The organism is Microbacterium sp. Root180, assembly GCF_001428485.1.
Classification (GTDB): Bacteria; Actinomycetota; Actinomycetes; order Actinomycetales; family Microbacteriaceae; genus Microbacterium.
In genome coordinates this window covers 846772-903285 of the sequence record NZ_LMHS01000001.1, presented here as the reverse complement: position 1 = coordinate 903285, position 56514 = coordinate 846772, and the positions used below count along the sequence as shown (strand labels likewise).

The 56514-nt window shown below is 69.0% G+C and carries 52 protein-coding genes, 2 rRNA genes and 1 riboswitch (2 of these 55 cut by a window edge); of the genes, 20 read left to right on the top strand and 34 right to left on the bottom strand.

The genetic code is table 11. The annotated features are described in order from the left end of the window. Positions 1-2251, bottom strand: a 23S ribosomal RNA gene (locus ASD93_RS04255); it reaches 854 nt to the left of the window's first position. 407 nt (positions 2252-2658) lie between these two features. Then, positions 2659-4181, bottom strand: a 16S ribosomal RNA gene (locus ASD93_RS04250). Together the 16S and 23S rRNA genes form the textbook arrangement of a ribosomal RNA operon. 756 nt (positions 4182-4937) lie before the next feature. Here ASD93_RS04250 and dapD point away from each other — a divergent pair. Further along, complete coding sequence (gene dapD, locus ASD93_RS04245) at positions 4938-5894, top strand: 2,3,4,5-tetrahydropyridine-2,6-dicarboxylate N-succinyltransferase (RefSeq protein WP_056118952.1); 957 nt, start codon at positions 4938-4940, stop codon at positions 5892-5894. A gap of 21 nt (positions 5895-5915) precedes the next feature. On the opposite strand, the gene ddaH is transcribed toward dapD, so the two are convergent. From ddaH to ASD93_RS04195, 10 genes are all read right to left on the bottom strand, one after another. Next, positions 5916-6677, bottom strand: a complete 762-nt coding sequence (ddaH, locus tag ASD93_RS04240) for a dimethylargininase (RefSeq protein WP_056119235.1) — start codon at positions 6675-6677, stop codon at positions 5916-5918. Positions 6678-6681: 4 nt separating this feature from the next. After that, positions 6682-7050 (bottom strand): hypothetical protein, encoded by a 369-nt coding sequence (locus ASD93_RS04235; RefSeq protein WP_056118950.1) that lies wholly within the window; start codon positions 7048-7050, stop codon positions 6682-6684. 53 nt (positions 7051-7103) lie between these two features. Beyond that, positions 7104-8399: a citrate synthase gene (locus ASD93_RS04230; protein ID WP_082569147.1), complete on the bottom strand. Its 1296-nt coding sequence runs from the start codon at positions 8397-8399 to the stop codon at positions 7104-7106. Between the two features lie 182 nt (positions 8400-8581). Further along, on the bottom strand, positions 8582-9691 hold the full coding sequence (gene dapC / locus ASD93_RS04225) for a succinyldiaminopimelate transaminase (RefSeq protein WP_056118946.1): 1110 nt from the start codon (positions 9689-9691) through the stop codon (positions 8582-8584). Positions 9692-9716: 25 nt separating this feature from the next. Continuing rightward, on the bottom strand, positions 9717-9986 hold the full coding sequence (locus ASD93_RS04220) for an indolepyruvate ferredoxin oxidoreductase subunit alpha (RefSeq protein WP_056118943.1): 270 nt from the start codon (positions 9984-9986) through the stop codon (positions 9717-9719). A gap of 9 nt (positions 9987-9995) precedes the next feature. Beyond that, a complete protein-coding gene (locus tag ASD93_RS04215) occupies positions 9996-10433 on the bottom strand; it encodes a DUF6113 family protein (protein WP_235566867.1) in 438 nt (145 codons plus the stop codon). 25 nt (positions 10434-10458) lie between these two features. Further along, positions 10459-10773, bottom strand: coding sequence for an AzlD domain-containing protein (locus ASD93_RS04210; RefSeq protein ID WP_056118940.1), 315 nt, complete (start codon positions 10771-10773; stop codon positions 10459-10461). Next, entirely contained in the window at positions 10770-11546 is a 777-nt protein-coding gene (locus tag ASD93_RS04205) for an AzlC family ABC transporter permease (RefSeq protein WP_056118935.1), read from the bottom strand. Before ASD93_RS04205 ends, ASD93_RS04210 begins: the two co-directional genes overlap by 4 nt. Before the next feature lie 74 nt (positions 11547-11620). Further along, positions 11621-13531: a translational GTPase TypA gene (gene typA, locus ASD93_RS04200; protein WP_056118932.1), complete on the bottom strand. Its 1911-nt coding sequence runs from the start codon at positions 13529-13531 to the stop codon at positions 11621-11623. A gap of 112 nt (positions 13532-13643) precedes the next feature. After that, on the bottom strand, positions 13644-15323 hold the full coding sequence (locus ASD93_RS04195) for an ABC transporter ATP-binding protein (RefSeq protein WP_056118930.1): 1680 nt from the start codon (positions 15321-15323) through the stop codon (positions 13644-13646). Between the two features lie 53 nt (positions 15324-15376). Between ASD93_RS04195 and ASD93_RS04190 the strand changes: the two genes are divergently transcribed. Then, the gene (locus ASD93_RS04190; protein WP_056118927.1) at positions 15377-15976 is read left to right on the top strand and encodes a PH domain-containing protein; all 600 of its coding nucleotides are present in this window, start codon (positions 15377-15379) and stop codon (positions 15974-15976) included. On the opposite strand, the gene ASD93_RS04185 is transcribed toward ASD93_RS04190, so the two are convergent. The 3 genes from ASD93_RS04185 to ASD93_RS04175 form a co-directional block, all read right to left on the bottom strand. Further along, the gene (locus tag ASD93_RS04185; RefSeq protein WP_082569146.1) at positions 15967-17163 is read right to left on the bottom strand and encodes an ABC transporter permease; all 1197 of its coding nucleotides are present in this window, start codon (positions 17161-17163) and stop codon (positions 15967-15969) included. The genes ASD93_RS04190 and ASD93_RS04185 overlap by 10 nt on opposite strands. A 1-nt stretch (position 17164) precedes the next feature. Beyond that, positions 17165-18700, bottom strand: a complete 1536-nt coding sequence (locus ASD93_RS04180; protein WP_056118923.1) for an ABC transporter permease — start codon at positions 18698-18700, stop codon at positions 17165-17167. Between the two features lie 230 nt (positions 18701-18930). Continuing rightward, positions 18931-20703 (bottom strand): ABC transporter family substrate-binding protein, encoded by a 1773-nt coding sequence (locus tag ASD93_RS04175; protein ID WP_235566866.1) that lies wholly within the window; start codon positions 20701-20703, stop codon positions 18931-18933. 307 nt (positions 20704-21010) lie between these two features. On the opposite strand from ASD93_RS04175, the gene ASD93_RS04170 reads away from it, so the two are divergent. Continuing rightward, positions 21011-21793 (top strand): CPBP family intramembrane glutamic endopeptidase, encoded by a 783-nt coding sequence (locus tag ASD93_RS04170; protein WP_414843690.1) that lies wholly within the window; start codon positions 21011-21013, stop codon positions 21791-21793. Positions 21794-21883: 90 nt separating this feature from the next. Here the strand turns inward: ASD93_RS04170 and gcvP are convergent, their stop codons facing one another. From gcvP to ASD93_RS04150, 4 genes are all read right to left on the bottom strand, one after another. Further along, positions 21884-24778 carry an aminomethyl-transferring glycine dehydrogenase gene (gene gcvP, locus ASD93_RS04165; RefSeq protein ID WP_056118919.1) on the bottom strand — a complete coding sequence of 965 codons (2895 nt, stop codon included), beginning with the start codon at positions 24776-24778 and terminating at the stop codon, positions 21884-21886. Continuing rightward, entirely contained in the window at positions 24775-25158 is a 384-nt protein-coding gene (gene gcvH, locus ASD93_RS04160) for a glycine cleavage system protein GcvH (RefSeq protein WP_056118916.1), read from the bottom strand. The genes gcvP and gcvH overlap by 4 nt, the downstream gene beginning before the upstream one ends. Before the next feature lie 29 nt (positions 25159-25187). Beyond that, the gene (gene gcvT, locus ASD93_RS04155; RefSeq protein ID WP_056118913.1) at positions 25188-26312 is read right to left on the bottom strand and encodes a glycine cleavage system aminomethyltransferase GcvT; all 1125 of its coding nucleotides are present in this window, start codon (positions 26310-26312) and stop codon (positions 25188-25190) included. A 246-nt stretch (positions 26313-26558) separates the two neighbouring features. Continuing rightward, a riboswitch (glycine riboswitch) is annotated at positions 26559-26655 on the bottom strand. Positions 26656-26694: 39 nt separating this feature from the next. Next, positions 26695-27867, bottom strand: a complete 1173-nt coding sequence (locus ASD93_RS04150) for a MarP family serine protease (protein ID WP_056118910.1) — start codon at positions 27865-27867, stop codon at positions 26695-26697. Positions 27868-27994: 127 nt separating this feature from the next. Between ASD93_RS04150 and ASD93_RS04145 the strand changes: the two genes are divergently transcribed. The 6 genes from ASD93_RS04145 to ASD93_RS04120 are packed head-to-tail and all read left to right on the top strand — an operon-like array spanning position 27995 to position 34673. Continuing rightward, the gene (locus ASD93_RS04145; protein WP_200950576.1) at positions 27995-28717 is read left to right on the top strand and encodes an NrtR DNA-binding winged helix domain-containing protein; all 723 of its coding nucleotides are present in this window, start codon (positions 27995-27997) and stop codon (positions 28715-28717) included. 11 nt (positions 28718-28728) lie between these two features. Further along, complete coding sequence (nadA, locus tag ASD93_RS04140) at positions 28729-30081, top strand: quinolinate synthase NadA (protein ID WP_056118906.1); 1353 nt, start codon at positions 28729-28731, stop codon at positions 30079-30081. Continuing rightward, on the top strand, positions 30078-31700 hold the full coding sequence (nadB, locus tag ASD93_RS04135; RefSeq protein ID WP_056118904.1) for an L-aspartate oxidase: 1623 nt from the start codon (positions 30078-30080) through the stop codon (positions 31698-31700). The genes nadA and nadB overlap by 4 nt, the downstream gene beginning before the upstream one ends. Beyond that, complete coding sequence (gene nadC, locus ASD93_RS04130) at positions 31694-32566, top strand: carboxylating nicotinate-nucleotide diphosphorylase (RefSeq protein WP_056118901.1); 873 nt, start codon at positions 31694-31696, stop codon at positions 32564-32566. The genes nadB and nadC overlap by 7 nt, the downstream gene beginning before the upstream one ends. A 14-nt stretch (positions 32567-32580) precedes the next feature. Then, entirely contained in the window at positions 32581-33726 is a 1146-nt protein-coding gene (locus ASD93_RS04125) for a cysteine desulfurase family protein (RefSeq protein WP_056119226.1), read from the top strand. Next, complete coding sequence (locus tag ASD93_RS04120; protein WP_056118899.1) at positions 33723-34673, top strand: glycosyltransferase family 2 protein; 951 nt, start codon at positions 33723-33725, stop codon at positions 34671-34673. Before ASD93_RS04125 ends, ASD93_RS04120 begins: the two co-directional genes overlap by 4 nt. A 3-nt stretch (positions 34674-34676) precedes the next feature. Here the strand turns inward: ASD93_RS04120 and ASD93_RS04115 are convergent, their stop codons facing one another. Then, positions 34677-36701, bottom strand: coding sequence for an ABC transporter ATP-binding protein (locus ASD93_RS04115; protein WP_082569174.1), 2025 nt, complete (start codon positions 36699-36701; stop codon positions 34677-34679). Between the two features lie 56 nt (positions 36702-36757). On the opposite strand from ASD93_RS04115, the gene ASD93_RS04110 reads away from it, so the two are divergent. From ASD93_RS04110 to ASD93_RS04100, 3 genes are all read left to right on the top strand, one after another. Further along, a complete protein-coding gene (locus tag ASD93_RS04110) occupies positions 36758-36970 on the top strand; it encodes a hypothetical protein (RefSeq protein ID WP_056118896.1) in 213 nt (70 codons plus the stop codon). Between the two features lie 182 nt (positions 36971-37152). After that, the gene (locus tag ASD93_RS04105) at positions 37153-38670 is read left to right on the top strand and encodes a DHA2 family efflux MFS transporter permease subunit (RefSeq protein ID WP_082569145.1); all 1518 of its coding nucleotides are present in this window, start codon (positions 37153-37155) and stop codon (positions 38668-38670) included. 90 nt (positions 38671-38760) lie between these two features. Continuing rightward, the gene (locus tag ASD93_RS04100) at positions 38761-39339 is read left to right on the top strand and encodes a carboxymuconolactone decarboxylase family protein (protein WP_056118893.1); all 579 of its coding nucleotides are present in this window, start codon (positions 38761-38763) and stop codon (positions 39337-39339) included. Positions 39340-39354: 15 nt separating this feature from the next. Here the strand turns inward: ASD93_RS04100 and ASD93_RS04095 are convergent, their stop codons facing one another. From ASD93_RS04095 to ASD93_RS04085, 4 genes are read right to left on the bottom strand one after another with little or no spacing between them, the layout of a single operon-like run. Next, positions 39355-39858, bottom strand: coding sequence for a hypothetical protein (locus ASD93_RS04095; protein ID WP_056118889.1), 504 nt, complete (start codon positions 39856-39858; stop codon positions 39355-39357). 31 nt (positions 39859-39889) lie between these two features. Next, positions 39890-40012 (bottom strand): hypothetical protein, encoded by a 123-nt coding sequence (locus ASD93_RS16235; protein WP_264707852.1) that lies wholly within the window; start codon positions 40010-40012, stop codon positions 39890-39892. 45 nt (positions 40013-40057) lie between these two features. Beyond that, positions 40058-40891, bottom strand: coding sequence for a DNA-formamidopyrimidine glycosylase family protein (locus ASD93_RS04090; RefSeq protein ID WP_056118887.1), 834 nt, complete (start codon positions 40889-40891; stop codon positions 40058-40060). A gap of 42 nt (positions 40892-40933) precedes the next feature. Next, entirely contained in the window at positions 40934-41410 is a 477-nt protein-coding gene (locus ASD93_RS04085) for a GNAT family N-acetyltransferase (protein WP_056118884.1), read from the bottom strand. A gap of 372 nt (positions 41411-41782) precedes the next feature. Here ASD93_RS04085 and ASD93_RS04080 point away from each other — a divergent pair, with 372 nt between their 5' ends. The 3 genes from ASD93_RS04080 to ASD93_RS04070 all read left to right on the top strand — a co-directional run bounded on the left by ASD93_RS04080 (position 41783) and on the right by ASD93_RS04070 (position 44219). Further along, entirely contained in the window at positions 41783-42727 is a 945-nt protein-coding gene (locus ASD93_RS04080) for an AraC family transcriptional regulator (protein WP_056118882.1), read from the top strand. Between the two features lie 39 nt (positions 42728-42766). Then, a complete protein-coding gene (locus ASD93_RS04075; protein WP_056118879.1) occupies positions 42767-43207 on the top strand; it encodes a VOC family protein in 441 nt (146 codons plus the stop codon). A gap of 115 nt (positions 43208-43322) precedes the next feature. Then, positions 43323-44219 (top strand): formylglycine-generating enzyme family protein, encoded by an 897-nt coding sequence (locus tag ASD93_RS04070; RefSeq protein ID WP_200950575.1) that lies wholly within the window; start codon positions 43323-43325, stop codon positions 44217-44219. A 4-nt stretch (positions 44220-44223) separates the two neighbouring features. On the opposite strand, the gene ASD93_RS04065 is transcribed toward ASD93_RS04070, so the two are convergent. Next, positions 44224-44712, bottom strand: coding sequence for a hypothetical protein (locus ASD93_RS04065; RefSeq protein WP_056118877.1), 489 nt, complete (start codon positions 44710-44712; stop codon positions 44224-44226). A gap of 112 nt (positions 44713-44824) precedes the next feature. Here ASD93_RS04065 and ASD93_RS04060 point away from each other — a divergent pair, with 112 nt between their 5' ends. After that, a complete protein-coding gene (locus tag ASD93_RS04060) occupies positions 44825-45559 on the top strand; it encodes an EI24 domain-containing protein (protein WP_082569143.1) in 735 nt (244 codons plus the stop codon). Here ASD93_RS04060 and ASD93_RS04055 read toward each other — a convergent pair. The 3 genes from ASD93_RS04055 to ASD93_RS04045 form a co-directional block, all read right to left on the bottom strand. After that, positions 45556-46005: an SRPBCC family protein gene (locus ASD93_RS04055; RefSeq protein ID WP_056118874.1), complete on the bottom strand. Its 450-nt coding sequence runs from the start codon at positions 46003-46005 to the stop codon at positions 45556-45558. The two genes, ASD93_RS04060 and ASD93_RS04055, sit on opposite strands and share 4 nt — an antisense overlap. Then, on the bottom strand, positions 46002-46736 hold the full coding sequence (locus ASD93_RS04050) for a hemerythrin domain-containing protein (protein WP_056118872.1): 735 nt from the start codon (positions 46734-46736) through the stop codon (positions 46002-46004). Before ASD93_RS04050 ends, ASD93_RS04055 begins: the two co-directional genes overlap by 4 nt. 96 nt (positions 46737-46832) lie before the next feature. Further along, complete coding sequence (locus ASD93_RS04045; RefSeq protein ID WP_056118869.1) at positions 46833-47801, bottom strand: hypothetical protein; 969 nt, start codon at positions 47799-47801, stop codon at positions 46833-46835. A 63-nt stretch (positions 47802-47864) separates the two neighbouring features. On the opposite strand from ASD93_RS04045, the gene ASD93_RS04040 reads away from it, so the two are divergent. Beyond that, entirely contained in the window at positions 47865-49241 is a 1377-nt protein-coding gene (locus ASD93_RS04040; RefSeq protein ID WP_056118866.1) for a pyridine nucleotide-disulfide oxidoreductase, read from the top strand. 9 nt (positions 49242-49250) lie between these two features. On the opposite strand, the gene ASD93_RS04035 is transcribed toward ASD93_RS04040, so the two are convergent. From ASD93_RS04035 to ASD93_RS04020, 4 genes are read right to left on the bottom strand one after another with little or no spacing between them, the layout of a single operon-like run. Beyond that, positions 49251-49817 carry an alpha/beta fold hydrolase gene (locus tag ASD93_RS04035; RefSeq protein ID WP_056118863.1) on the bottom strand — a complete coding sequence of 189 codons (567 nt, stop codon included), beginning with the start codon at positions 49815-49817 and terminating at the stop codon, positions 49251-49253. Between the two features lie 36 nt (positions 49818-49853). Continuing rightward, a complete protein-coding gene (gene ychF, locus ASD93_RS04030) occupies positions 49854-50927 on the bottom strand; it encodes a redox-regulated ATPase YchF (protein ID WP_056118860.1) in 1074 nt (357 codons plus the stop codon). A gap of 42 nt (positions 50928-50969) precedes the next feature. Continuing rightward, complete coding sequence (locus ASD93_RS04025; RefSeq protein WP_056118857.1) at positions 50970-51665, bottom strand: HAD family hydrolase; 696 nt, start codon at positions 51663-51665, stop codon at positions 50970-50972. Beyond that, a complete protein-coding gene (locus ASD93_RS04020) occupies positions 51662-52273 on the bottom strand; it encodes a dihydrofolate reductase family protein (protein WP_056118854.1) in 612 nt (203 codons plus the stop codon). Before ASD93_RS04020 ends, ASD93_RS04025 begins: the two co-directional genes overlap by 4 nt. Positions 52274-52366: 93 nt before the next feature. Here ASD93_RS04020 and ASD93_RS04015 point away from each other — a divergent pair, with 93 nt between their 5' ends. Together ASD93_RS04015 and ASD93_RS04010 are read left to right on the top strand one after the other, a co-directional pair. Further along, on the top strand, positions 52367-52969 hold the full coding sequence (locus ASD93_RS04015) for an exonuclease domain-containing protein (protein ID WP_056119213.1): 603 nt from the start codon (positions 52367-52369) through the stop codon (positions 52967-52969). A gap of 46 nt (positions 52970-53015) precedes the next feature. Continuing rightward, a complete protein-coding gene (locus tag ASD93_RS04010) occupies positions 53016-54356 on the top strand; it encodes a DNA recombination protein RmuC (protein ID WP_056118852.1) in 1341 nt (446 codons plus the stop codon). A gap of 6 nt (positions 54357-54362) precedes the next feature. On the opposite strand, the gene ASD93_RS04005 is transcribed toward ASD93_RS04010, so the two are convergent. Together ASD93_RS04005 and glpX are read right to left on the bottom strand one after the other, a co-directional pair. Beyond that, a complete protein-coding gene (locus ASD93_RS04005) occupies positions 54363-54572 on the bottom strand; it encodes a hypothetical protein (protein WP_056118849.1) in 210 nt (69 codons plus the stop codon). Positions 54573-54736: 164 nt separating this feature from the next. Beyond that, positions 54737-55726 carry a class II fructose-bisphosphatase gene (glpX, locus tag ASD93_RS04000; protein WP_056118846.1) on the bottom strand — a complete coding sequence of 330 codons (990 nt, stop codon included), beginning with the start codon at positions 55724-55726 and terminating at the stop codon, positions 54737-54739. Positions 55727-55915: 189 nt separating this feature from the next. Between glpX and fbaA the strand changes: the two genes are divergently transcribed. Then, positions 55916-56514, top strand: partial view of a class II fructose-bisphosphate aldolase gene (fbaA, locus tag ASD93_RS03995; RefSeq protein ID WP_056118843.1) — the 5' portion only. The gene runs 433 nt beyond the window's last position; the window shows 599 of its 1032 coding nt (coding positions 1-599); its start codon is at positions 55916-55918; its stop codon lies beyond the right edge, outside the window.

Here is a 56514-nt window from a genome sequence, read left to right as displayed (position 1 = left end):
CGTAACGAGCATCTTTACTCGTAATGCAATTTCGCCGAGTTCGCGGTTGAGACAGTTGGGAAGTCGTTACGCCATTCGTGCAGGTCGGAACTTACCCGACAAGGAATTTCGCTACCTTAGGATGGTTATAGTTACCACCGCCGTTTACTGGGGCTTAAATTCTCAGCTTCGCCTTGCGGCTAACCGGTCCTCTTAACCTTCCAGCACCGGGCAGGCGTCAGTCCGTATACATCGTCTTGCGACTTGGCACGGACCTGTGTTTTTAGTAAACAGTCGCTACCCACTAGTCTCTGCGGCCTCCACACCCTTTCGGAGTAAATCCTAATAAGTGGAAGGCCCCCCTTCTCCCGAAGTTACGGGGGCATTTTGCCGAGTTCCTTAACCACGATTCTCTCGATCTCCTTGGTATTCTCTACCTGACCACCTGAGTCGGTTTGGGGTACGGGCGGCTAGAACCTCGCGTCGATGCTTTTCTTGGCAGCATAGGATCACCCACTTTTCATCCGCATCGTGTCTCAGCCTGTATGAGTCACGGATTTGCCTATGACTCGGCCTACGCACTTGCCCCGGGACAACCATCGCCCGGGTTGGGCTACCTTCCTGCGTCACACCTGTTAATACGCTAACCGCACCAGAATGGGGTCGTGCGCTAGGCCCAGAGCGTCACCCCGAAGGGATCGGTCACTGGGATTCAGACACTTAGCACTACTGGATTAGTTTGGGCGGTTCTTCGCCGGTACGGGAATATCAACCCGTTGTCCATCGACTACGCCTGTCGGCCTCGCCTTAGGTCCCGACTTACCCAGGGAAGATTAGCTTGACCCTGGAACCCTTGGTCTTTCGGAGGACGTGTTTCTCACACGTCTTTCGCTACTCATGCCTGCATTCTCACTCGTGTGGCCTCCACGGCTGGTTCACACCGCCGCTTCGCTGGCCACACGACGCTCTCCTACCCATCAACACGGCTGGACCACGAAGGCCTACCAATAATGTCAATGCCACAACTTCGGTGGCGTGCTTGAGCCCCGTTACATTGTCGGCGCGGAATCACTTGACCAGTGAGCTATTACGCACTCTTTCAAGGGTGGCTGCTTCTAAGCCAACCTCCTGGTTGTCTAAGCAACTCCACATCCTTTCCCACTTAGCACGCGCTTAGGGACCTTAGTTGGTGGTCTGGGTTGTTTCCCTCTCGACTATGAAGCTTATCCCCCACAGTCTCACTGCTGCGCTCTCACTTACCGGCATTCGGAGTTTGGCTGACGTCAGTAACCTTTTGGGGCCCATCGGCCATCCAGTAGCTCTACCTCCGGCAAGAAACACGCAACGCTGCACCTAAATGCATTTCGGAGAGAACCAGCTATCACGAAGTTTGATTGGCCTTTCACCCCTATCCACAGCTCATCCCCTCAGTTTTCAACCTAAGTGGGTTCGGCCCTCCACGACGTCTTACCGTCGCTTCAGCCTGGCCATGGATAGATCACTTCGCTTCGGGTCTAGGACATGCGACTGAATCGCCCTATTCAGACTCGCTTTCGCTACGGCTACCCCACTCGGGTTAACCTCGCCACATATCGCTAACTCGCAGGCTCATTCTTCAAAAGGCACGCTGTCACACCTGCTAGGGGTGCTCCAACGGTTTGTAAGCAAACGGTTTCAGGTACTATTTCACTCCCCTCCCGGGGTACTTTTCACCTTTCCCTCACGGTACTTGTCCGCTATCGGTCATCTGGGAGTATTTAGGCTTATCAGGTGGTCCTGACGGATTCACACGGGATTTCTCGGGCCCCGTGCTACTTGGGATACTCTCCACGCTGCGTCCGACATTTCGGTTACGGGGCTGGCACCCGCTCTGGCCGGCCTTTCAAGACCGTTCACCTATATCGACGCATCACGTTCACTGTTCGGCAGAACAGAACGGAAAGTCCCACAACCCCCAACATGCAACACCTGCCGGCTATCACACATGCTGGGTTTAGCCTGTTCCGGTTTCGCTCGCCACTACTAACGGAATCGCGGTTGCTTTCTCTTCCTGTGGGTACTGAGATGTTTCACTTCCCCACGTTCCCTCTACCCGCCCTATATATTCAGGCGGGAGTCACTGGGTCGGCACGCCGCCCAGCGGGGTTTCCCCATTCGGACATCCTCGGATCACAGTGTGCTTATCCACTCCCCGAGGCTTATCGCAGATTGCTACGTCCTTCTTCGGCTCCAGATGCCAAGGCATCCACCGTTTGCTCTTAAAGACTTGAAATCACATGAGTTCATCAAAGAATCGGTTTGGACCGAAGTCCAACTCGAAATTGACTAATGATCTTTAAGATCATCTATTACGAGACGACCGAAATCGTCTCGAAGATGCTCGCGTCCACTGTGTAGTTCTCAAAGTACGGGCGGTACCCATCCCGCAGCCAGACCAGCCGGCATGAAGGAAGGGCCCAGAGGTTCGTCCACCGCTCGAAAGCGGCATCCGGTCCCTCAGGACCCAACAGCGTGCACGCCCCGCCGACATCACCCCCACCGTTCCAGACCCGAAGGCCGTACTGAACAGGAGCTCTCTCAAACGAGGCCTCGTCAAATGTTCCACCCATGAGCAACCGGCGAGAACGTATGTCTCGATCCGGCGCCTGGACACCCCGAAGAGTGCCAGATGCTCCTTAGAAAGGAGGTGATCCAGCCGCACCTTCCGGTACGGCTACCTTGTTACGACTTAGTCCTAATTACCGATCCCACCTTCGACGGCTCCCTCCACAAGGGTTGGGCCACCGGCTTCAGGTGTTACCGACTTTCATGACTTGACGGGCGGTGTGTACAAGACCCGGGAACGTATTCACCGCAGCGTTGCTGATCTGCGATTACTAGCGACTCCGACTTCATGAGGTCGAGTTGCAGACCTCAATCCGAACTGGGACCGGCTTTTTGGGATTCGCTCCACCTCACGGTATTGCAGCCCTTTGTACCGGCCATTGTAGCATGCGTGAAGCCCAAGACATAAGGGGCATGATGATTTGACGTCATCCCCACCTTCCTCCGAGTTGACCCCGGCAGTATCCCATGAGTTCCCACCATTACGTGCTGGCAACATAGAACGAGGGTTGCGCTCGTTGCGGGACTTAACCCAACATCTCACGACACGAGCTGACGACAACCATGCACCACCTGTTCACGAGTGTCCAAAGAGTTCTACATTTCTGCAGCGTTCTCGTGTATGTCAAGCCTTGGTAAGGTTCTTCGCGTTGCATCGAATTAATCCGCATGCTCCGCCGCTTGTGCGGGTCCCCGTCAATTCCTTTGAGTTTTAGCCTTGCGGCCGTACTCCCCAGGCGGGGAACTTAATGCGTTAGCTGCGTCACGGAATCCGTGGAATGGACCCCACAACTAGTTCCCAACGTTTACGGGGTGGACTACCAGGGTATCTAAGCCTGTTTGCTCCCCACCCTTTCGCTCCTCAGCGTCAGTTACGGCCCAGAGATCTGCCTTCGCCATCGGTGTTCCTCCTGATATCTGCGCATTCCACCGCTACACCAGGAATTCCAATCTCCCCTACCGCACTCTAGTCTGCCCGTACCCACTGCAGGCCCGAGGTTGAGCCTCGGGTTTTCACAGCAGACGCGACAGACCGCCTACGAGCTCTTTACGCCCAATAATTCCGGATAACGCTTGCGCCCTACGTATTACCGCGGCTGCTGGCACGTAGTTAGCCGGCGCTTTTTCTGCAAGTACCGTCACTTTCGCTTCTTCCTTGCTAAAAGAGGTTTACAACCCGAAGGCCGTCGTCCCTCACGCGGCGTTGCTGCATCAGGCTTTCGCCCATTGTGCAATATTCCCCACTGCTGCCTCCCGTAGGAGTCTGGGCCGTGTCTCAGTCCCAGTGTGGCCGGTCACCCTCTCAGGCCGGCTACCCGTCGACGCCTTGGTGAGCCATTACCTCACCAACAAGCTGATAGGCCGCGAGCCCATCCCAGACCAAAAAATCTTTCCAGCTGCTGAAGATGCCTTCGCAGCTCATATCCAGTATTAGACGCCGTTTCCAGCGCTTATCCCAGAGTCCGGGGCAGGTTGCTCACGTGTTACTCACCCGTTCGCCACTGATCCACCCAGCAAGCTGAGCTTCACCGTTCGACTTGCATGTGTTAAGCACGCCGCCAGCGTTCATCCTGAGCCAGGATCAAACTCTCCATAAAAAAATGATGCAAACCACAGCCGGAAAAACGACCAATGACTTGCGAGTTCGAAACTGACCAAAGAGATAAATCATTGCTGACTATCCATTGCCGACCCAAAGGCCGGTCTTTGATCCAAAGGAATCTCACCCAACCAAAAAGGTCAGGACGAGGTTATTTGGCATTTGACAAGTGCACGCTGTTGAGTTCTCAAGGATCGGACGCACCCACCAACCAGCCTCACAGCCAGCCCAGCAGGGCAACTTCACAATCTTATCCGCCTNTTTGACAAGTGCACGCTGTTGAGTTCTCAAGGATCGGACGCACCCACCAACCAGCCTCACAGCCAGCCCAGCAGGGCAACTTCACAATCTTATCCGCCTCGATCTCCGTGTCAAACCGACGCGCCGCGGACCTGGAAGGTCGGACGGCTACGGTCGTTGACCGGTGTTCCGAGGGGAAGACTCCCATTCTAGACCCGGAGGTCGATCGCCTCAATGAGGTGACTGAAAGGGAGGTGGTCCGCCGCTTGAGGGGGTCGAGGCTCTCGGCCTCTCCGCTTCCCTGTGGGGCGAACAACAAGAACTTTACGCGAGCTCGGCCGGTCCGGCGAATCGGCCCGACATCCCGGGCGTGTCGCGTCAGCCCGAGCCGCGGCGCCCGTCGAAGGATGCCCTGGTAGACGGGTATTCGCTGAGTGCGGCATCCGGATTCCGCCTGTCGTCACGACGTGCAACGTCGCCGACGACCGCGCGGCGTCGGCGCTACCGTGGAGGCATGAGCGACGAACGATGGGTCTGGGGCGTCGGCCTCGCGACGACGGCTGAAGACGGCACCGTGCTGGACACGTGGTACCCGTCCCCCGAGATCGGCCACATCCCCCTCGGATTCGACCCGGCCATGCCGCCGGACGAGCTCGAACGGCTCGCCGTCCCGGACGCCCGTCGTTTCGTGACCGTCGACGTCGTCACCGTCGAGATCGACGTCGCGGCGGCGCCGACCTCGACGGCGGACGCCTATCTGCGTCTGCACGCCCTCTCCCACCGGCTCTTCGCCCCGAACGAGATCAATCTCGACGGCATCTTCGGGCACCTGCCAACCGTGGCGTGGACCAACGCCGGTCCGATGCACCCGGACACCCTCACCCGTCTGCGTCCCTTCCTGGTGCGCGAGGGCATCCAGGTGCAGGGACTCGACAAGTTCCCCCGCCTGCTCGACTACGTCTCTCCCCCCGGTGTGCGCATCGCGGACGCCTCCCGCGTGAGGCTCGGGGCGTACCTCTCCCCCGGCACGACCGTGATGCACGAAGGCTTCGTGAACTTCAACGCGGGCACGCTCGGCCAGAGCATGGTCGAAGGCCGCATCTCGCAGGGCGTCGTGGTCGGCGATGGCAGCGACATCGGCGGCGGCGCGTCGATCATGGGCACGCTCTCCGGCGGTGGAATGCACAAGGTCTCGGTCGGCGCGCGCACGCTGCTCGGTGCCAATGCGGGAATCGGGATCTCCCTCGGCGACGACTGCGTCGTCGAGGCCGGACTCTACGTCACCGCCGGGTCGAAGGTCGTGCTCGCCGATGAGCCGCGGCAGTCGGACGGCACTCCCGTCACGGTCAAGGGCGCTCAGCTCTCCGGGCAGAACGGCATCCTGTTCCGTCGGAACTCCGTCACCGGCGCGATCGAAGCCGTCCGCCGCGCGGGGGTCGGTGTCACCCTCAACGAGGCCCTTCACGCCTGACCCGCACTCGCGGCGGGGCGGTCAGTCCCGCATGCGGACCGACAGACAGGTGACGCAGCCCTCGAGCTTCTCGAACTCTGTGACCGGGGTCGTGAGCACCACGAGGCCGCGCGAGCGGTAGAGCTCCGCCGTCCGGGGCGCATCCGCGGACATCAGCACGGTGCTCTCGTCGAGCACGACGACCGCGGTCCCGTGCTCCTCGGGGATCCTGAGGAAGGCCGGGAAGACGGCGACGTCGTCGACGAGGGGGGCGAAGCCGACCACGGTGCCGTCGGGAAGCGCCGTCACCCCGCTCTTGAGGTGCAGCACCTTCGTGACGGGCACCTCGACGACGGTCCAGCCCCGCGGCGCGAGCAGATCGCGCAGCTGTGCGATGCCATCCGCGTTCGTGCGCGACGAGGCGCCGACGTACACGGTGCGCCCGATCTTGAGCACGTCGCCGCCGTCGAGCGTCCCCGGTTCCTCGATGCGTGCGGCGGAGACTCCGGATGCCGCGACCGCCGCCTCGACGGAGGCGGACTCACCGCGGCGCGAGACCGCCCCGGCGCGGCACAGCACCGCCAGGTCGCCGAACATCACGACCGCGTCCTCGACGAAGACCCCGTCGGGCTGCGCATCCGCGCGTTCGACCTCGACGATCTCCCAGCCGCGGCCTCGGAACACGTCGACGTAGTGCTCCCACTGGCGCTGCGCGAGCCCGGGATCCACCGGCACGCGATCGAGGTGGGTCAGCTCGCCCCCGGCGAGAAGCGGCGAAGGACGGCGGACGAGGAGTCGCGGCATCCGCTCACCCCGCGAGGATCGCGGCGCGGGCGGAGGCGCGCTCGTCATCCGAGATGACGCCTCGCTCGTGGAGGGCGTCGACGTCGGCCAGCCTCTGTTCGAGGGACTTCGCCGGCGCCGCGTCGTCGACGGCCGTGCCCGGGCGCAGCACGTCGCTGTTGAGCACCTTCGCGGCGAGGGCCGCGTCCACCGTGAAGGGGTCGTGGCCCGCCCGCTTGATGAGCGTGTACTTGCGGATTCCGATGTACACGGAGAATCCGATGCCCACCAGGACGATGACCAGGAACACCGCGAAGATCACCGAGAATCCGCCGAAGATCCCCGGCTCTCCGAGGCCCGGATCGACGGGCGGGACGAAGTCAACACTCACCATGTCCACACCCTAGCGCCGGCGGCGACGGGAATCGGGAAGGCCCCGGCAGTCGCTCAGATCCCCGGGTAGTTGCGCTCCCCCGCGCCGACGTAGAGCTGCTGGGGGCGGCCGATCTTGGCCTGCGGGTCGTTCGCGGCCTCGCGCCACTGGGCGAGCCAGCCGGGGAGACGACCGATCGCGAAGAGCACCGTGAACATGCGAGTGGGGAAGCCCATCGCCTTGTAGATCACGCCCGTGTAGAAGTCGACATTCGGGTACAGACGGCGCTCCCGGAAGTAGTCGTCGTTCAGTGCGATCTCTTCGAGCTGCTTGGCGAGGTCGAGCAGCGGGTCGCTCACTCCGAGTGCCTCGAGCACCTCATCGGCGGACTCCTTCACCAGCTTCGCGCGCGGGTCGTAGTTCTTGTAGACCCGGTGGCCGAAGCCCATGAGCTTGACGCCGTCCTCCTTGTTCTTCACGCGCTCGACGAAGCGCTGCACGCTCTCGCCGGAGTCGCGGATGCGCGCGAGCATGTCGAGCACGGCCTCGTTGGCACCGCCGTGCAGCGGACCGTACAGCGCGTTGATCCCCGCCGAGATGGACGAGAACTGGTTCGCGCCGGTGGAGCCGACCAGGCGGACCGTCGAGGTCGAGGCGTTCTGCTCGTGGTCCTCGTGCAGGATCAGAAGCCGTTCGAGCGCCCGCGACATCACCGGGTTCACGTCGTACACCTCGGAGAGCACACCGAAGTTGAGCTTGAGGAAGTTGTCGACGAAGCCGAGCGAGTTGTCGGGATAGAGGAACGCCTGCCCGATGCTCTTCTTGTGGGCGTACGCCGCGATCACGGGGAGCTTGGCGAGCATGCGGATCGTGTTGAGCTCGACGTGCTCCGGGTTGTTGGGGTCGGACTCGTTCTCGTAATACGTCGAGAGCGCCGACACCGCCGACGACAGCACCGACATCGGATGGGCGGTGTGCGGCAGGGCGGAGAAGAAGCGCTTGAGGTCTTCGTGCAGCAGCGTGTGGTGGCGGATGCGGTCATCGAACGCCGCGAGTTCATCGGGTGTCGGCAGCTCGCCGTAGAGGAGCAGCCACGCCACCTCGAGGTAAGTGCTGTTCGTGGCCAGCTGCTCGATCGGGTAGCCGCGGTAGCGGAGGATGCCCTGATCGCCGTCGATGTAGGTGATGGCCGACTTGGTCGAGGCGGTGTTGACGAACCCGTAGTCCAGGGCGGTGTGACCGGTCTGCCGCGTGAACGTCGACAAGTCGACGCTGGGAGCCCCGTCGGTGCCGAGCAGCACGGGGAATTCGGCGGTCCTGTCACCGATCGTGAGGGTGGCCTTGTCCTGCTGGGTGCCCGCTTCGCTCACGGCGCCTCCTCGCGATTTCTGGTCGTGCCGGGGGTGTCGTCCGCCTCGCGATGCGCGTGATGCGTTCGCTCTGGACGGCAGCGGGGACGGGGATGCCGCGCCGCCGCGTTCTTACAGCCTAGTGCGCACGCACGCCTACTGCTGACACAGCCAAAGGGCCGCGGCATCCACTGGAGGAAACCTCACGAAGCGGCTCGGAGCCGCGCGGCGGCAGCGGCCACACGCTCCTCCGGCGCGGTCAGCGACAGCCGGATGTGCTGCGGGAAGTGCGTGCCGTAGAAGTGCCCGGGACCGGCCAGGATGCCCAGCCCGGCGAGCCGGTCGACGCTGTCCCAGGCGTCGCGGCCCTCGGTGGCCCACAGATAGAGCCCGGCCTCGCTGGCGTCGACCCGGAACCCGGCGGACTCGAGCGCGGGCTTGAGGATCGCGCGACGGCGGCGATAGAGCTCCTTCTGCACGGCCACATGGGCGTCGTCGCCGAGAGCGGCCACCATCGCGGCCTGCACGGGTGCGGGCAGCATGAGCCCGAGGTGCTTGCGCGCCGTCACGAGGCCGGCGATCAACGCCGGGTCGCCGGCGAGGAATGCCGCGCGATACCCCGCGAGGTTCGACTGCTTGCTCAGCGAGTACACCGACAGCACTCCGGCGAGGTCCCCATCCGTGACCCGGGGATCCAGTGCGGACGGGATCGGCTCCGCGTCCCACGGCGCCTCCCAGCCGAGTTCGGCGTAGCACTCGTCCGAGGCGAGCACGGCGCCGAGCTCGCGGGCGCGCGACACCGCGGCGCGGAGGTCGGCGACGCCCCGCACGTGCCCGTCGGGGTTGCCGGGCGAGTTCACCCACACCAGACGGGTGCCCGCGGGCCACTCGGCGGGGTCGTCCGCGGCGACCGGAGTGGCGCCGACGAGCCGGGCGCCCACTTCGTACGTCGGGTAGGCCGCCCGGGGGTGCACGACGACGTCTCCTGGACCGAGTCCGAGCAGCAGCGGCAGGAGCGCGACCAGCTCCTTGGATCCCACCGTGGGGAGAACGTGGTGGGGCGCGAGGCCGGGGACACCGCGCCGGCGTGCGTACCAGTCGGCGATGGCGGCGCGCAGAGCGGGCGTTCCGACAGTCTGCGGGTACGCGTGCGCGTCGGTCGACGATCTCAGCGCGTCGGCGATGACCTGCGGGGTCTCGTCGACGGGCGAGCCGATCGACAGATCGACGAGGCCGTCGGGGTGCGAGCGGGCGCGGACCGCGTAGGGCGCGACCGCGTCCCAGGGATACTCGGCGAGGTCGGCGACGCCCATCAGCGCTCGCTCTCGATCGCGAGGGTCACGGAGCCTGCGGCGGGAGCTCGGCGATGACGGGGTGGTCCTTGTGGATCACGCCGATCTTGGCGGCGCCGCCGGGCGAGCCGACGTCGTCGAAGAACTCGACGTTGGCCTTGTAGTAGTCCTGCGGCTCGCAGGCGCCGCAGTCGACGCACTCGTCGGGATGGATGTACAGCGATCGTTCGCCCTCGTAGATGCAGTCGACCGGGCACTCGTCGATGCAGGCGCGGTCCTTGACGTCCACACAGGGAAGGGCGATCACATACGTCACGGTGCCAGTCTAGTTGCGTCCCTCGCCGGGGGTGCCGCGCACCGGCTCGCCGATGGGGGAAGAAGCGGATGCCGGATCGCCGGCGAGCGCCGGCCCGAAGTTCTCCGGCCAGGCCACCACGATCGCGACGATCACCGGGAGCGCGATCGTCCAGACCGTGCCGAGCGGGCCCTCGGGCACGATCACGGAACCGCCGGGGCCCTTCCCCGAGAATGCGAGCGTCGAAGCCATCATGCCCAGACCCGTGGCCAGCGCCGCCCAGCGGTCCGCCGTGAGCAGTCTCACGGAGACGAGGAGGGCCGCGCAGCCGACGAAGGCCAGGACGAGTCCGAGGGGGAACCATCCCAGCTCGTACCCGTGGGCGATGGTCCCGGCCAGGCCGTAGACGGCGCCGACGAGGAAGGCCACGACCCACGTTCCGATACGGGCGGGAAGGGAGGAGCGCACCCGATGACTCTACCGGCGCACGCCGTCAGACCGCCCAGCCCCACAGGCGCAGCAGCGCCGCCGTGAGAGCCGCCGCCGCCACGACCACCAGGAAGGGCGCCCGCAGCAGGAGGAGTCCCGCCGCGACGAGGACCGCCGGGACGCGAGCGTCGACCACGATCGCCTGGCCGGCGCCGAGCGTCTGCACGGCCACGAGCGCGGCGAGGAGGGCGACCGTGAGCAGATCGGCGATGCGCATCGGGCGCGGTGCCTCCACCCACTTCGGAGGCACGAGGTAGCCGATGGTCTTCAGTACGACGCAGATGATCGATGCGACGAGCAGCGCGGTCCACATGGTCACGGGAGCCCCTCCCGCTCGGCGACGTCGTCCGGCTCGTCCCAGTCGCTGCGTGCCGGGGCCTCATCGTCGCTGCCGAGCCAGTTCAGCCATCCCACGACGACGGCGACCGTCGCGGCGATGATCACGGGCAGGCCGGGCATGAGCACGGGCGTAAGGAGGGTCGCGATCACCGCCGCGGCGATGCCGACGACGATCGGCTGGCGACGGCGGAGCCGTGGCCACAGCAGCGCGAGGAAGGCGGCTGCGGCTGCGGCATCCAGTCCATACGCGCGCGGATCACCGAGCACATCGCCGAGGAGCGCACCGGCGAGCGTCGAGAGGTTCCAGCCGACGTAGATGCCGATGCCGGTCACCCAGAAGCCGACGGTGCGAGCGTGGCGGGTCTGCTGCGCCAGCGACACCGCGGTGGACTCGTCGATCGTGAACTGCGCCGCAGCGGCGCGTCGCCAGAAGCCGCGACCGATGACCGGCGACATCCGCATGCCGTAGGCGACGTTGCGCACGCCGAGCAGTGCGGCCGACGCGATGGCGGCCGGCGCTGCGGCGAGGCCGCCCGCACCCACCACCCCGACGAACGCGAACTGCGAACCGCCCGTGAACATGAGCAGGCTCATCACGCACGTCTGCCAGACGTCGAGACCCGACGCGACCGCCAGAGCTCCGAACGAGATCCCGTACGCACTCGTCGCCAGCGCGACGCCCAGGCCCTCGCGCGCCGCGCGACGGGCCTCCCCCGCGCTGTGCGCTGCGTCGAAGTGCGGGTCGAGGGTCACTCGCTCGATGCTACCGACGTGCCCGTCTCAGCATCCGTGCCGGTCGGTCATCCGTGGCACGATGCCTGCCACGATCAGACGCTGGCGTCCTGGCGCTTGAGGCGCGCGGTCGCGCGGGCGCGCTCCGTCGCGTCGAGGTTCACCTTGCGGATGCGCACGATCTCGGGCGTGACCTCGACGCATTCGTCGTCGCGCGCGAACTCGAGGCTCTCCTCCAGCGACAGCTGACGCGGCGGCGTCATCGACTCGAACGAGTCCGAGGTGGAGGAGCGCATGTTGGTGAGCTTCTTCTCCTTGGTGATGTTGACGTCCATGTCGTCGGCACGCGAGTTCTCGCCGATGACCATGCCCTCGTAGACCTCCTGCGTCGGCTGCACGAAGAACGACATGCGCTCCTGCAGCGCGATGATCGCGAAGGGCGTCACCACACCGGAGCGGTCGGCGACGATCGAGCCGTTCTGACGCGTCACGATGTGACCCGCCCACGCCTCGTAGCCGTGCGAGATCGCATTGGCGATGCCGGTGCCGCGGGTCGTGGTGAGGAACTCGGTGCGGAAGCCGATCAGACCGCGGGAGGGGACGATGAACTCCATCCGCACCCAGCCGGTGCCGTGGTTGGTCATGTTGTCCATGCGACCCTTGCGCGCGGCGAGCAGCTGGGTGATCGCGCCGAGGTACTCCTCGGGAGCATCGATCGTCAGGTGCTCGAAGGGCTCGAAGGTCTTGCCGTCGACCTTCTTTGTGACCACCTGCGGCTTGCCGACGGTGAGCTCGAAGCCCTCGCGACGCATGTTCTCGACGAGGATCGCGAGGGCGAGCTCGCCGCGGCCCTGCACCTCCCACGCGTCGGGGCGTCCGATGTCGACAACCTTGAGCGAGACGTTGCCGATCAGCTCACGGTCGAGGCGGTCCTTGACCATGCGCGCGGTCAGCTTGTGGCCCTTGACCTTGCCGACCAGGGGACTCGTGTTCGTGCCGATCGTCATCGAGATCGCGGGATCGTCGACGTGGATCTGCGGCAGCGGGCGGACGTCCTCGGGGTCGGCGATCGTCTCGCCGATCGTGATGTCGTCGAAGCCGGCGATGGCGACGATGTCGCCGGGGCCGGCGGACTCCGCGGGGTAGCGCTCGAGGGCGCGGGTCTTCAGGAGCTCCGTGATGCGGGCGTTGCTGGTGGAGCCGTCGGCGCGCACCCAGGCGACCGTCTGACCCTTCTTGAGCGTGCCGTTGAAGACGCGCAGCAGCGCGAGGCGGCCGAGGAAGGGGCTCGAGTCGAGGTTCGTAACCCACGCCTGCAGCGGCGCCTCGTCGTCGTACTCGGGCGCGGGGACGTGCTCGAGGATCGCGCCGAACAGCGGCTCGAGGTCGTCGTTGTCGGGCAGGTCGCCGTTGGCGGGCCGCGTGCGCGACGCCGCGCCGGCGCGGCCGGAGGCGTAGACGACGGGCACGTCGAGGAGCGCGTCGACATCGAGGTCCGGGACGTCCTCGTGGAGGTCGGACGCGAGGCCGAGCAGCAGGTCGTGCGCCTCTTCCTCGACCTCGGCAATGCGCGCGTCGGGGCGGTCGGTTTTGTTCACCAGCAGGATGACGGGGAGCTTCGCCTCGAGCGCCTTGCGCAGCACGAAGCGGGTCTGCGGAAGCGGACCCTCGCTCGCGTCGACCAGCAGGACGACGCCGTCGACCATCGAGAGGCCGCGCTCGACCTCGCCGCCGAAGTCGGCGTGGCCGGGGGTGTCGATGACGTTGATCGTCACCGGGACGTCGGTGTGGACGCCCTTGTACGTGATCGCCGTGTTCTTGGCGAGGATGGTGATGCCCTTTTCGCGCTCGAGGTCGTTCGAGTCCATCGCGCGCTCTTCCAGGTGCTCGTGCGAGCCGAACGAGCCGGTCTGGCGGAGCATGGCGTCGACGAGGGTCGTCTTGCCGTGGTCGACGTGCGCGACGATCGCGACGTTGCGGAGGTCAGGACGGAGGGCGCGCGCCATGAAAGAAATCCTTGCGAAAGTGGAGAGGGCCGGGATGCCGGCATCCACAGCCTATCGCAGGCAGCCGAAAGCGGCCTGAGGGTCGAAACCCCCAGGCCGCTTCACCGTGGCGTCAGTCCTGCGTGGCCAGAAGCGCCGCACGCGCCTCGCGGCGCACGCGCTGCTCGGCCGGGTCGGGCACCGGCACGGCGGCGAGGAGTCGCTGCGTGTACGGGTCCTGCGGGTTGCGGAGGATCTGCTCCTTCGACCCCTGCTCCACGATCTTGCCGTGCTGCATCACGACGATGCGGTCGGCCAGGAGGTCGACGACGGCGAGGTCGTGGGTCACGAACAGCGTCGCGAACTGCTGCTCCTTCTGAATGTTCTGCAGGAGCTCCAGCACGCGTGCCTGCACGGACACGTCGAGCGCGCTCGTCGGCTCGTCGGCGACGAGCACCTTCGGGTCGAGCGCCAGTGCGCGGGCGATGCCGATGCGCTGACGCTGACCGCCCGAAAGCTCGTGCGGGTAGCGGTTGCGGAAGTCGCGCGGCAGCTCCACCATGTCGAGCAGCTCGGTCACGCGGGCGGTGATGTCCTTGCGGCCACGACCATCCAGCTCGAGCGGCTCGCCGATCGACTGGCCGACCGGCCAGCGCGGATTCAGCGACGAGCCGGGATCCTGGAACACGATGCCGAGCTTGCGACGCACAGCGCGCAGCTGCTTCGCGTCGACGCCGACCATCTCCTGTCCGGCGACGCGCAGGGTCCCCTCCGCGATCGGGACGAGGCCCACGATCGCCCGGGCGATCGTGGTCTTGCCCGAGCCGGACTCTCCCACGAGGCCCACGACCTCGCCGGGCTGGATGGTGAGCGACGCCTCGGACACGGCCCGGAACGCCGGCACGCGGCCGCGCTTGGGGTAGTCGATCGACACGTTGTCGAGCACGAGAGCCGCCGTGGCATGGTCGCGTTCGGACGCGACGTCCTCGACCGCCGTGCCGAGACCGAGGTGCGGCACCGAAGCCATCAGGGCCTTCGTATACGGGTGATCGGGCGCGGTGAACAGCTGCTCGGCCGTCCCGTGCTCGACGACGTCGCCGTCCTTCATCACCATGACGTCGTCGGCCATGTCGGCGACGACACCCATGTCGTGCGTGATCAGGATGATCGCCGAGTCGAGCTTCTGGTGCAGATGGCGCAGCAGGTCGAGGATCTCGGCCTGCACCGTCACATCGAGTGCCGTCGTCGGCTCATCGGCGATGAGCACGCGGGGGTCGAGCGAGATCGACTGCGCGATCATCGCACGCTGACGCTGACCACCCGACAGCTGGTGCGGGTACGAGTTGTACGCCTTGGGCGGGTCGGGCATCTCGACGAGGCCGAGGAGCTCGATCGCGCGCGCCTTGGCCTGCTTGCGGGTCATCCCGGGACGGTGGGTCAGGATCGTCTCGGAGATCTGGAAGCCGATCGTGTAGACCGGGTTCAGCGCCGTCATCGGCTCCTGGAAGATCGCCGCGATCCCCTCGCCGCGCACCTGGCGAAGGACCTCCGGGCGAGCACCGATCACTTCGCGGCCGGCCAGGACCGCGCTGCCGGTGATGCGCGCGTTCTTAGGCAGCAGGCCCATGATCGCCATCGAGCTCGTGCTCTTGCCCGAACCGGACTCGCCGACGATGGCGAGCACCTTGCCCGGCATGAGGTCGTAGGTGACGTGCTTGGCCGCCGCGGCCCACTGGCCGCCCACCCAGAACTCCACGCCGAGATCCTTGACGGACAGCACGGGGCCGCCGTCCTGTGGGACGTGTCCGCGCATGCGGGCACCCTCTTTCATGCTCATCGGTCACTCTCCCGTGTCAGGATGGGCAGATGCCCGAACCGGTCACTTTCCGTCCGCGCGGCGGCCAGATCGTCGCCTGGACGGCGATCGCTCTCTGCGCCCTCGGCCTGGTCTTCGTCGCCCTCACGGACGGTGTGCCCAGCCTCATCGTGTGGGCCTGGCCGATCGTCCTCGTCGCGTGGCTCGCGTGGGCGGTCTACATCCGTCCGCACGTGCTCGTCAACGAGGGCTTCGTGGAGATCGTGAACGTCTTCCGCACCCACCGCGTGCCCTGGGGCGACGTCGTCGACGTCGACTCGCGCTACGCCCTCACGGTCCACACGGCCGGGGGTCGCAGCATCCGCGCATGGGCCGCGCCCGCGCCCGGCATCCGACAGGCGATGTCCACGCGCCGCGAAGAGGTGGCCACCACGCCCGGCGAGGGCGACTACCGCCGTCCCGGAGACGCCGAGGGGACCCCCAGCGGCGACGCGGCCGCGCTCGTGCGCCGCGCGCTCGAGCAGTACCGTCGCGCGGGCGGCGACACGACGCCCGGCGGCACCGCCTCGACGCTCAACGTGGTCGTGATCGCGGTGACGGCCGTGCTCATCGCGGCCGCCGTGCTGGCTCTGGCCGCGCCTCACGACTGATCGTCCTTCCGGCGCTTGTCGACCGCGGGCGGCTCGGGGAGCGATCCCCCGCTGAACGCGTCCATGTAGGGCTCGTCGTCACTGGAGGTCGGCCCCTCGACCATCATCACAGCCTGCGCCGACGGGATCGCCGCGACGGCGCGGTTCGACTTGCGGCGGCTGACCTTGCCCTGCTGTCGCGGATCGAAGGCGTCCCGGAGGCCGTCGCCGATGAAGTTGATGCACAGCGCCAGGATGACGATGAACAGACCCGGCCACCAGAACAGCCACGGCCGCGTGCGGAAGGCCTCGCGGTACTCGCTGATGATCTGGCCGAGCGACACGTCCGGCGGAGTGATGCCGAAGCCGATGAAGCTCAACGCCGCCTCGATCAGCACCGCGGCGCTCATCAGCAGCGTCGTGTTGACGATGATGACGCCGACCGCGTTGGGCAGGATGTGGCGGAAGATGATCCGGCCGTTGCTCGCGCCGGCGACCCGCGCGGCATCGACGAACTCGCGCTCCCGCAGGGCGAGGAAGTCGCCGCGCACGAGTCGCGCCAAGCCGGTCCAGCTCAGGATGCCGAGGAAGAGTCCGAAGACGATCGCACTGCTCGTGCCGAGCAGCTTTCCGATGATCGAGCCGATCACGATGATCGGGATGATGATGATCACGTCGGTGAAGCGCATGATGAGCGAGTCGACCCAGCCGCGGAAGAAGCCCGACAGTGCGCCGAAGAGCACGCCGAGCACGAGCGAGACGATGCCGACGAGGAACATGACGGTGATCGACTGCTGGGTGCCGCGCATGACCTGGGCGAAGATGTCCTTGCCCAGCGTGTCCTGACCGAACGGGTGCTCGCCCATCGAGAACGGGAAGATCGTCAGCGTCGGCTGGCCGCCGTTCACGATCGGGTAGCTCGTCCACCAGTCCAGCGGCCACCATCCGGGGATGCGGAAGCCGTTGATATCGAGCGATCCGTCGCCTGAAGCCTGCAGTTTGCCGGTGCCGCCGATGACGGTGCCGACCGAGGTGAACGCCAGGATGATCACGAGGATCAGCACGACGAGCGCGGCCATGGCGCCCGCGTGGCGGAAGAACCGCCGGCGGACCAGGGCGCCCTGGCTGAGACCGGCCACGGCCTTCTGCTCGATGGACTGCTCGCTGCCGCGATCCTGCGGCGCGTCGATGGGAGTCGTAGTCGTCATGTCAGCTCACCCGGATCCGGGGGTCGAGGGCGGAGTAGAGGAGGTCGGCGATCAGATTGAAGATCACCGCGAGGACGCCGGTCACGACGAAGAAGCCCATGACCAGGTTGACGTCGCCGTCGCGCAAGCCATCCACGAAGAGCGCACCCATGCCCTTCCACGCGAAGATCGTCTCGGTGATGACCGCACCGCCGATCAGTGCGCCGATGTCGAACGCGATGATCGTGGCGATCGGGATGAGGGCGTTGCGCATCGCGTGGCGCATGACCACCGTGCGCTCGGTGAGGCCCTTCGCCCGTGCCGTGCGGACGTAGTCCTGATTCATGACCTCGAGCAGGCTCGCGCGGGAGTACCGCGTGTACGCCGCGATCGAGACGAGCGCCAGCGCGATCGTCGGGAGCACGAGGTGCGCGAACCCGTCGAGGATCTGGAACCACATGTCGCCCTGCAGGCCGGGGGTCTTCGACCCGATCGTCGCGATGACGCCGCTCTGCGGGATGCGGTCGACGTAGGCGGGGTACACCAGCATCACGCGGTCCACGACGATCACGAAATACGTGATGAAGCTCACGATCGCGGCCGTGCGTGCGGCTTCCTTCCTGGCGTCGCCGCCCACGAGCATGCCGACGCCGATGCCGATGCCGATGGCGACCAGCCCCGTGAGGAGAAGCATCCAGCCCGTCGGGACGTAGAAGAACAGGAACTGGATCGGGAAGTACAGCGCACCCCACACACCCACCACGATGAGCGACGCGTACAGCGTGCGGCGGTTCGCGAGGCCCGTCGACAGTGCCGTCACACCCACGGCGGCGCCGATGCCGGTGATGACGACGCCGACGATGCCGATCGTGGGGGTCGTGAACCAGCCGGTGGCGCCGAGCAGCGCGAGCAGGCCGCCGGTGGCCACGAAGGCCGCGGAGAACGTGATCAGACGCTTCTTCCATGAGCCGCCGAGGATGGCCATGAGGATCACGCCCCAGATGAGCCCGGTGATGAGGATCGCCTGGATCGTCACGACGGGATCGGAGAGGAAGGCGTTGAAGCGGATCGCGCCGTACTCCTTGAGGAGGACCGCGACCCAGAAGATGGGGAGCGAGTAGACGATGAACGTCAGGAACGTCACGGAGTAGTCGAAGCCGCTGTACTGGCGGAGCGCGGTGAGGATGCCGATCGTGAGGCCGAAGATGATGGCCACGATGGTCGCCGCGGTGACCAGCTGAATGGTGGACGCCGCCGCCGCTGACAGCGACTCGACGACCGGCTGGTTGCTGCGGCTGAAGGCGATGCCGAGGTCGCACTGGCCGATGAAGCACTTCGCCGCACCCGCGAGCCAGATGAAGTAGCGGGCCACGATCGGCACGTTGAGCTGCAGCAGCTCGATGCGGTTGTCGATCAGCTCCTGGCGGTTCGGGGCATTGCTGCCCTTGAGGTCGCGCAGCGGATCCGCCGTGATCGCCGTCAGGGTGTAGACGATGAACGAGGCGACGAGGAGCACCAGCAGAATGGCGCCGAGTCGTCGAAGGATGAAGGTCAGCACTGAAGCCCTCTCGGATATGGGGCTGAGGTCATGATTCTACGTCCGTCCCGGCGCGCCGGTACGGCGCCCCAAAACTACTACGTGGGGGAACTGGGCGGCACCTGTCTGTGCGGCCCGTCCCCGATCGGACATGACTGTGGGTGCCAAGGGTTCGCCTCGGCACCCACAGTTTCGTGATGTTTGTACAGCCGGGGTGGACGGAGATCCGTCCACCCCGACTGTGACGGGGATTACTCCGCGCCGGCACCCACCGGGGTCCACTCCCAGAAGTTCCAGAAGTAGTCCGGGCTCAGGGGCATTTCCTTGACCTCGGTCACCTTGTCGCTGTTGACCAGCAGACCCGGGAACTGGAAGATCGGCAGCGTGACCGCGTCAGCCCAGATACCAGCCTCGGCCTGCTCGAGCAGGTCGGTCTGGGTGTCGTAGTCCGACGTGACGTTCAGCGTGTGAAGGGCCTCGGTGACCTCTTCGCTGCAGAACGCGTTGTAGTTGCCGCCCTTGGCCATCGGGTCGTCGTAGCAGGCGTAGATCTGGTCGGATCCGCCCACGGCGAGGCTGGTCTGCGACCAGGCGAACAGCGTGGCGTCGTGCGGGTTGATCGGCTCGACCGACGGGTCGGTGAAGACCCAGTCGGGCTCGCTCTCGTCGACCAGCTGGAAGCCGGCCAGAGCGGCCGAAGCCGAGATCAGCTCGTACTCCTGGCCACGACGGACGTTGCCCTCGGGGTACCAGAAGCCCACCTCGACCGGACCGGTCACGCCGGCCTCGGCGAGCAGCGCCTTGGCGCCGTCGATGTCGACCTCTGCGTAGTCGGCCGAACCGTTGGTCTCGGTCAGGATCGGGTAGCGCTCGACGTCGGCCTGCGACACGAGGTTCGTGTTGCGGACCTCGGCCTCGGGGTTCAGCGGCTTGATGATCTTGTCGACGATCTCCTGGCGGGGGATGGTCTTCAGGAACGCCTGGCGAACGGCGAGAGCCTTCGCCTCGTCGCCACCGTAGGTGGCCGGGTCGAACGGGCCGCCGTTGTTGACCGTGAGGTCGACGTGCTCGTGCGACGCCTGCACACCGGTCTGCACCGTGGCGGTGTCGATCTCGTTGGCCAGCTGGAGGATGTCAGCCGTGGGCTGACCCGACCAGATGTCGAGCTCGCCGGACTCCAGAGCCTGGAGCGCGGTGGTCGAGTCGGCGATCGTGCGGACCGTGATCTTCTCGAACTTCGGCGAGGTGCCCCACGTGTAGAGCGGGTTCGCGGCGATCGAGATGTACTGGTCCTCGACGATGTCGTCGACGATGTACGGGCCGCTCGTCAGCGCCGCAGCGGGGCTGTCGGGAAGCGTCGTGTAGCCGTAGGCGTTGCTCCACGCGTCGCCCAGCGCCGCGAGAACCTCTTCGTCGCCGGAGGTGATCGCGTCGGTGACCTTCTCCTTGGCCGTCTCCGCGAACTTCTTGGCGGCGTCGGTGTACTTGGTGAAGTCGGCCTCTTCGCCCGAGTCCTTCCAGGTGTCGTACGCGGCCTGGACGTCGGAGTACTCGTCCGGGAAGGCGAGCGCGTAGGTGCCGTGCGCCGAAACGCCCAGCGGTCCGACGAGCTCCCAGTCCACGTACGGCTCGTCGTAGACGAACGTGATCTCCTTGTCGCCGGTCTCCGGCGTCTCGGTGACCAGGCTGTAGCCGGTGCTGGCAGCGGGCGAGAACGCCTCGTTGACGTTGCCCGACATCGCAGCCCACTGGAGGAGCATGTCGGTCTCGTCGATCGGCACGCCGTCGGACCAGACCGCGTCAGCGGTGATGGTGTACTTCACGGTCAGCGGGTCGTCGCTGGTCTTCTCGTACGAGCCGAAGTCGGTGTTGCGCACCAGCTCAGGCGTGTTGTTGTAGTACGAGAAGCTCGTGTCGGTCATGTACTTGACATTGCCGTTGGCCGTGTTGTTGCCGGCCGAGCTGTCGTCGTTGAAGTGGAAAAAGCCCGAGTTGTACGCGGTGGTGATCTCGGTGCCCTCCACGACCTCAGACTGGTATGGGTTGCCACATCCGGAGAGCACAATGGCTCCCGCAGCGACGACACCCACGCCCGCCAAAAGACGCGCGATCTTCACATTTCCTCCTGTGCAAGGGTTGAGTGCCCAGCCTGTGGCAGCTCTGGACACGGACACGGACACACTAAGCACGCAGTGCGAGCTAGGCAAAACAGAACAGCAAACCGTTACATATCCTTAACTCAAGGCTACGCAGGTGTGACAATCTGACAACGTGCACGCTTTCGCGCCTGGGAATCTGCCCGACACGGGCCCCATAGACCATGCGACCCGGGTGCGCCTGCGGTGGGAGATCGCGCTCGTCCTCCTGCTCTCGGTCGGACGCTCGGCGATCTACGCGGTCCTGGGGCTGATCCAGGCGCTGACACGCGAGGCGTCCCTCGGCGATCAGCAGACGTCGCTGAACCCCTCCGCCGGCGCCGAGGAGTTCTGGGACGTCCTCTACCAGTTCCTCGCGCAGGGCTTCGGGCTCGTTCCCGTCGCGCTCGCGATCTTCCTGCTGTGGGAGCCCGGGAAGTCGGCGTTCCGCCGTATCGGCCTGGACTTCCGCCGGTTCGGCGGCGATCTCGGGCGCGGCGTCGCGCTGGTGGCGGTGATCGGCATCCCCGGACTCGCGCTCTACGCGCTCGGTCGTGCGCTGGGGCTGTCGGTGCTCGTCCAGGCGTCGCCCCTCGACACGTCGTGGTGGACGATCCCCCTCCTCCTGCTCGCCGCGCTGCGCGCCGGGCTCACCGAGGAGGTCATCTTCATCGGGTACCTGTTCGACCGCCTCCGCCGCCTCGGCTGGGGCATCTGGCCGATCATCCTCGCGACGGCGGGACTGCGCGCGGCGTATCACGCGTACCAGGGCTTCCCCGCGATGATCGGCAACTTCGCGATGGGCGTCGTCTTCGGCTGGTGCTACCGGCGCTGGGGCCGCGTCATGGCGCTCGTCATCGCGCACACGCTGATCGACGTCATCGCGTTCGTCGGCTATCCGCTGGCCGCGGCACTCTGGCCGGGGATCTTCGCGCCGCCGACGCCCACGCCTTCTCCGACGCCGTCTCCGAGCGCATAGTCCGGCGGCTCCGTCGGCCCGCCGCCGAGCGGGCGCCGGCGCGTGAGAGCGACGGATGCCGGGGCCCCGGCATCCGTCACCTCACGCGATCTACGCGAAGGCCTCGATCGGCGGGCACGCGCACACGAGGTTGCGATCGCCGTAGGCCTGGTCGATCCGGCGCACCGGCGGCCAGTACTTCGTGCGCACCAGCGCGTGGACGGGGTACACGGCCCGCTCGCGCGAGTACGGATGGGTCCACTCCCCCGCGACGACGGACTCGGCGGTGTGCGGCGCGTTCACGAGCGGGTTGTCGTCCGCGGCCCAATCGCCGGCCGCCACGGCGTCGGCTTCGGCCTTGATCGCGATCATCGCCTCGATGAAGCGCTCGATCTCGCCGAGGTCCTCGGACTCCGTCGGCTCGACCATGAGGGTGCCGGCGACGGGGAACGACATCGTCGGCGCATGGAATCCGTAGTCGATGAGCCGCTTTGCCACATCGTCGACCGTCACCCCGGTCGCCTCGCGCAGCGGCCGGAGATCGAGAATGCACTCGTGTGCGACGAGCCCGCCTTCGCCCGTGTAGAGCACCGGGTAATGCTCGCGCAGACGGAACGCGATGTAGTTCGCCGAGAGGACGGCGGCGGCCGTGGCATCCCGCAGGCCCTCCGCCCCCATCATGCGCACGTAGGCCCATGAGATGGGGAGGATGCCGGCCGAGCCGTTCGGCGCCGCCGAGATCGGTCCGCCGTCGAACACCCCGCCCGGGTGATCCTTGCGCTGTGAGAGCGGGTGCGACGGCAGGTACGGCGCGAGGTGGGCCTTCGCCGCGACCGGGCCGACACCCGGGCCTCCGCCGCCGTGCGGGATCGCGAAGGTCTTGTGCAGGTTGAGGTGCGAGACGTCCCCGCCCAGATCGCCGAAGCGCGCATACCCGAGAAGGGCGTTGAGGTTCGCCCCGTCGACGTACACCTGACCGCCGGCGTCGTGGACGGACTGCGTGATCTCGAGCACGTCGTGCTCGTACACGCCGTGCGTCGACGGGTACGTGATCATGAGCGCTGCGAGCTCGTCGGCGTGCGCGGCGATCTTCGCCCGCAGGTCGTCGAGGTCCACGTTGCCCTGGTCGTCGCACGCCACGACGACCACCTTCATGCCCGCCAGCACGGCGGAGGCGGCGTTCGTCCCGTGCGCGGACGACGGGATGAGGCACACCGTGCGCCCCAGGTCTCCGTTGGCGCGGTGGTAGCCGCGGATCGCCATGAGACCCGCCAGCTCGCCCTGCGATCCGGCGTTGGGCTGGAGCGACACCGCGTCGTAGCCGGTGACCTCCGCCAGCCACACCTCGAGCTGCTCGATGAGGGCGAGATAGCCGTGCACGTCGGACTCGGGCGCGAACGGATGCACGCGCGAGAACTCCGGCCACGACACCGCGGCCATCTCCGTCGCCGCGTTGAGCTTCATCGTGCAGGAGCCGAGCGGGATCATGCCGCGATCGAGCGCGTAGTCACGGTCGGACAACTGCTTGAGGTAGCGCATCATCGCCGTCTCGGAGCGATGGGAGTTGAACACCGGGTGGGTGAGGAACTCCTCGACCCGCGCGAGAGAGGTCGGCACGCCCGCCAGCGGCTGAGCATCGGCGAACGGCACCGTGCGCTCCCCCTGGTCGCCCCCGCCGAGGAACTCGCCCTCTGGCAGCCCGAATGCCCACGCGACGGCGGCGAGGTCGTCGGCGGTCGTGGTTTCGTCGACGGAGACGCCGACCGACGCATCGTCAGCCCAGAACAGCTGGAAGCCGCGCTCCCGCGCCCGCTCGACCACACGCCGCGCCGATCCCGGCACGCGAACGCGCAGCGTGTCGAAGAACGAGTCGGACGCGAGCGTGAGGCCGTAGGACCGCAGCGCGTTCGCGAGCGCCTCGGCCTTCTTCGCGACGTCGGTCGCGATCGCCTTCAGCCCCTCGGGGCCGTGGTAGACCGCGTACATCGAGGCCATGACGGCCAGCAGCACCTGCGACGTGCAGATGTTCGAGGTGGCCTTCTCGCGCCGGATGTGCTGCTCGCGGGTCTGCAGCGCGAGGCGATATGCGGGGTGGCCGGCGGCATCCTGCGACACGCCGACGAGTCGTCCCGGGAGCTGGCGCTCGAGTCCTGCGCGCACGGCCATGTAGCCCGCGTGCGGGCCGCCGAAGCCGAGCGGCACGCCGAAGCGCTGCGTGGTGCCGACCGCGACGTCGGCGCCGAACGAACCGGGCGAGCGCAGCAGGGTGAGCGCGAGGAGGTCGGCGGCCACGACGACGAGTCCGCCCTGCTCGTGCACCGCGGACACCACCTCGGACGGATCCCAGACCCGGCCCGTCGCCCCCGGGTACTGGATGAACGCACCGAACACGTCGATGTCGGCCGGCGGGGGCGACTGGTCGTAGGGCGTGTAGTGCAGCTCGATGCCGACAGCCGCCGCCCGATGCGCCAGCAGCGCCTTGGTCTGCGGAAGCGCGTCGGCGTCGACGAGGAAGACGTTCGACGCGGACTTCGAGGCGCGGCGCGCGACGAGCATGCCCTCCACGACGGCGGTCGACTCGTCGAGCATCGAGGCGTTGGCCGTCTCGAGCCCGGTGAGGTCGGTGACCATCGTCTGGAAGTTGATGAGCGCCTCGAGACGTCCCTGCGAGATCTCGGGCTGGTACGGCGTATACGCGGTGTACCAGGACGGATTCTCGAGAACGTTGCGCGCGATCACCGACGGCGTGAACGTGTCGTAGTAGCCGAGGCCGATCATCGGGCGCGCGACGCGGTTCTGCGACGCGAGCATCCGCAGCTCCGCGAGCGCCTCCGCCTCGGTGGCGGCAGGAGGGATGTCGCTGGTCTCGCGTGCGGCGACGTGGATGGATGCCGGCACGGCACGCCGGACGAGCGCGTCGACCGTGTCGTAGCCCAGGGCGTCGAGCATGATGCGCTGAGCCGAGGCATCCGTCCCGATGTGTCGCGCGGCGAAAGCGCCCGTCATGCGTCGCCGCCGGTGAGCGCGAGGTACGCGTCGCGGTCGAGGAGGTCGGCGACCGCAGCCGGGTCGACCTTGAGCTTGATGAGCCAGCCGTCGCCGAACGGGTCGGAGTTGACCAGCGACGGGTCGTCGACGACCGCGTCGTTGGCGCCGACGACGTCGCCCGTGAGCGGCGCGTAGAGCTCGCCGACCGACTTCGTCGACTCGATCTCACCGCAGACCTGACCGGCCGACACGCCGGAGTCGACCGCGGGGAGCTCGACGAACACCACGTCGCCCAGCTTGTCGGCGGCGTAGTCGGTGATGCCGACGGTCGCGACATCGCCGTCGAGGGCGATCCACTCGTGCTCGGCGGTGTACTTGAGGCTGTTGAGATCGGTCATGTGATCCTCCGGTGGGTGCGGGGTGTCTGTCACTGGGCGCGACGGTAGAAGGGAAGGGCGGTCACGGTGGCGGGGATGCGGGTGCCGCGCACGTCGATCGTCAGCTCGGTGCCGGGCTCGCTCGCGCGCGGCGCCACGAAGGCCATGGCGATCGGGTGCCCGAGAGTCGGGCTGAGCGCACCGCTCGTGATCTCGCCGATGCGGTCGTCGCCGTCGAACACGGCGTAGCCCGCTCGTCCGGCGCGCTTGCCGTCGGAGACGAGTCCGACCAGCACCGGCGCATCCGTGGCGACGACGGACTCCAGCGCCGAGCGGCCGACGAAGTCCACCGTCTTCGTCCGCAGCGGCACGACGCGGCCGAGCCCTGCCTGGGCGGGGATGACGTGGCGCGTGAGCTCGTGGCCGTAGAGCGGCATGCCCGCCTCGAGCCGGAGCGTGTCGCGTGAGGCGAGGCCGGCGGGGACGAGCCCGAGCGGCTCGCCGGCGACGAGCAGCGCGTCCCACAGGGCGCCCGCGAGACCGGGGTCGACGCTGATCTCGAAGCCGTCCTCGCCGGTGTAGCCGGTGCGGCTGACGAGCACAGCGCTGTCGCCGAAGCGCATCCCCATGGCCGCGTAGTAGGGCAGCGTCTCGAGCGTGTGGCCCATCGCCAGCGCCTCGTCGTGGACGAGACCGACGGTCTGCTGGAGGATCTCGCGGGCCCGCGGGCCCTGGACGGCGATGAGGGAGTCTTCGAGCTCGACGAGCACGGCGTCGAAGTCGACGAGGCGCTCCTGGAGGGCCGTGCGGACGGCATCCCGATTGCCGGCGTTGGCGACGATGAGGAACTGGTTCTCGGCGTTGCGGGTGACGATGAGGTCGTCGATGATGCCGCCGTCCGGCGCGAGGATCATCGTGTACTTCGCGCGCGACAGCTTCACCGCCGTCGGGTCGAACGCGAGCGCGTACGCCAGGAACGCCTCGCGCTCCGGGCCCGCGACGCCGAACAGCGCCATGTGCGAGATGTCGAAGAGGCCGGCCGTCGTGCGCACGGCGTGGTGCTCGGCCAGATCCGACGTGTAGCGCACCGGCATGGACCAGCCGCCGAAGTCGGTGAAGGATGCGCCCAGTGCGGCGTGGCGGTCGTACAGCGGGGTGGTGCGGGGGTCTGTCATGAGTTCTCCCGTTCGCGATCGGGCGGACGCCGGACGGCGCCGTGGAACTCCCCCTCTGTCATGGGCCTGAGAGCTTCGCGCGCCGCCCCGCGGGGAGAAGTGCGCTTTCACCTTCGGCGGACCGCGAGCGGATGAAAGGTGGAGACGCGTCGCGCTCACCCTCACCTGGCAGGTTTCGATACGGCGGCTGGGCCGCCTACTCAACCCGATTTCTTGCTTCGCTCGAAATCGCTTTCCAGAGTCGGCCTCACCCGAGCGGTACGCGTACCTGAGAGATTGGCGGGGAGGCTTGCTCCTTCGGTGCTCGACATGACTGCTGCCGAGGCTCTCCCGCACGGGTCGTTGGCCGGTATTTACTTGCCGTGCCAGCATAGCGGTCGCGTCAGCCGATGCAGCGACCCGACGGAACCTGGTCGGTCAGGGAGGGTGCCTGCGCGGCCACCGGTGTCAGCTCGGCCATGGTCATCGCGTACCCGCGCTCGGCGTCGTTCTCCGCACGGGCGAACACGACCCCGGCGACGGCTCCGTCCTCGGTCAGCAGCGGTCCGCCGGAGTTGCCGGGGCGCACGGCTGCGCGGAGGTCGTAGATCTCCCGCGGCGCGGCGCTCTCGTCATAGATGTCGGGGATCGGCACGGTGCCCGCCGAGAGCACACCCGCTCCGACCATCGTGAAGGGACCACCCAGCGGATACCCCTGCACGACGGCCGGCGAACCTGCGGGTAGCGTCGTCGCGAACGGGAGCGGGGCGACGCCGAGCCCGTCCACGGCGATCACGGCGAGGTCGTCGACGGGGTCGAAGTAGACGATGCGGCCCTCGCGCGCGGCGACGCCGGGGAGCTCGACGAGCGGACGCTCCACTCCCGCGACCACGTGCGCGTTGGTCACGATGCGGTCGGGCGCGACGACGAACCCGCTTCCGGTCGAGCTGCGGCCGCACGAGAACGCCGTGCCCGACACCCGGGCGACGGATGCCGCGGCCGTGGCGAGCTCCGGATCGGCGAGGTCGACGGGCGGGATGTCGACCGGCGGCGAGTCGAGCAGGTCGCCGAGCGCGGGCAGACCCTCGTCGAACACGAACCCGCGCAGCTCGGCGAGCGCGGTGGCCACCGGCGGCGGTGTGAGGCGATCGATGGTGCGCAGCACCGACGAGGACGAGAGCGCGGTCGAGACGACGGGCATGCCGGTCGCCGCCAGACTCGACGCGGCGAGTGACAGCGTGAGCGCGGCGACGACGACACCCGCGACGCCGCCGAGCACGCGGTCGACGGCGCGCAGTGGACGCACCTTGTCGACTCCGCGTCGCAGCGCCGACCCTGCTGCCGAGCCCAGTGCCGCGCCGCCGATCACGAGGGCGGCCGCGGTGGCGAGCAGGATCGCCGGCCGCCACTGCTGCGACGGGAGGGCATCGTTGACGATCGGCACGAGCCAGAACGCCGCGGCGGCGCCCAGGACGAGTCCGGCGAAGAGGCCGATGCTCCCCGACAGACCCCGGACGATACCGGCGGCGAGGCCGAGTGCGAGGAGGACGAGGAGGAGAACGTCGACGACGATCATGCTTTCCTCCTCGAGGCCTGGGCGAGCGGGCGCGGAGCGATCAGCGTACGCATCGAACCTGTGTGACGACCCCGGTTTGCCCTTCGTGTCACAGTGACACTAAGATGGAGGCGAACTAAAGGTCACCATGACAAGAACCAGCATCCTCCCCGCCGTCGATTCCGACGATTCGGCCACCGCCGCCGCGACGCGCGTCGCGGTGTCGACGGTCATCTTCGCGCTCCGTCGCGCCCCCGGGGCCGACGCCGCGCGCGTCATGCTCCCGCTCGTGCGCCGCACGCGCGATCCCCACGAGGGGCATTGGGCGCTCCCCGGTGGGTGGCTCGACGCGATCGAGGGACTGGAGGCCGCGGCGTCGCGCACCCTCGGCGAGACGACCGGGCTGGCGCCGAGCTATCTCGAGCAGCTCTACGCCTTCGGAGCAGTGGACCGCTCCCCCACGCGTGTCGTGTCGATCGTCTACTGGGCGCTCATCCGGCCCGACGAGGTGCCCGACGAGCGTGTCGAGAACGTGCAGTGGTTCGATGCCGCGACGCTCCCCCGACTGGCCTTCGACCACAACGAGATCGTCGACTACGCCCTCTGGCGCCTGCGCAACAAGGTCGGCTACAGCCGCATCGCGCACGGCCTGCTCGCCGATGAGTTCACCCTCGCCGAGCTGCGCGAGGTCTACGAGTCGATCCTCGACCGTCGCCTCGACCCGGCGAACTTCCGTCGGCAGGTCGAGAACTCGGGCACCCTCATTCCCACCGATCGCTTCCGCACCGGCAGCCACCGGCCCGCACGGCTGTACCGCTACAACCAGGACGTCGAGCTCGCCGATCGCGGCCCGCTCGGCGTCCGCCAGTGAAAGAAGCCGCCATGGCCGCCGTCAACGTCACCCTGCAGCCCCGCCCCGAGTCCGACGCGTCCGTCGACCATGCGATCCAGGCGATCGTCGCGGGTGCGTCCACGGCGGAGACGTGCAACACGGACCTCGCGTCGGGCCCGTGGGACTTCGACATCCGACCGGGTTACGGGCCGGGCTCCTCGATGGGCGACGTGATCCCGACCGGCTCGCCGCGTCAGGGCGAGCTGCCGCGCGAGTACCGGGAGGCCGGCGAGGAGGAGCTCTCCGCGCGCATCCGTGCCGCGAAGGCCGCTCTGGGCGACCGCGTCGTCGTGCTGGGGCACTTCTACCAGCGCGAAGAGGTCGTGGTGCACGCCGACTACGTGGGCGACTCCTTCCAGCTCGCGAACGCGGCGCTCGAGCATCCGGATGCCGAGGCGATCGTGTTCTGCGGAGTGCACTTCATGGCGGAGACCGCCGATCTGCTGTCGCGCCCCGAGCAGTCCGTGATCCTTCCGAACCTCGCCGCCGGGTGCTCGATGGCCGACATGGCCGACATCGACCAGGTCGAGGACTGCTGGGAGCAGCTCGCCGAGGTCTACGGCGACATGGGTGCTGTCGACGAGAACGGACTGGTCCCCGTCGTCCCGGTGACCTACATGAACTCGTCCGCGGCCATCAAGGGCTTCGTCGGGCGCCACGGCGGCATCGTCTGCACGTCCTCCAACGCCCGCACCGTGCTCGAGTGGGCCTTCGAACGCGGGCGCCGCGTGCTCTTCTTCCCCGATCAGCACCTCGGCCGCAACACCGCCAAGGCGATGGGCGTGCCGATCGAGCAGATGCCGATGTGGAACCCGCGCAAGCCGCTGGGCGGAGCATCCGCCTCCGAGCTCGACGCGGCGCGCGTGATCCTCTGGCACGGCTTCTGCTCGGTGCACCGACGCTTCAGCGTCGAGCAGATCGAGCAGGCCCGTGCCGAGCACCCCGGCGTGCGCGTGATCGTGCACCCGGAGTGCCCGATGGAGGTCGTCGACGCCGCCGACGAGTCCGGTTCGACCGACTACATCCGCCGCGCGATCGAGGGGGCGACCACCCCCACCACGTTCGCCATCGGCACCGAGGTCAACCTCGTGCAGCGCCTGGCCGCCGCCAATCCCGAGCACGAGATCTTCTGCCTCGACCCTGTCGTGTGCCCGTGCTCCACCATGTACCGCATTCACCCCGGGTATCTCGCGTGGGTCCTCGAGGGGCTCGTTGCAGGCGAGGTGCGCAACCGCATCGTCGTCCCGCAGGATGTGGCCGAACCCGCGCGCCTCGCCCTCGAGCGCATGCTCGCGGCCAAGCCGCCGGCGGCGCCCGCCGCCGCGTGGGAGAACGCCTCATGACGGTGCCGGTGCACGCCGTCGTCGTGGGCAGCGGGATCGCCGGGCTGACCGTCGCCCTCCACGCCGTGGATCACGGGTGCCGTGTGACCCTGGTCACGAAGGACGTGCTCGAGCACGCCAACACCCGCTATGCGCAGGGCGGCATCGCGGGCGTGATGTTCGACGACGACCGCGTCGAGGACCACATCCGCGACACCCTCGTGGCCGGCGCCGGTCTGAGCGACCCCGCCGCGGTGCGGGTGCTCGCGGAGGAGGGCCCCGCGCGGATCCGAGAGCTCATCGACCTGGGCGTCGCATTCGACCGCGATGCCGACGGCGGATTCGTCAAAGGCCTCGAGGCCGCTCACTCGTACCCGCGCATCCTGCACTCGGGCGGCGACGCCACGGGCACCGCGATCGAGAAGGCGCTGGTGGCCCGGCTCCGCGCCAGCGACGTGCGCGTGATCGAGCACGCGTTCCTGATCGATCTCGTCGTCCGGGAGGGGCGCGTGAGCGGCATAGAGCTCCTCGTCGGCGACCGCGCGGCCACCCGGCTCTCCCCTGCCATGCGCGGCCGTCGCGAGACCATCGACGCCGACGCCGTCGTGCTGGCCACGGGGGGCGCCGGCGAGCTGTACGCCCACTCCACGAACCCTGCCGTGGCGACGGGCGACGGGATCGCCGCCGCACTCCGCGCCGGGGCGGAGGTGCGAGACCTCGAGTTCTTCCAGTTCCACCCGACGGTCCTGCCCGGATGGGACGGGGCCCACGAGCCCGCGGCCCGAGACGCCTTCCTCGTCTCGGAGGCCGTGCGCGGCGAGGGCGCGACACTGATCGACGAGACCGGTCACCGGTTCGTCTTCGACGTCCACCCCGACGGGGAACTCGCACCCCGAGACGTCGTCGCCCGTGCGATCGCCCACCGCATGGAGCTGCAGGGCGGCCGCCCGGTCCGCCTCGATGCGACGCACCTCGCTGCGGCCGGCGACGACAGCGCGGCGTTCCTCGCGCGGCGCTTCCCGACGATCGACCGGGCGGTGCGCGACCGGGGTCTGGACTGGGCCCGCGAGCCCATCCCCGTCACGCCCGCCGCCCACTATCTGATGGGCGGCGTGACGACTGACCTCGTCGGACGCACGACCCTCCCCGGCCTGTACGCGGTCGGCGAGGTGGCTCGCACCGGCGTGCACGGCGCGAACCGGCTGGCCTCGAACTCGCTCCTGGAGGGTGCCGTGTTCGGCTCGCGGGCGGGCGACGCGATCGCCCAGGACGCGGCATCCGGCAGCTGGACGACGGCCGCCGTCCGGACGGCGGCCGACCTCCGCGCCGAGCCGCCGGCCGGGGACGCCCCCGCGTTCTCGCGCGCTGCCCTGCAGACGCTGATGTGGGACGAGGCCGGGCTCGTCCGCGACGAAGCGGGTCTCGGACACGCCGCCGCGGTGATCGCGCGCTGGCGAGCCGGCATTCGCGCGCCGCAGACCGAAGCGGAGTACGAGGACGAGAACCTGCTCGTCCTCGCCGAGTCGCTCGTCGCCGCGGCGCGCGCTCGGCGCGAGTCCGTCGGCGCACATTTCCGCCGCGACGCGGCCCCCGCTCCCGCAGCCACCGTCCCGACCGCACAGGAGACCGTCCCATGCTGACCCGCGCCACGATCGACCGGACCGTCGCGGCGGCGCTGGAGGAGGACGCCCCGTGGGGCGACCTCACGAGCGAGTACCTCATCGTCGAGATGGCGACCGCTCGCGCCGACCTGGTCGCGCGCGAACCCGGCGTCTTCAGCGGTGGTGAGGTGTTCGCCGCGGCGTTCCGGCTGATGGATCCGCGCATCGAGGTGCAGCTCGTCGTCGAGGACGGCGAGTGGTTCGAGCCCGGCGCCGTGCTCGCGGTCGTCACGGGGCCGGCACGAGGCGTGCTCACCGCCGAGCGGGTCGGGCTCAACTTCGTCCAGCGGATGTCGGGCACCGCCACCCTGACGGGCCGATACGTGGCGGAGGTCGCCCACACCCGGGTCCGCATCGCCGATACGCGCAAGACCACACCGGGTCTGCGCGCGTTCGAGCGCCAGGCCGTGCGCGACGGCGGCGGCCGCAACCACCGCTGGTCGCTGTCGGACGCCGTCATGGCCAAGGACAACCATCTCGCCGTCCTCACCCGATCCGCGCCGGGCGCCTGGGGCCCGTCCGTGACGGCGGCGCTGCTCGCGGCGAAGGACCGGCTCCCGCACACCGCGCACCTGGAGGTCGAGGTCGACCGGCTCGACCAGATCGAGCCGGTGCTGGCCGCGGGAGTGGGCACGATCATGCTCGACAACTTCTCGCTGGACGATCTGCGCACGGGCGTGGCCCTGATCGCCGGGCGCGCGACGGTCGAGGCGTCCGGCGGCGTCTCGCTCGATACCGTGCGCGCGATCGCCGAGACCGGCGTGGACGTGATCTCGGTCGGCGCCCTCACACACTCGGCGCGCGCGCTGGACCTCGGCCTCGACGTCCGCATCGACGCACCCTGAGGCCTGCGATGGGCATGCTGTATCTCGACAACGCGGCCACCACCCCGGTGCGACCCGAGGTGCTCGAGGCGATGATGCCCTACCTCACCCGCCGATTCGGCAACCCGTCGAGCCACCACTCCGTCGGCGAGGACGCCGCGGCTGCACTGACCGACGCCCGTGCCCGCGTCGCGCGGATTCTCGGGATGCGCGCCGGCGACGTGGTCTTCACCTCCGGGGGGACCGAGGCCAACAACCTCGCCGTGAAGGGCATCGCGCTCGGCCGCGCTCAGCAGGCCGGCTCGCGCCACGTCGTGACGACCCCGATCGAGCACGAATCGATCCTCGAGTCCGCCCGGTACCTCGAGCGCCTCCACGGGTTCGAGGTGACGCTCGTCGACGTCGACAGGCGGGGGAAGCTGTCGCCGGATGCCGCCGCCGCGGCACTGCGTGAGGACACGGCCCTCCTCAGCATCGGGTACGCGAACAACGAGGTCGGGACAATCCAGGACGTCCCGGCGATCGCCGCAGTCGCACGAGAGCGCGGCGTGCCGGTGCACCTCGACGCCGTCCAGGCCGCCGGGTGGCTGCCGCTGTCGGCCGCGGAACTCGGGGTCGATGCGATCTCGCTGGCGGGCCACAAGCTCGGCGCCCCCAAGGGAACCGGGGTGCTCGCCGTGCGCGGGCGCGTTCCCCTCGAGCCGCTCCTCCACGGCGGCGGGCAGGAACGCGGGCGCCGCAGCGGAACCGAGGACGTCGCCGGCGCGGTGGGCCTGGCGACCGCGCTCGAGCTCGCCGAAGCCGGGCGGGCCGCGGCATCCGCTCGCGTCACCGTGCTGCGCGACCGCTTCGTCGCCCAGGTGCTCGCCGCGGTGCCGTCGGCCGCGCTCACCGGCGATCCCGCGGATCGTCTGCCGGGAACGGCGAGCTTCACCTTCGCCGGCACATCGGGCGAGGCGGTGCTGCTCGAGCTCGAGCGCCGCGGAGTGGTCTCGTCGAGCGGGTCGGCGTGCGCGGCCGGCAGTGACGAGCCGTCGCACGTGCTCGTCGCGATGGGGATCGCACCGGAGGTCGCGCAGACCGCGGTGCGCTTCACCTTCCCGGCTGCGCTGGACCAGCCGCTGGACGCCGTTGCGGCGGCGGTCGCGGCATCCGTCGCCGCTGTACGATCGGGCGGGTGACCCTGCCGCTCGAGCCCGTCGTGACCGTCATCGTCCCGGGGTACGACGTGGCCGAGTTCGCACGAGAGGCCGTCGACTCGCTGCGCGCGCAGACGCTCACCGCGTGGACCGCGATCCTCGTCGACGACGCCTCGACCGACGGGACCGGCGCGATCTTCGACGAGGCCGCTGACGCGGACGGGCGGTTCCAGGTGGTGCACCACGCCACGCGCCGCGGCCTCAGCGCCGCGCGCAATACGGGCCTCGACCTGGTGGAGACCCCGTACGTCGCCTACCTCGACGCCGACGACCGGTACACGCCGCGGGCACTCGAGCGCCTCGTGAGCACGATCGAGCGCAGCGGCAGCGACCTGGCGCTCGGCGCGTACGTGCGTCTGCGCCCCGACGTCGCCGGAGGCTACACGGCGGGCCCGGTGCAGCCCTGGGTCGCGGCGGCGACCGCCCCCGAGCGTCTGGCCACGACCCTCGAGGCGCACCCCGAGGCATCCGGCAACATCGTCGCCTGGTCGAAGGTGAGCCGCCTCGACCTGTGGCGCCGCGAATCGCTGCGGTTCCCCGTCGGGAAGGCGTACGAGGACCAAGTCCTCGCGCAGCAGCTCTACACCCGGGCACGCTCATTCGATGTCATCCCCGACGTGGTCGTGGAGTGGCGCGAGCGGGCGGACGGGTCCTCGATCACGCAGCAGAAGTCCGCGCTTCCGGTGCTGCGCGACTACCTCGAGGCCCTCGCCGGCGGAATCGCGGTGCTGGATGCCGCCGACCGGCCGCGCGCCGCGGCGGCGCGGGTACGGCTGATCCTGTCGATGGATCTGCCGCCGCTCGTCGAGATCGCCCGCGACCATCCCGACGGGGAGTATCGCCGGACGCTCGGCGAATTCGTCCGCGATCTGCGGGGCCGCTCGACCGACGGACCTTCGCCCGCCGTCCTCGAAGCCGCCGCCTGGTAGGCCTCAGGTGCCGGGTACCCCGGGAGTCGGCACCCACGGCTCGGCGGCGACGTCCACGACCCGGGGTGCGACGTCGGCGCGCGATGCGCCCTCCGCCGGCGGGCGGTCCGCCCGGCGATCCGGATGGTCGGCGGGCTCGTCGGACGCCTCGGCCTCGAGGATCCTCGACGCGGCGAGCTGCTGCGCCGCGAGCTCGGCGTACAGGCCGTCCGCCGCGATGAGCGTGGCATGCGTGCCCGACTCGACGATGCGCCCGGCCTCGACGACATGGATGACATCCGCGGCGATCACCGTCGACAGCCGGTGGGCGATCGACAGCGTCGTACGGCCGCGCGCCGCCGCATCCAGCGCCTCCTGCACTACGCGTTCCGAAACGGTGTCGAGCGCGGAGGTGGCCTCGTCGAGCAGCAGCACCGGAGGGTCCTTGAGCAGCACGCGCGCGATCGCGATGCGCTGCTTCTCGCCGCCCGAGAGCCGGTAGCCGCGCTCGCCGACCACGGTGTCGTAGCCGAGCTCGAAACCTTCGATGATGTGGTGGATGTTCGCCGCGCGGCAGGCGGCCTCGAGCTCGGCATCCGTCGCGTCGGGCTTGGCGTACCGCAGGTTCTCGCGGATCGTCGCGTGGAACAGGTAGGTCTCCTGCGAGACGATGCCGACCTGGTCGATGATCGACTCCTGCTGCAGCCCGCGCACATCCTCGCCCGCGAAGAGGACGGAGCCGCCAGATGCCTCGTACATGCGCGGCGTGAGGTAGAGCACCGTCGTCTTCCCCGCACCGGACGGCCCGACGAACGCGACGTGCTGGCCGGGCTCGGCGGTGAAGGTCACTCCCTGCAGCGTCGCACGGGAGTCGGGCGCGGCATCCGGATACCGGAACACCACGTCGCGGAACTCGATGCGCCCGAGCGGGCCGGGAGCCTGCTCGACCGGGATGGCGTCGGGAGCGTCGCGGATGGCGGGCTCGAGGTCGAGGTACTCGAAGATGCGGGCGAACAGGGCCGCGGAGGTCTGCAGATCCAGACTGACCCGCATGAGACCCATGAGCGGCATGAGCAGGCGGGCCTGCACGGCGGTGAACGCGACCACGGTGCCGGCGGTGATCACGGCGTCGCCGCCGGTGATGAAGTAGCCCGCGACCAGGTAGATCACGGCGGGCACGCTGGCCATGAGCACCTGCACGACGGCGAAGAACCCCTGCCCGCTCATGGCACGGCGCACCTGCAGGCGCACCTGGTTGCGGTTCTCGTCCGCGTAGCGCGCGGACTCGGCGCGCTGGCGGTTGAACGACTTCGACAGGAGGATTCCGGACACGCTCAGCGTCTCCTGCGTGATGGAGGTCAGCTCGGACAGCGACTCCTGCGTCTCGCCGGCGATACGGGCGCGCACCTGGCCGACGCGGCGCTGCACGACCACGAGGATCGGCATGAGGACCACGGCGATGATCGTCAGCCGCCAGTCGATGATGATCATCGCGACGAGGGAGGCGAGGACCGTGACGACGTTGCCGAGAATGCTCGTGAAGGTGTTGGTGAGCACCCCCGACACCCCGCCGACGTCGTTCTGCAGTCGCGACTGGATCACCCCGGTCTTGGTGCGGGTGAAGAAGCCGAGCTCCATCGCCTGCAGGTGATCGAACAGCTTCACCCGAAGGTCTCCGGTGACGCGGTTGCCGATCGTGGAGGTGAACCACGTCTGCAGCACGCCCAGGCCCGCCGAGATCAGGAACAGCAGCACCATGACACCCACCAGGCGCCACAGCAGCGGCATGTCCGGGGGCGAGCCGTCGGTCGGGAACAGCGCGTCGTCGAAGATGCGCTGCACGATGAGGGGCGGGATGACGGCGATGCCGGCGCCCACCACGACGAGGACCGCCGTGAACGCGAGCGACCACGTGTAGGGGCGGAACAGCTCCACGACACGGCGTCCGAGATGCGGAATCCTCGGAGCCGCCGCGTTGAGCTTCTTCTGCGCGTCGATGTCGACTCCGCGGAAGCCCGGATGGCCTCCGCCGCCCCCACCACCGCGCATGCTCACCTTCGCCAGCCTAGTGACGGTCTCCCCCACCCCGGCGCTAGGCTGACGGCATGACCTCCACGCCCGAGACCCCCGCCCACGACGGTTCCGACCTGGCGGCGCTCCGCGAGGAGATCGACGCCCTCCAGGCCATCCCCGAGGAGGAGCTGCTCAACCCGCTCCCCCGCGCCGTGGAGGAGCGGGAGCCGACGCCGCACTCGACGGACGCGATCGGCTCCGAGAAGTGGGACCGACCGGCGTCCGAGGAGACGCTCGAGAACTGATCTCCGCTCCCCCGGAGCGCCCCGCCCGAGGGCGGACAGATCCGGCGCCTGCGGGAATGTGGTGTCCGGGCCCGCCGTTACCCTGAGGGCTTGCCGTTTTCGCACGGCCGCTTCGCCATCCACGCATGGCTCCCTCGCCATCTCCGCATGGCCACCTTTCGAACTCATTCAGGAGACGACCCATGGCCGCCACCGACATCCAACCCACCACCGGCAGTGCGAACCTGACCGCGCCGGCCACCCCCACCCTCGGCCCGCGCGAGAGCCGCGTCATCTGGCTGCTCCTCGCGGCCGCCTTCGTCGCGATCCTCAACGAGACCACGATGGGCGTGGCGATCCCCCACCTCATCACCGATCTCGGCATCACCGCGCTGTCCGCGCAGTGGCTGACGACCGCCTTCATGCTGACGATGGCCGTCGTCATCCCCATCACGGGCTTCCTCCTGCGCCGCTTCACGACCCGCGCGATGTTCATCGCCGCGATGGGCCTCTTCTCGCTGGGCACCCTCCTCGCCTTCCTGTCGCCCGGCTTCACGATGCTGCTCATCGCGCGCGTCGTGCAGGCCTCCGGAACGGCGATCATGATGCCGCTGCTCATGACGACCCTCATGACGGTCGTGCCGGCGGCCATCCGCGGCCGCATGATGGGGCGCGTCAGCATCGTCATCTCGCTCGCCCCGGCGATCGGGCCGACCCTCGCCGGCGCGATTCTCAACAACTTCGAGTGGCGATGGATCTTCGGCATCGTGCTCCCGATCGCCGTGGTGGCCCTGTTCGTCGGCGCGCGGTGGATCCACAACCTGGGCGAGACGACCCACGCCCCGATCGACGTCCTCTCGGTGATCCTCTCGGCCCTCGGATTCGGCGGGCTCGTGTTCGGCCTGAGCCAGCTCGGCGCCGGCGGGCACGGGAGCGGAGCAGATGCCGCGGCCGCCAGCGCCGCCTCGACCACGACGCTCGTCGTTTCGCTGGTCGTCAGCGTGATCGCGCTCGGCCTGTTCGGCTGGCGCCAGGTCGTCCTGCAGCGCTCGGACGACGCGCTGCTCGATCTTCGCGTCTTCCGCAGCGCCAACTTCTCGCTCTCGATCGGGCAGATGGTGATCATGTCGATGGCCTTCTTCGGCGCGATCACGGTCGTGCCGCTCTATCTGCAGGACGTCCTGGAGGTCGATCCGCTCACCGCCGGGCTCGTCGTGCTCCCGGGCGCCCTGGCCATGGGCCTGGCCGGTCCCTTCATCGGCCGCGTGTACGACCGCTGGGGCACGACGGTGCTGCTGGTGCCCGGCGCCGTGATCACGAGCGGGATGCTCTGGTTCTACACGTCGTTCGGCACGGAGACGCCCGTGTGGCTCGTGGCCGTCGCGCAGACGGTGCTCTCACTCGGCCTGGCGCTGTCGTTCACGCCGCTGTTCACGGCGTCGCTGGCATCGCTGCAGCCGAAGTTCTACTCGTACGGGTCGGCCGTGGTCGGCACGGCGCAGCAGGTCGCCGGGGCGGCCGGCATCGCACTGATGTTCGGTGTCATGGCCTCGGCCTCGGCCGCCGCTACCGCCTCGGGTGCCGACGCCGCAGATGCAGGCGCGGCAGGCACCCATGCCGCCTTCCTCACGGCCGCGATCCTGTCGCTGCCGCTGCTGGTGGGAGCGTTCCTCGTCCGCAAGCCCGCCGAACAGCCGATGGGCGCGACGCCCGCGCACTGAGTCCGGTATCACCGCGATGCCCCGCCCCCTCGACCGGGGGTGGGGCATCGGGCATTCTGGGTGTCCTCCACCCGACCACAGGAGGCCACGATGATCGTCCAGACTCCCGAGCCCGATCAGGCGACCGGGCATGCGTCAGACATGTACGCGGGCGACGTGGCCGATGTCGGCTTCGTCTTCACCCATACGCGGGCGATGGCGGTGAATCCCGACGCGCACGCGGCGTTCGAGTCCCTGCTGAAGGCCGCGGTCCCCTCGATCGGACTGCGCACCTACGAACTCGCGACGCTCGGCGCGGCCCGTGCGATCGGATCCTCGCACTGCCTGCTCGCGCACGGCCGCAAGACCCTGCGCGCCGGACTCATGGAGGAGGCGCAGCTCGAGCGACTCGCCCGCGACTACACCGACGCGGGTCTGAGCGAGGCCGATGTCGCGGTGATGGCGTTCGCGGAGCGTCTGTCCACCGAGCCGCAGAGGATGACGGATGCCGATACCCTGCGGTTGCGCGAGGTCGGCTTCACCGACCGGCAGATCGTCGACATCACGATTGCGGCATCCGCCCGCAACTTCCTCAGTCGCATGCTCCTGGCGCTCGCGGTGCCGGTGGATGAGGTGCCCGGCCTGTCCCCCGCCCTCGTCGAGGCGCTGCTGTCGCCGCTGGAGGAGTGAGAGCCGGTCGCCGCGTCAGTGGTGGATGACGGCCTTCATCAGGATCAGCACACCGCCGAACGCCGCGGTGAGCAGAGCACTGAGCAGCCGTGGCCACCAGTGGGTGCTCCAGCGGGCGACGGCGATCCAGCCGAGCGCGCCGAGGATCAGCGTGTTCACGATCAGCGCCAGCCAGAGGGCGGTGTCGTCGTCGATCACGCGCGTGCTGCCCAGAAGCAGAACGAGGAGGGGCGCGATCGCGGCCAGCACCATTCCGCTGGACTGGTGTGCGGCCGAGGACAGACTCGCACGGAGCCCCGAGTGGCCGTCGGTGGCGGCGAGGCGGCCGAGGGTGCCGGCGTAGACGTGCGCGGCGAAGAACACGAGCACGGTGACGAGGACCGTGATGAAGGCGCCCCAGGAACCGTCGCCGGCGCTGACGACGATCATGCCCGACACGAGGATGAGGCCGTAGATGGCCTCCTCGGTCATGAGCACTCGGGCGACGCGCGGAGTGATGTGCAGCTGATCGTCGGTCATCGCAGGTCAGCCTCTCGCGACGGGGCGGGACTCAGACGGTGCTGCAGCTGCCGCCGCCGCAGCACGACCCTGCGGACTCCACGACGGTGAGAAGGTTCTTCTCGTCGGCGATGGGCTGGAGGGTCGCGGGGGCCGGGGTCTGCGAAGTCGTCATGCCGCCATGCTACCTGCGCCGGAGAGGCCGGAGCCGCACATCGGCTCAGAGCACCGACCCGCCGGTCTGACAGGTCGGGCAGTACTGCGCGGTCGTGCTCGCGAAGGAGAAGTCGCGGATCGTGTCGCCGCACACCGGGCACGTCTCGCCCGCACGCCCGTGCACCCGCATCGCCGCCACCTTCGCTGCCTTGAGCTCGTGGATCGGGATGCCGCGCCGGGCGTCGATCGCACCGCGGACCGTGCCGACGGTCGCGGCGTACAGCCTCTCTCGCGCGTCGGCGTCGAGCACGGACGCGTGCACGACCGGCGACACCTTCGCCGTGTGCAGGATCTCGTCGGAGTACGCGTTGCCGATGCCGGCCAGCGACTCCTGCTCCTGGAGGATCGCCTTGATCTGCTTGCGCCGGCCGCCGAGGGCCACGTCGAAGTCATTCGGCGAGAAGGCCGAGCCGGCCGGATCGGGACCGAGTTTCGCCACCGCAGGGACGGCGATGGCGTCGTCGACCACGTGCAGGCCGAGTGACACCCACGTGCCGGCATCGGTCACCTCGATGGTCTCGCCGCCGTCCAGAACGAACAGCGCGAGCGCCGGAGGCGCATCCGCGACGGCAGGCGCCTCGTCGCCGGGCTCGCGCCAGCGCATCCAGCCGTGGCGACCCAGAGACACGACGAGCGTGGTGTCGTCGCTGAAGGCGAGCGCGACGTGCTTGCCATGGCGCTCCGCCCCGGTGATGGGCATGCCCGCCAGAGTCGACGGCGGCGTCTGCCGCGTCTTGACGGTGCGGAATTCGAGTACGTCGACCTCGCCGACGCGACGCCCCACCGCGCGTTCCTCGAGGAACTCGACGAGGGCCTGGACTTCCGGCGACTCCGGCATGCCCCCATCTTGGCACCGGCCGCCGACATCGACGGCAGGACCTCAGGCCAGGGACTTGCGCAGGAACACCTGCTCGATGCCGTCGTCGCCCTCCACCCGCGTGGTCTCGCGGTAGCCGGTGCGCGCATAGAGACGCAGGTTGGCTTCGCTGAGAGACCCGGTGAAGAGTTCGGCTTCGCGGCATCCCGCCTCGCGTCCGCGCCGCTCCACCGCCTCCAGCAGCCTGCTGCCGATGCCCCGTCCCTGCACGTCCGGCGCGATCGCGAGCCGCCCGATGAGGAGAAGATCCCCGTCGGCGCGGGCGCGGACCGCGCCCACCATCCGTCCGCCATCGCGGGCCACGCACCCGAGGTTCTCGACCAGCTCGGCCCGCAGCTCCTCGAGGGACTGGGTGAGCGGTGGCATCTGAACGCTGTCGTAGATCAGCGCCTCCTGCACGAACGCGGCCCGTTGCAGGGTGAGCGTCTCCCCCGCGTCCTCCTCGGCGATGGCGCGGATGTCGATGTCGTCGGCCGGCATCCCCCTTGTATACGGGGGTCGCGGCCGGCCGCGGTACCCCTTGACACCCGACGGGGTCGATCGGATTCCGTGTGCGCCGCCCGCATGAGGGGCAGCGCAGCTCCGACTCCGCGGCGAATCGCTAACCCGTCGCCTGCCGACAAGTCAACCCCCTGTACGCATTCAGGATTTCGACGGATGCTGTCCTGCTTCCCCTCGGACACCCCCTGCTTCCCCTCGGACACCCCGGAGTCACCCCGTGCAACACCCCGCCCTCGCGCCCTGCCCAGGCGCCCCCGTATCGTCGCGTCCGGAAGGGCGCGCATCGCGTCGACCCGATCGCGCATGTCGCCCGCCGATCGTGCTCCGCGGAGTGGCCGGGACACTGCGGTGATGGCCGACGAGATCCGCTGGCACGCTTCGCGGACGTCGAGCCTCGCCGAGGCGCAGCAGTCGATGAACGACCTGTACTCGACGTCGATGGACCTCGCCGCGACGCCCGACCGCCGTTTCGCCTACGCGATGTCGGCCGCGATCGACGGCTCCGTCTCGGTCGCCTCGCTCCGTTTCGATGGCCGATGCCGATCGGGCACCGAGGCGTTCTCCGACCTGATGGTCGCCCATGCCGTGCGCGGCACGCATCGCTGGCGCGTCGGCGACGAACGCGGGAACGGCTCGGTCCCCTTCCTGATCCCGCCCGGCGTCGAGATGCGCGTCGAGTTCACGAATGCCCACATCCGCACCGTGGGGTTCGACACGGCGTACGTGCGCGAGGTGGCGGAGTCGCTCAACGGCACACCGAACGCCTCCTTCCGGCTGGACGGGATCAACACCCACCGGCGTCATCCGGCCCTCGTGGGCGAGGCCGTCGCCAGCCTCGAGGCGATGGTGCGGTCGGACTCCGCGCTGCGCGATGCCGCGCTCGTGCGCGCCCAGGTGCGCCGCCACGCCGTCGTCTCGATCCTCAGCTCCTACCCGCTCGTCGACCTGGACCGGCACCCGGATCGCGGCATCCAATCCCGTCGCGTGCGGCTGGCCATCGCGTTCATGGAGGCGCACGCGCACGAGCCCATCACCGTCGGAGACGTCGCGGTCGCCTCGGCCACGACGACGAGGTCGCTGCAGTCGGCCTTCCGGCGGGCGTACGACATGACGCCGATGCAGTATCTGCGGCGGCTGCGGCTGCGGCTCGCGCGCGAAGAGCTGCTCGCGTCGACGGATCCGCGGCTGTCGGTGCGCGACGTCGCCTTCCGATGGGGATTCGCGCATCCCGGACGCTTCGCGCAGCAGTACGCCGCGGCCTACGGCGAGCACCCCTCGACGACGCTGCGCCGATAGCCCTCGCCCCTGTCGGCGGTGGCCCGTAGCATCACGCGCATGGGCGTGCGCAGTCTGGAACACATCGGCATCATCGTCCGCGACCTCGATACCGTCGCGGACTTCTTCGAGCTCCTCGGCTTCGAGTGCGGCGAGCGGGCGGTGGTCGGCGGTGAGTGGGCCGACCGCGTCAACGGCCTCGCCGGCACCGAGGTGGAGATGGTGTTCGTCACCGCTCCCGACGGTTCGGGCGCGATCGAGCTGTCCCGCATGATCTCCCCAGCGAGCGTCGAAGAGCCCGCCGTCCTGCCCGCAGACGCCCTCGGCCTGAGGCACCTGGCCTATCGCGTCGACGGACTCGAGCCGCTCCTGAAGCGCGTGCGGGCGGCCGGCTACGGTCTCGTGGGCGAGGTCGTGAACTACGAGGATGTGTGGCTCGTCTGCTACGTGCGCGGTCCCGAAGGGATCATCGTGGAGCTCGGCGAGCGCCTCGACGTGTAGGTTGCGTCGAGGATCGGTCGCCGGTTCGCGCCCCGCGGTTCGCCCGCGCTCCCCCGAGAAGCTGGAGAGATCGATGACGGATGCCGCATCCCCGGCGATCGCTCGAGTGAGCGACATGGTCCTGCTGCCCGGCGGGTCGTTCCCGATGGGCAGCGACGACTTCTACCCCGACGAACAGCCGGCGCACGAGGCATCCGTCGACGCCTTCTGGATCGATCGCCGCCCGGTCACGAACGAGGACTTCGAGCGATTCGTGACCGAGACCGGCTACGTGACGGTCGCCGAGCGCGCGCTCGACCCCGCTGAGTTCCCGGGCACGCCCGTCGAGGATCTCGTGCCCGGATCGCTGGTCTTCACGCCGACGTCGGGCCCGGTCGACCTGCGGGACTGGCGCCAGTGGTGGCGGTGGCAGCCAGGCGCATCCTGGCGTCACCCGGAGGGACCTGAGTCCTCGATCGAGGGCCGGTCGCAGCATCCGGTCGTGCACGTGGCGTTCGCGGATGCCGACGCCTACGCGACGTGGGCAGGGAAGCGCCTGCCGACTGAGGCCGAGTTCGAGTACGCCGCGCGCGGCGGCGGCGACCCCGGCGGTGCGTTCGCGTGGGGCGACGACCCCTTCCCCAGCGGCGAGCCGCGGGCGCACACGTGGATCGGACGCTTCCCGTACGAGATCGGCGCCGCGTACGCGGGAACGACCGCCCCGGTGGGCTCGTTCCCCGCCAACGATTTCGGGCTCGTCGACACGATCGGCAACGTGTGGGAGTGGACGGCGGACTACTACTCGCCCCGGCACCATGTCGGTGGCGCACCGGTCGCCCGCGACGGCCGGATCGACCTGCTCGCGGCGTCGAGCGCCGAGTCCGGGTCGCGCATGCCGAGGCGCGTGCTCAAGGGAGGCTCGCACCTGTGCTCGCCCGACTACTGCCTGCGCTTCCGGCCGGCTGCCCGGTCGCCGCAGGCCGAGGACTCCTCGACCACGCACATCGGGTTCCGCTGCGCGCGCGACGTGTGAAGCACTAGTCAGCGAGCTGGATCGTCTCGGGCAGGTCGTCACCGCTGTCCAGCGCGACGCGGTGCAACGAGTCGCCTTCGCGCGCATAGATGCCGGCCACCGCTCCCGTGACGTAGTACTGCGAGGCGGCAGCCCCTTCGAGCATCGTGGGCGTGAGGAACAGCGCGTACTGGCCGCCGCTCACCAGGTACGGCGCGGTCATCTGCCTCACCTCGACGACGTCTCCGGGCTCGATGGCGCTCGCACCGCCGGCGACCTCGGCCCCGAGCTGAGGGTTGGTCGGGGCGCTCTCGACGACGACCGAAGACACCGTCGAGTCGCCCTCGATGCGCTGCCGTGCGACCTCGCCGAGCACGATGGCTGAGCTGTCCGCGGCGAGCGCGTCGATGCTGTCGTAGAGCTTGTGACGGCTGCCCGACGATCCGCCCGTGCACGCCGTGAGTGCGCATGCCGCCGCGAGGACGGCTGCCGCGATCATCGTCCGTGTGCGCATCGTGCTCCCGTGCTCGTCGCGAGCGGTTTCTGTGACGGACACCCTATCGGGGCGTGCGGTCACGCTCATGCCCGATGGCGTCTCTCCGCGGGAACGCACCTAGGCTGAACGGATGCGCGAATTCCTCCGAGGGGCCGCCCTGCTCGGGCGCGGTTTCGCGTACTGGCGGAGACGACCGGGCCTCATGGCGCTCGGTCTCGTCCCCGCGGCGATCGTCGGGGCGCTGTTCCTGGCGGGGCTGATCACCCTCGGCGCTTTCCTGCCGGCGCTCACCGAGGCGATGACGCCGTTCGCCGACGGCTGGCCCGGCCTCTGGGCCACCGTCGTGCGCGTGACGGTCGGCACCGCGGTCTTCGCTGCCGCGCTCGTGCTCGTCGCGGTGTCGTTCACGGCGCTCACCCTCGTGGTGGGCGATCCGTTCTACGAGCGGATCTGGCGTGCCGTCGAAGCGGATGCCGGCACCCCGGTCACCGAGTCCCCCTACGGGTTCTGGAGGTCGGTGGCCGACGGCCTCTGGCTCATCGCGCGCGGCATCGGCATCGCCGTGGTCGCGACGCTCATCGCGCTCATCCCCGCCGTGGGAGGCATCCTCAGCACCGTCTTCGCGGTCGCGTGCACCGGATGGCTGCTCGCCGACGAACTGACCTCCCGCGCCCTGATCGCGCGCGGCCTCTCGCCGCGGGATCGTCGCGCGCTCATGCGCCGGCACCGGGGACGGATGCTGGGATTCGGCGTCGCGACGCAGCTGTGCTTCCTGGTGCCGCTCGGCGCCGTCGTCACGATGCCCGCCGCGGTGGCCGGTGCGACGCTGCTCGGCCGGGAGACCGCGGCCGCGCCGTCGGCTTAGCGATCCTCGGCGTCCAGCAGGCGAGTGAGGCCGCGGAAGTCCCGCAGGAGAATCCGCCGCCAGACGAAGGCGGGCAGGAGCGCAGTGAGGGCGAGCCATCCCCCGATGTCCCCCTCGTAGCGCGCGTGCACCCGCGTGCCTCCGCGCTCGGGCACGCAGACGTATTCGACGCGGGAGTTCCACGGCGCGCTCGAATGCCAGACGATGCGCTCGCCCGGCACGACGCTCTCGAGGACGTCGGCGAACCGGATCCGGAACGGACCGATGCGGTCCACCGCCCACCAGCGGCTGCCCACCTCCGCCGGCCCGTCACCGATCCGCTGCCGGAACTCCACCGCGGGCGCAAAGGCCGGCCAGCGACCGGGATCGGCAAGATAGGGGTACACCCGCTCCGGCGCATGGGGCAGGTGTGTGTCGAGCACCACGCGCTTCCACACGGTCGTCACACCATCGACGGAACCGGACGATCGGGGTACAGCTCGCGCATCGCACGGTCGTACTGCCGCTTCATCAGCAGCGAATAGAGCAGACGGATGGGCGCCGGGATGTTCGCGCGCATCCATTCGTGGCGCTCATCCTCGGGAACGCTCGCGATGAGCAGGCCGGCCTGCAGCGCCATGATGTCGTTGCCGAGCTCCCTGCGGTGCTTCGCCAGTGTCGCGCGCGTGTGATCCTCCATCCAGTCCCACTCCTGCTGCGACAGGAGCGCGCTGGCGAGGGGCATGATCTCGTACTCCTCGTGTCCGAGGTGCGTGAAGAGCGTGTCGCGAAGGGTCTCGATGTCACGTGCGAAAGCCTCGCCGAGCTCAGGATCCGCACTCGCGACCCACGGAGCCAGCTGCGGCTCGATACGGGCGAGCTGGGCCGCGACCTCGGCATGCTGCGCACGCATCTGATCGACGTGCAGCGCGCACCCCGGGTCGCGCGTCGTGAGCTTGTCCCACAGCGCCATGTCCTCGGTCTCGTGATGCATGTGGAGGGCGAAGAAGTCGAGGTGCGCATAGCGTCCGACGATCGCCGAGCGCTCGGTGTCGCCGGGCACGACCTCCCGGATCAGCCCGGGAAGCTCGCGATAGAGCCAGCGGAAGATGCGATGCACGAGGATCAGCCCGGACGTGTCGCAGCCCGGCTCCTGCCCGGCGGGCATTGAGCCGGAGGACGGCAGCTTGGTGACCATGTCCCACCCCCAGTGGTGGCGCCGATGGCCGCCGGGATTCCCATGCCCGCGGCGACAGCCGAACCATACACCCGCGACCGCGGTGCGCACAGCCGGTCAGTGAGCGGCATCCCACCAGTCGAGAACGCGCGTGCCCATCAGGGTGAGCCACTTCGAGGACTCACCCTCCGGGACATCGACGTCGAACCAGGTGCGTCCCGCGAGCGGGGTCGTCTGCAGCCAGCGACCGTCGGACTGCCGGGCGGCGCGCACGAGGTCGATCGCGTCGGCGAGACGGGGATCGGGCACCCCGCCGTCGTGGAGCGTCGCGGCACGGAAGAAGTCGAGGGCGAACAGCGCACTGTAGCGGTGGCGGTTGGGGTAGACGAAACGCCGCACGAAGTCGCCGACCGGCTCGCCCGTGCTCGCCCGGTAGAGCAGGCGGCGTTCGAGCAGGTACTCCTCACCGCGGTGACGGGCCTCGCTCAGGCTCGTGTCGCCGGTGAGCTGCTCGTAGGCGAGCAGGCCGCGCAGCGCGTTGAGCGTCGAGTGGAACGACGAGCGGGTCGAGTTGCCCTCTTCGGCCTCGCAGTTCCATCCCCCGTCGGCGAGCTGGTGGTCGGGGAACCAGGCGGCGAGCGCCGAGACATCCGCTCCCAGCCACGCACCGGTCGCGAGGGTGTACGAGTTGATGCACACGTCGATCTCACCGCCCCAGTACGGCAGGTCGTCGTAGTCCCAGCGGCTGTTCGCCTCGAGCCGGGCCGCGGTGTCGCCGAGGGCCGCGGCGTCCGCGCCCCATTCGCGCAGGTCGCGCAGCACCCAGGTCGTCGCGATCCACGGCTGCCCCGGCTGGTTCGGCTCGTCGCCGTCGAAGAAGCCGGCCGGGAAGAAGGAGCCGCCCGCCCACTGGCCGTCAGCGTCCTGCTCGGCCAGGAGCGCCGCCCCGAAGCCCTCTGTCGCCACTGTCGCGCGCGTCGCCCGCCAGACGTCGTCGGGGGCAGCGAGGAGATCGCGCTCGACCTGCCATCGCAGGGCCGGGTCGGAGTCGAGCAGCCAGTCGCGAAGAGTCGGAGAGATCGACATGCGAGAACGGTAGCGAGCGGCGCAGACATTGACGCGTCCCCCGCCGACTGCTCTCATGAGCGCATGGAGTCGGTCGTCGATGTCGACTACCTCGTCGTCGGAGCGGGCGCGATGGGGATGGCGTTCGTCGACGCCCTGATCGCTGCGGACGAGACGGCGACGGTCGCGATCGTGGATCGCCGGCACGGGGCGGGGGGCCACTGGCTCGACGCGTACGGCTTCGTGCGGCTGCATCAGGCGTCGGCGTTCTACGGTGTCGCCTCGACGCTGCTCGGCGGCGGACGCGTGCAGAGCGACGGTCCGGAGCGCGGCCTGCACGAGCGCGCGAGCGCGCCGGAGGTGTGCGCGTACTACGACAACGTGCTCGCCGGGATGGTCGCGACAGGCCGCGTGGCGTTCCACGGTCGGTGCGAGTACGCCGGCGGCGGCCGGTTCGCCTCCCTCGTCAGCGGCGCGCGGTCCCACGCCCCGCGCGCACGGGTGGTGGATGCCCGATACCTCGCGCCCAGCATCCCGTCGCTCTCACCCCCGCCGTTCGCGGTCGAGGCGGGCGCCCGGGTCGCCGCCGTGAACGATCTGGTGCGCGTCAACGATGCGCCGCCGCACTATGTCGTCGTGGGAGCGGGAAAGACCGCGACCGACACGTGCGTGTGGCTCCTGCAGCAGGGAGTGCCGCCGAACGCGATCACGTGGGTGAGGCCGCGCGATCCGTGGCTGCTCAATCGCGCGGTGGTGCAGCCCGACCCGGCGATCTTCCTCGGCATGGCCGCCGACACGATGGCGGCCGCAGCGCAGGCATCCAGCGCCGACGAGGTGTTCCTGCGGATGGAGGCTGACGGGATCATGCTGCGCATCGACCCCGCAGTGACTCCCACCATGGCGAAGACCCCGACCCTGGCGATGTGGGAGCTCCAGCTCCTGCGCACCATCGACGACGTCGTGCGACGCGGGCACCTGCGCAGCGTCGCCGCCGGACGGCTGCGATTCGACGACGGCGACGTGAGGGTGCCCGACGGTGCTCTCGTCGTGCACTGTGCGGCCGACGGCCTCAAGTACCCGGGTCTGCGCCCGATCTGGACCCCCGAGACCATCACCCCGCAGCCGGTGCGGGTCGGCTTCCCCTGTTACGGGGCGGCACTCGCCGGCCACGTCGAGGCGACCCGCGACGACGACGCCGAGAAGAACCGCGTATGCCGACCCTCCCCCTACTCGAACACGCCGGCGGACTGGGCCGCGATGCAGGTCATCGGCGGGGACGCGTCGCTCGCGATGGCTCACGAGAGCGACCTGCGGGAGTGGTCGAACGGCACGTCGCTCAACCCCGTCCGGGTCCCTCCGGATCGCGCCGCCGACCCGCAGGTCGCCGCGGCGCGGGCCCGACTGAAGGAGTGGATCGGTCCCGGACGGGCACGACTGCTCGAGCTGGCGGCACAGGCGTAGCGCTCGCGCTCAGTCCCAGTCGAGGTACTCCTCGATGATGACGGCCGTCTGGATCGGATCCGACGACGGGAAGAGGTGCCCGTGGCCCGCGAGAGTCTTCACGCTCGCACGCTCGGGGGCCGTCGACTGCAGGCTCTCACCGTTGGACGGGGCCGTGACCTCGTCGTCCGATCCCTGGACGATCAGCACCGGGAGCACCGGCGCGAGGGGGATGTCGACGTCCTCGACGCCGAGCAGGAGCAGGCCGTTGGCGCGGTCCCGGTGGGCGTCCACGGTAGCGCGGGCGACGGTCCCGCCGAACCCGTGGCCGCCGATCCAGGAGTGGTCCCAGCCCAGGTGATCCATGACCGCGATGACGTCCTCAGCGTGCTCGGCCGCGGCCAGCCGTCCGCCCGAGCCGGCGCGATAGCCGATCCGCACGACGTGGAAGCCGGCCTCCTCGGCCAGGTAATGGCCGACCACGCCCAGTGCGTCCTGACCGCGCTCGGGGACGAGGATGAGCCTCACGGGCCCGTCTCCCTCATCGACGAACGGGATGCGCCGACCCTCGGGCTCGAAGTACTGGATGGCGGTCATGGGAGGGGGTCCTCTCGAAGTCGTTCGGGTGGGGACTCAGACGTTGAAGCGGAACTCCACGACGTCGCCGTCCTGCATGACGTAGTCCTTGCCCTCGAGCCGCGCCTTGCCCTTGGCGCGCGCCTCGACGACGGAACCGGTCGCGATCAGGTCGTCGAAGGAGATGACCTCGGCCTTGATGAAGCCCTTCTCGAAGTCGGTGTGGATCACCCCGGCCGCCTGCGGCGCTTTCCAGCCCTTGCCGATGGTCCAGGCGCGCGCCTCCTTCGGCCCGGCCGTGAGGTAGGTCTGGAGGCCCAGCGTGTCGAAGCCGATCCGCGCCAGCTGATCGAGCCCCGACTCCTCCTGGCCGGTCGAGGCGAGCAGCTCGGCCGCGTCCTCGGGGTCCAGGTCGATCAGCTCGGACTCGATCTTCGCGTCGAGGAACACGGCCTTGGCCGGAGCGACCAGCGCCTCGAGGGCGGCCTTGCGCGCAGCATCCGTCAGCACCGACTCATCGACGTTGAAGACGAAGATGAACGGCTTCGCGGTCAGCAGTCCGAGTTCGCGGATCGGCGCGAGGTCGATCTTCGACGCGGACAGCAGCTCACCCCGCTGGAGGGCGTCGCGCGCTTCGACGGCCGTCGCGAGCACCGAGGGGTCGAGCTTGCGGCCCTTGACCTCCTTCTCGTAGCGCGTGATCGCCTTGTCGAGCGTTTCGAGGTCGGCCAGCTGCAGCTCGGCGTTGATCGTCTCCATGTCGTTCTGCGGGTTGACGGCGCCCTCGACGTGCACGACGTCGTCGTCGGTGAATCCGCGCACGACCTGGGCGATCGCGTCGGCCTCCCGGATGTTGGCGAGGAACTTGTTGCCGAGCCCCTCCCCCTCCGACGCGCCGCGCACGATCCCGGCGATGTCGACGAACGAGACGGCCGCGGGCAGGATCCGCTCGCTGTGGAAGACCTCGGCCAGCTTCTCGAGGCGGGCGTCCGGCAGATTCACGACCCCGATGTTCGGCTCGATCGTCGCGAACGGATAGTTCGCTGCGAGAACCTGATTCTTGGTGAGGGCGTTGAAGAGGGTGGACTTGCCGACGTTGGGCAGTCCGACGATTCCGATGGTGAGAGCCACGGGGGTCGAGTCTACTTGCGACGACCGGCGTGAGCGGACGGGTCAGAGCAGAGGGAGCAGCTCGCGCAGGTCCGTCACGGTGTGGTGGGGATCGGATGCCGCGGCCGCGCCGTTCCGATTGATCCAGACGGCGGTGAGCCCGGCGGCGCGCGCGCCGGCGACGTCGGCGATCTGGTTGTCGCCGACGTGGACGGCCTCCCCCGCATCGACTCGGAGCGCAGCGAGAGCGAGCGCGAAGATCTCCGGCTCCGGCTTGCGATGCCCGACTTCGCCCGACACGATGACGGCGTCGAATCCGTCGAGGCCGACCGTGGCGAGCTTTCCGCGCTGGAGCTCGCTCGGTCCGTTGGTGATCACCGCTGTGCGCAGTCCCCGCTGGCGCGCGGCGACGAGCACCTCGAGGCTCTCGTCATGAAGGCGTGCGGCTCGCGCTTCGAGCTGGATCTGACGCCGGTAGGCCGCCGTCGCGGCATCCGGTTCGGTGATCCCGTGGGCAGCGAGCACCGCCCGCCACACGTCGACCGGCAGGCCGTCGGTCGGCACGGTCGACAGGAGCGGGCTCTCTCCCACGCCGAACCAGTACGCGTGCAGGGCGTGCACGGCGTCGTCGACGAAGCGGGTGCCGAGTCCGAACCGGCTCGCCGCCTCGTCCGCGGCCTCGCGCACGACGTCGTCGACGTGGTCGTCGCGCAGCAGCGTGCCATCCAGATCGAAGCACACGGCCCGCACGCCGCTCACGCCGGATCCACCCGCCAGCGCATCAGCACGTTGCCGGACTCCTCCCACGCGTGGGTGCCGAGCAGCTTGAGGGCGACGGGCGGGCGGGCGTCGAAGAGCGGAACGCCCGAGCCGGCGATCAGGGGGAAGGTGACCAGGTGCAGCTCGTCCACGAGGCCCGCGTGCATCAGGTCGTTCCACAGCACCCGGCCGAGGAGGATCAGGATGCCTCCCCCCTCACCGCTCTTGAGGTCGGCGATCTCGCCGCGGGCCGCTGCGATGCGCACGATCCGCGCGTTCTCGTACGGGGCGAGGTCGTCCTCGGTGATGGTGTCGGAGACGACCACCTTGTCGACGCCGAGGATCAGGTCGGCGAACTCGCGGCGGATCGCCGTCGCGGCCGGATCGTCCCTCACCCCCGCCCAGTAGCCCAGGTTGCCCAGTGCGGACCGCCGGCCCGAGAGCACGAGGGTGCCGGCGTCGCGCAGAAGTCCCGTCGTGTAGTGGTCGAAGGAATCGGCACCCGAGTAGTCGGGATGCTGATGCTCGAAGAACGAGCCGATGTCGTGCTCGTCGTCCTCGTATCGTCCGTCGACGGTCACGAAGTTGCAGACGGTCAGCATGCGCATGGGGTCACCGTAGCCCCACGCGCCGGATGCCGGGGGGTGGACGTCGCGGCGCGCCTCCGGTCAACCGGGCCGCTCGCGGGTGAGTCTGGGCACGTGGCACTGGATTTCACCGCGATCGACTTCGAGACGGCGAACCCCAGCAACGCCTCGGCGTGCGCCGTCGGTCTCGTGCGGGTGCGCGACGGCGTCGTGGTCGACCAGCGGGGGTGGCTGATCCAGCCGCCGGCCGGTCACGATGTGTTCTTCGAGCTGAACACGCGCATCCACGGCATCACCGCCGCCGACGTCGTCGGTGCGGCGACATGGTCCGAGCAGCTTCCCGAGCTTGCCGCGTTCGTCGGCGCAGACGTGCTCGTCGCCCACAACGCGGGCTTCGACATGGCCGTGATCAAGCGGGCGTGCGAGGCGACCGGCGACGAGTGCCCGCCCTACCGGTACGCCTGCAGCCTGCAGGTCGCGCGGAAGGTCTATCAGCTGCCGTCGTACCGGCTGCCCTACGTGGCCGCGGAGGCCGGGTTCGCCGAGTTCGCGCACCACAACGCGACCGCCGACGCGCTGGCCTGCGCCCACGTGATGATCGACGCGGCACGTCGCGTGGCCGCCGACGACATCGGCCTGCTCGCCGAGTACTGCGGCGTCCGGGTCTCCCAGATCGCCGTCGCCGAGGCGCCGGCGGTCACGTTCGCGGTGGTCTGAGACCCGCCGTCACGGCGATGTCGGCGGCCCCCGCCACCATGAGGACATGGACGCACTCCTCGTCTCGATCATCGCGATGGCCACGCTTCTCGTGGGCGCGCTCGCCGGATGGACGGCGGGGCTCGCCCGCGGCGCCGCGCGGGCCGCGCGCGAGCAGGCCGATCTGCGCGCCCGCCTGGCGGGGGCCGAAGCCGCCCGCCAGGGCGTGCAGGCCCAGCTCGATCACCAGCAGCTCCTCTATCGCGAGCTCGCCGCCCAGTCCCGCAACGATCAGGCGGTACGCGAGGAGCGCGAGCGGCGGGAGCAGTCGGTGCTGCGCGCACTCGCCCCCGTCCACGAGACGCTCACGGCGATGCAGGCCAAGGTGGGCGAACTCGAGCGGGATCGGCACACGCAGTTCGGCACGCTGGCCGAGCAGCTGCGCCGCGCACACGAATCCGACGAGGCGCTGCGCGCGACGACCGAGTCGCTCGCGAGCGCACTCCGATCGGGCTCCACGCGCGGGGTCTGGGGTGAGACGCAGCTGCGTCGCGTCGTCGAGGCGGCGGGTCTCACGCGGTACGTCGACTTCGACCTGCAGACGTCGATCACGTCGGATGCCGGCGCCGGCCGCCCCGACATGGTGATCCGCCTTCCCGGCGACAAGGCGATCGCGGTCGACGCGAAGGTGCCGCTCGATGCGTATCTCGAGGCCAGCGCGATCCCGCTGACCGCGCAGGGAGCAGAGGCGGCGCGCCGCCGCGCACTGCTCGACAAGCACGTCAAGGCGCTGCGCGCACACATCGACGCCCTCGCCAAGAAGGCGTACTGGTCGGGTCTGCCGTCGAGCCCCGAGTTCGTGGTGTGCTTCGTCCCCAGCGAGTCGCTCCTCGCCGCGGCGCTCGAGGAAGACCCGGCGCTGCTGGACTACGCCTTCGGCAAGCGCGTCGCCCTCGCCTCGCCGGTGAACCTGTGGGCCGTGCTCAAGACCGTCGCCTACACCTGGACGCAGCAGGATGTCTCCGCGGAAGCGCGCACCCTGTTCGATCTCGGCAACCAGCTGTACGAACGGCTCGGGTCGCTCGCCGGTCACGCCGACGACCTGCGTCGCGCGATCGAGCGCACGGTCGACAGCTACAACCGCTTCGCGGGGTCGCTGGAGTCGCGCGTGCTCGTGAGCGCTCGCCGCTTTCCCGGGATCGACGCGACCAAGCTCGATGCCGTCGCCGAGCCGCGCACGATCGAGAAGAGCCCGCGGCGTCTCACCGCACCCGAGCTGCTCGACGGGACGCTCGCGCTCGACGATCCTCCCGTCCGGAGCGAGCGGGGCGTCTCGCCCGCACCGGCGATCTCGGCGACCGCCGACCTCGGCGATCTCCGGGAGCGCATCGCCCCCGCGAAGGACTGACGCGGCTCAGGCGCCGCCGGGAACGAAGCTGAGAAAGCCGATCACGAGCGCGGAGACGCCGACGAACGCGCCGATCATCCACCAGGCGCTGACCTCATGACCCTCTTCGCGGCGCACGCGCAGCAGGACGTCGGGACGACGTGCCGGATCCACCGCGTTGGCGACGACCGCGTGCGCACCGGTCTGGGGCGACGAGCCACCCACCTGTCCGGACATCGGAACTCCCTCGCATCGGAAACACGTGCGTCGTCATCGACCGCATCGATTCTGCCAGACGGCGGTCACAACCGCGTCACAACACGATCACGACAGTCACACCAGCAACATCAGACGCAGCGGTCCCGACGGGCGTCGTGGTAGCGGGACGGGAAGTCAGACGCTCAGAGCCACTTCGAGGTCAAGTGCTCCGACGTGATGCGGCGCAGCGTGCCCGACGCGCCGCGCAGCACGACGCTCTCCGTATAGAGGTGGTCGCCCTCGCGGCGCACGCCCGCGACGAGCTGACCGTCGGTGACACCGGTGGCGACGAAGATGGTGTTGCTTCCCTTGACGAGGTCGTCGGCCTCGTAGACGTGGTCGTCGAGCTTCAGTCCGGCGTCGATGCCCCGCTGCTTCTCGTCGTCGTCGCGGGGCCACAGCCGGCCCTGGATGTGCCCGCCCAGCGCCTTGATCGCGCAGGCGGTCACGATGCCCTCCGGGCTGCCGCCGATGCCGACGCACATGTCGGTGCGCGCGTTGTGGCGCGCGGCATTGATGCCGCCGGCCACGTCACCGTCGCTCATGAGACGCGTACCCGCCCCGGCGGCGCGGATCTCCTCGATGAGCTCGTCGTGACGCGGTCGATGCAGCACGGAGACGACGATCTCGTCGACCGGCTTCCCGAGCGACTTCGCGAGGCGGCGGATGTTCTCGCCGATCGGAAGGCGGATGTCGACGACGCCGACGCCGGCAGGCCCGGTGACGAGCTTGTCCATGTAGAAGATCGTCGAGGCGTCCAGCATGGTGCCCTGATCCGAGACGGCGATGACGGAGAGGGCGTTGTTGCGGCCGGCGGCGGTGAGCGAGGTCCCGTCGATCGGGTCGACGGCCACGTCGCAGCGGGGTCCGCGGCCGCTGCCGACCCGCTCGCCGTTGAAGAGCATCGGCGCCTCGTCCTTCTCGCCCTCGCCGATGACGATCGTGCCGTCGAAGTCGACGGTGGTGAAGAACGCGCGCATCGCATCGACCGCCGCGCCGTCGGCATCCTCCTTCGCGCCCCGGCCGATGAACGGCACCGCCCGGATCGCGGCCGCCTCGGTCGCGCGGACGAGTTCGAGAGCGAGATTCCGGTCGGGATGCAGGGGGCTCATGTCGGCCGTCAGACTCACCATGGCGCCAGCCTAGTCAGCCCGCGATACGAACTGGGGCAAGTTTCTGCGCGAACGGGCGAAGGAATCGCGATTCTTTCACGAGCGGCAGATCGACCTCGCACCGACCGGTGCCGGGGAGGAGGCATCCGTCATCCCCGACGGCACGGCGCTAAAGTCGATGTGAAGCCCCCTCACGACCAAGGAGCACCCATGCCCGTCGCCACCCCGGAGCAGTACGCCGACATGCTGGACCGCGCGAAGGCCGGTGGCTTCGCGTATCCCGCCATCAACGTCGCGAGCTCCCAGTCGATCAACGCCGTCCTGCAGGGACTCACCGAAGCCGGTTCGGACGGCATCATCCAGGTCACCACCGGCGGCGCCGACTACTTCGCCGGCCACACCGTGAAGGCCCGTGCCGCCGGCGCACTCGCCTTCGCGAAGTTCGCCACCGAGGTCGCCAAGAACTACCCCGTCACGGTCGCCCTCCACACCGACCACTGCCCCAAGCCCGCCCTCGCGGACTTCGTGCTGCCGCTGATCGAGGCCTCGGAGGAAGAGGTCAGGGCCGGCCGCAACCCGATCTTCCAGTCGCACATGTGGGACGGCTCGGCGGTGCCCCTCGACGAGAACATCGAGATCGCCAAGGACCTGCTCCCCCGCCTGAAGAACATCAACGCCATCCTCGAGGTCGAGATCGGCGTCGTCGGCGGCGAGGAGGACGGCGTCCAGCACGAAGGCTCGAACGACGCGCTGTACACCACGGTCGCCGACGTGACCAAGGCGGTCGAAGCCCTCGGACTCGGTGAGAA

What these genes read in the sequence shown, in the direction of transcription:
- dapD (WP_056118952.1), top strand. Translation starts at nt 4,938, where the DNA reads ATGAGCGACGAACGATGGGTCTGGGGCGTCGGCCTCGCGACGACGGCT.
- ddaH (WP_056119235.1), bottom strand. Translation starts at nt 6,677, where the DNA reads ATGCCGCGACTCCTCGTCCGCCGTCCTTCGCCGCTTCTCGCCGGGGGC.
- ASD93_RS04235 (WP_056118950.1), bottom strand. Translation starts at nt 7,050, where the DNA reads ATGGTGAGTGTTGACTTCGTCCCGCCCGTCGATCCGGGCCTCGGAGAG.
- dapC (WP_056118946.1), bottom strand. Translation starts at nt 9,691, where the DNA reads ATGGGCGTCGCCGACCTCGCCGAGTATCCCTGGGACGCGGTCGCGCCC.
- typA (WP_056118932.1), bottom strand. Translation starts at nt 13,531, where the DNA reads ATGGCGCGCGCCCTCCGTCCTGACCTCCGCAACGTCGCGATCGTCGCG.
- ASD93_RS04195 (WP_056118930.1), bottom strand. Translation starts at nt 15,323, where the DNA reads ATGCGCGGACACGTCCCACAGGACGGCGGCCCCGTGCTGTCCGTCAAG.
- ASD93_RS04190 (WP_056118927.1), top strand. Translation starts at nt 15,377, where the DNA reads ATGCCCGAACCGGTCACTTTCCGTCCGCGCGGCGGCCAGATCGTCGCC.
- ASD93_RS04185 (WP_082569146.1), bottom strand. Translation starts at nt 17,163, where the DNA reads ATGACGACTACGACTCCCATCGACGCGCCGCAGGATCGCGGCAGCGAG.
- gcvP (WP_056118919.1), bottom strand. Translation starts at nt 24,778, where the DNA reads ATGACGGGCGCTTTCGCCGCGCGACACATCGGGACGGATGCCTCGGCT.
- gcvH (WP_056118916.1), bottom strand. Translation starts at nt 25,158, where the DNA reads ATGACCGATCTCAACAGCCTCAAGTACACCGCCGAGCACGAGTGGATC.
- gcvT (WP_056118913.1), bottom strand. Translation starts at nt 26,312, where the DNA reads ATGACAGACCCCCGCACCACCCCGCTGTACGACCGCCACGCCGCACTG.
- ASD93_RS04150 (WP_056118910.1), bottom strand. Translation starts at nt 27,867, where the DNA reads ATGATCGTCGTCGACGTTCTCCTCCTCGTCCTCCTCGCACTCGGCCTC.
- ASD93_RS04145 (WP_200950576.1), top strand. Translation starts at nt 27,995, where the DNA reads ATGACAAGAACCAGCATCCTCCCCGCCGTCGATTCCGACGATTCGGCC.
- nadA (WP_056118906.1), top strand. Translation starts at nt 28,729, where the DNA reads ATGGCCGCCGTCAACGTCACCCTGCAGCCCCGCCCCGAGTCCGACGCG.
- nadB (WP_056118904.1), top strand. Translation starts at nt 30,078, where the DNA reads ATGACGGTGCCGGTGCACGCCGTCGTCGTGGGCAGCGGGATCGCCGGG.
- nadC (WP_056118901.1), top strand. Translation starts at nt 31,694, where the DNA reads ATGCTGACCCGCGCCACGATCGACCGGACCGTCGCGGCGGCGCTGGAG.
- ASD93_RS04125 (WP_056119226.1), top strand. Translation starts at nt 32,581, where the DNA reads ATGCTGTATCTCGACAACGCGGCCACCACCCCGGTGCGACCCGAGGTG.
- ASD93_RS04115 (WP_082569174.1), bottom strand. Translation starts at nt 36,701, where the DNA reads ATGCGCGGTGGTGGGGGCGGCGGAGGCCATCCGGGCTTCCGCGGAGTC.
- ASD93_RS04110 (WP_056118896.1), top strand. Translation starts at nt 36,758, where the DNA reads ATGACCTCCACGCCCGAGACCCCCGCCCACGACGGTTCCGACCTGGCG.
- ASD93_RS04105 (WP_082569145.1), top strand. Translation starts at nt 37,153, where the DNA reads ATGGCCGCCACCGACATCCAACCCACCACCGGCAGTGCGAACCTGACC.
- ASD93_RS04100 (WP_056118893.1), top strand. Translation starts at nt 38,761, where the DNA reads ATGATCGTCCAGACTCCCGAGCCCGATCAGGCGACCGGGCATGCGTCA.
- ASD93_RS04095 (WP_056118889.1), bottom strand. Translation starts at nt 39,858, where the DNA reads ATGACCGACGATCAGCTGCACATCACTCCGCGCGTCGCCCGAGTGCTC.
- ASD93_RS16235 (WP_264707852.1), bottom strand. Translation starts at nt 40,012, where the DNA reads ATGACGACTTCGCAGACCCCGGCCCCCGCGACCCTCCAGCCCATCGCC.
- ASD93_RS04090 (WP_056118887.1), bottom strand. Translation starts at nt 40,891, where the DNA reads ATGCCGGAGTCGCCGGAAGTCCAGGCCCTCGTCGAGTTCCTCGAGGAA.
- ASD93_RS04085 (WP_056118884.1), bottom strand. Translation starts at nt 41,410, where the DNA reads ATGCCGGCCGACGACATCGACATCCGCGCCATCGCCGAGGAGGACGCG.
- ASD93_RS04080 (WP_056118882.1), top strand. Translation starts at nt 41,783, where the DNA reads ATGGCCGACGAGATCCGCTGGCACGCTTCGCGGACGTCGAGCCTCGCC.
- ASD93_RS04075 (WP_056118879.1), top strand. Translation starts at nt 42,767, where the DNA reads ATGGGCGTGCGCAGTCTGGAACACATCGGCATCATCGTCCGCGACCTC.
- ASD93_RS04070 (WP_200950575.1), top strand. Translation starts at nt 43,323, where the DNA reads ATGGTCCTGCTGCCCGGCGGGTCGTTCCCGATGGGCAGCGACGACTTC.
- ASD93_RS04065 (WP_056118877.1), bottom strand. Translation starts at nt 44,712, where the DNA reads ATGCGCACACGGACGATGATCGCGGCAGCCGTCCTCGCGGCGGCATGC.
- ASD93_RS04060 (WP_082569143.1), top strand. Translation starts at nt 44,825, where the DNA reads ATGCGCGAATTCCTCCGAGGGGCCGCCCTGCTCGGGCGCGGTTTCGCG.
- ASD93_RS04050 (WP_056118872.1), bottom strand. Translation starts at nt 46,736, where the DNA reads ATGGTCACCAAGCTGCCGTCCTCCGGCTCAATGCCCGCCGGGCAGGAG.
- ASD93_RS04045 (WP_056118869.1), bottom strand. Translation starts at nt 47,801, where the DNA reads ATGTCGATCTCTCCGACTCTTCGCGACTGGCTGCTCGACTCCGACCCG.
- ASD93_RS04040 (WP_056118866.1), top strand. Translation starts at nt 47,865, where the DNA reads ATGGAGTCGGTCGTCGATGTCGACTACCTCGTCGTCGGAGCGGGCGCG.
- ASD93_RS04035 (WP_056118863.1), bottom strand. Translation starts at nt 49,817, where the DNA reads ATGACCGCCATCCAGTACTTCGAGCCCGAGGGTCGGCGCATCCCGTTC.
- ASD93_RS04020 (WP_056118854.1), bottom strand. Translation starts at nt 52,273, where the DNA reads ATGCGCATGCTGACCGTCTGCAACTTCGTGACCGTCGACGGACGATAC.
- ASD93_RS04010 (WP_056118852.1), top strand. Translation starts at nt 53,016, where the DNA reads ATGGACGCACTCCTCGTCTCGATCATCGCGATGGCCACGCTTCTCGTG.
- ASD93_RS04005 (WP_056118849.1), bottom strand. Translation starts at nt 54,572, where the DNA reads ATGTCCGGACAGGTGGGTGGCTCGTCGCCCCAGACCGGTGCGCACGCG.
- glpX (WP_056118846.1), bottom strand. Translation starts at nt 55,726, where the DNA reads ATGGTGAGTCTGACGGCCGACATGAGCCCCCTGCATCCCGACCGGAAT.